This window comes from Vibrio olivae (assembly GCF_042428525.1).
Classification (GTDB): Bacteria; Pseudomonadota; Gammaproteobacteria; order Enterobacterales; family Vibrionaceae; genus Vibrio; species Vibrio olivae.
Genome location: NZ_JBHMEP010000001.1, coordinates 1,746,783 through 1,794,336, shown reverse-complemented (window position 1 = coordinate 1,794,336; position 47,554 = coordinate 1,746,783). Strand labels below are relative to the sequence as shown.

At 47.1% G+C, this 47,554-nt stretch carries 50 protein-coding genes and 13 tRNA genes (1 of these 63 running past the window's edge); 33 read left to right on the top strand and 30 right to left on the bottom strand.

Annotated elements, in window-relative coordinates:
• Positions 1 to 21: 21 nt before the first annotated feature.
• The 18 genes from ACFFUV_RS08325 to lolB form a co-directional block, all read right to left on the bottom strand.
• A tRNA-Gln gene (locus ACFFUV_RS08325) sits at positions 22 to 96 on the bottom strand.
• A gap of 23 nt (positions 97 to 119) precedes the next feature.
• A tRNA-Leu gene (locus ACFFUV_RS08320) sits at positions 120 to 206 on the bottom strand.
• A 21-nt stretch (positions 207 to 227) separates the two neighbouring features.
• A tRNA-Met gene (locus ACFFUV_RS08315) sits at positions 228 to 304 on the bottom strand.
• A gap of 25 nt (positions 305 to 329) precedes the next feature.
• Positions 330 to 414 (bottom strand) — tRNA-Leu (locus ACFFUV_RS08310).
• A 79-nt stretch (positions 415 to 493) separates the two neighbouring features.
• A tRNA-Gln gene (locus tag ACFFUV_RS08305) sits at positions 494 to 568 on the bottom strand.
• Between the two features lie 50 nt (positions 569 to 618).
• Positions 619 to 703: transfer RNA gene (locus tag ACFFUV_RS08300), tRNA-Leu, on the bottom strand.
• Positions 704 to 779: 76 nt separating this feature from the next.
• Positions 780 to 854 (bottom strand) — tRNA-Gln (locus tag ACFFUV_RS08295).
• Between the two features lie 44 nt (positions 855 to 898).
• Positions 899 to 983 (bottom strand) — tRNA-Leu (locus tag ACFFUV_RS08290).
• Positions 984 to 1,002: 19 nt separating this feature from the next.
• Positions 1,003 to 1,087 (bottom strand) — tRNA-Leu (locus tag ACFFUV_RS08285).
• Between the two features lie 55 nt (positions 1,088 to 1,142).
• Positions 1,143 to 1,219 (bottom strand) — tRNA-Met (locus ACFFUV_RS08280).
• A 74-nt stretch (positions 1,220 to 1,293) separates the two neighbouring features.
• Positions 1,294 to 1,368: transfer RNA gene (locus tag ACFFUV_RS08275), tRNA-Gln, on the bottom strand.
• 44 nt (positions 1,369 to 1,412) lie between these two features.
• A tRNA-Leu gene (locus ACFFUV_RS08270) sits at positions 1,413 to 1,497 on the bottom strand.
• Positions 1,498 to 1,536: 39 nt separating this feature from the next.
• Positions 1,537 to 1,613: transfer RNA gene (locus tag ACFFUV_RS08265), tRNA-Met, on the bottom strand.
• 283 nt (positions 1,614 to 1,896) lie between these two features.
• Entirely contained in the window at positions 1,897 to 2,988 is a 1,092-nt protein-coding gene (ychF, locus tag ACFFUV_RS08260; RefSeq protein ID WP_390191144.1) for a redox-regulated ATPase YchF, read from the bottom strand.
• 10 nt (positions 2,989 to 2,998) lie between these two features.
• Positions 2,999 to 3,589 carry an aminoacyl-tRNA hydrolase gene (pth, locus tag ACFFUV_RS08255; RefSeq protein ID WP_390191142.1) on the bottom strand — a complete coding sequence of 197 codons (591 nt, stop codon included), beginning with the start codon at positions 3,587 to 3,589 and terminating at the stop codon, positions 2,999 to 3,001.
• Between the two features lie 153 nt (positions 3,590 to 3,742).
• Complete coding sequence (locus ACFFUV_RS08250) at positions 3,743 to 4,690, bottom strand: ribose-phosphate pyrophosphokinase (protein WP_093275393.1); 948 nt, start codon at positions 4,688 to 4,690, stop codon at positions 3,743 to 3,745.
• 28 nt (positions 4,691 to 4,718) lie between these two features.
• The gene (ispE, locus tag ACFFUV_RS08245; RefSeq protein ID WP_390191140.1) at positions 4,719 to 5,591 is read right to left on the bottom strand and encodes a 4-(cytidine 5'-diphospho)-2-C-methyl-D-erythritol kinase; all 873 of its coding nucleotides are present in this window, start codon (positions 5,589 to 5,591) and stop codon (positions 4,719 to 4,721) included.
• On the bottom strand, positions 5,591 to 6,205 hold the full coding sequence (gene lolB / locus ACFFUV_RS08240) for a lipoprotein insertase outer membrane protein LolB (protein ID WP_390191137.1): 615 nt from the start codon (positions 6,203 to 6,205) through the stop codon (positions 5,591 to 5,593). Before lolB ends, ispE begins: the two co-directional genes overlap by 1 nt.
• A gap of 161 nt (positions 6,206 to 6,366) precedes the next feature.
• Here lolB and hemA point away from each other — a divergent pair, with 161 nt between their 5' ends.
• From hemA to ybaK, 8 genes are all read left to right on the top strand, one after another.
• The gene (hemA, locus tag ACFFUV_RS08235) at positions 6,367 to 7,626 is read left to right on the top strand and encodes a glutamyl-tRNA reductase (RefSeq protein WP_390191134.1); all 1,260 of its coding nucleotides are present in this window, start codon (positions 6,367 to 6,369) and stop codon (positions 7,624 to 7,626) included.
• Positions 7,627 to 7,651: 25 nt separating this feature from the next.
• Positions 7,652 to 8,740, top strand: a complete 1,089-nt coding sequence (prfA, locus tag ACFFUV_RS08230; RefSeq protein ID WP_390191132.1) for a peptide chain release factor 1 — start codon at positions 7,652 to 7,654, stop codon at positions 8,738 to 8,740.
• Positions 8,741 to 8,745: 5 nt separating this feature from the next.
• A complete protein-coding gene (gene prmC / locus ACFFUV_RS08225; RefSeq protein ID WP_390191903.1) occupies positions 8,746 to 9,597 on the top strand; it encodes a peptide chain release factor N(5)-glutamine methyltransferase in 852 nt (283 codons plus the stop codon).
• Between the two features lie 17 nt (positions 9,598 to 9,614).
• Positions 9,615 to 9,998, top strand: a complete 384-nt coding sequence (locus ACFFUV_RS08220; protein ID WP_390191129.1) for a SirB2 family protein — start codon at positions 9,615 to 9,617, stop codon at positions 9,996 to 9,998.
• 13 nt (positions 9,999 to 10,011) lie between these two features.
• Complete coding sequence (locus ACFFUV_RS08215; protein WP_390191127.1) at positions 10,012 to 10,821, top strand: SirB1 family protein; 810 nt, start codon at positions 10,012 to 10,014, stop codon at positions 10,819 to 10,821.
• Between the two features lie 22 nt (positions 10,822 to 10,843).
• Positions 10,844 to 11,695: a 3-deoxy-8-phosphooctulonate synthase gene (gene kdsA, locus ACFFUV_RS08210; protein ID WP_390191901.1), complete on the top strand. Its 852-nt coding sequence runs from the start codon at positions 10,844 to 10,846 to the stop codon at positions 11,693 to 11,695.
• Between the two features lie 306 nt (positions 11,696 to 12,001).
• On the top strand, positions 12,002 to 13,663 hold the full coding sequence (gene ushA / locus ACFFUV_RS08205) for a bifunctional UDP-sugar hydrolase/5'-nucleotidase UshA (RefSeq protein WP_390191125.1): 1,662 nt from the start codon (positions 12,002 to 12,004) through the stop codon (positions 13,661 to 13,663).
• Positions 13,664 to 13,757: 94 nt separating this feature from the next.
• Positions 13,758 to 14,234 carry a Cys-tRNA(Pro) deacylase gene (gene ybaK, locus ACFFUV_RS08200; RefSeq protein ID WP_390191124.1) on the top strand — a complete coding sequence of 159 codons (477 nt, stop codon included), beginning with the start codon at positions 13,758 to 13,760 and terminating at the stop codon, positions 14,232 to 14,234.
• A 58-nt stretch (positions 14,235 to 14,292) separates the two neighbouring features.
• Here the strand turns inward: ybaK and ACFFUV_RS08195 are convergent, their stop codons facing one another.
• Positions 14,293 to 15,543, bottom strand: coding sequence for a uracil-xanthine permease family protein (locus ACFFUV_RS08195; RefSeq protein WP_390191123.1), 1,251 nt, complete (start codon positions 15,541 to 15,543; stop codon positions 14,293 to 14,295).
• Between the two features lie 208 nt (positions 15,544 to 15,751).
• Between ACFFUV_RS08195 and ACFFUV_RS08190 the strand changes: the two genes are divergently transcribed.
• Positions 15,752 to 16,972: a DUF8605 domain-containing protein gene (locus tag ACFFUV_RS08190; RefSeq protein ID WP_390191119.1), complete on the top strand. Its 1,221-nt coding sequence runs from the start codon at positions 15,752 to 15,754 to the stop codon at positions 16,970 to 16,972.
• A gap of 48 nt (positions 16,973 to 17,020) precedes the next feature.
• Here the strand turns inward: ACFFUV_RS08190 and ACFFUV_RS08185 are convergent, their stop codons facing one another.
• Genes ACFFUV_RS08185 through bepA form a run of 4 tightly spaced genes read right to left on the bottom strand, consistent with a single transcriptional unit; the run spans position 17,021 to position 19,855 of the window.
• Entirely contained in the window at positions 17,021 to 17,446 is a 426-nt protein-coding gene (locus tag ACFFUV_RS08185; RefSeq protein ID WP_390191118.1) for a DUF2069 domain-containing protein, read from the bottom strand.
• A gap of 12 nt (positions 17,447 to 17,458) precedes the next feature.
• Positions 17,459 to 18,034 carry an NAD(P)H:quinone oxidoreductase gene (gene wrbA / locus ACFFUV_RS08180; RefSeq protein ID WP_390191116.1) on the bottom strand — a complete coding sequence of 192 codons (576 nt, stop codon included), beginning with the start codon at positions 18,032 to 18,034 and terminating at the stop codon, positions 17,459 to 17,461.
• Complete coding sequence (gene arsC / locus ACFFUV_RS08175; protein ID WP_390191114.1) at positions 18,031 to 18,375, bottom strand: arsenate reductase (glutaredoxin); 345 nt, start codon at positions 18,373 to 18,375, stop codon at positions 18,031 to 18,033. The genes wrbA and arsC overlap by 4 nt, the downstream gene beginning before the upstream one ends.
• A 25-nt stretch (positions 18,376 to 18,400) precedes the next feature.
• Positions 18,401 to 19,855, bottom strand: a complete 1,455-nt coding sequence (gene bepA / locus ACFFUV_RS08170; RefSeq protein ID WP_390191900.1) for a beta-barrel assembly-enhancing protease — start codon at positions 19,853 to 19,855, stop codon at positions 18,401 to 18,403.
• 215 nt (positions 19,856 to 20,070) lie between these two features.
• Between bepA and ACFFUV_RS08165 the strand changes: the two genes are divergently transcribed.
• The 3 genes from ACFFUV_RS08165 (at position 20,071) to ACFFUV_RS08155 (ending at position 23,398) form a co-directional block, all read left to right on the top strand.
• Positions 20,071 to 20,304 carry a sulfurtransferase TusA family protein gene (locus ACFFUV_RS08165; RefSeq protein ID WP_390191113.1) on the top strand — a complete coding sequence of 78 codons (234 nt, stop codon included), beginning with the start codon at positions 20,071 to 20,073 and terminating at the stop codon, positions 20,302 to 20,304.
• The gene (locus ACFFUV_RS08160) at positions 20,297 to 21,367 is read left to right on the top strand and encodes an AI-2E family transporter (protein ID WP_390191111.1); all 1,071 of its coding nucleotides are present in this window, start codon (positions 20,297 to 20,299) and stop codon (positions 21,365 to 21,367) included. Before ACFFUV_RS08165 ends, ACFFUV_RS08160 begins: the two co-directional genes overlap by 8 nt.
• Before the next feature lie 159 nt (positions 21,368 to 21,526).
• The gene (locus ACFFUV_RS08155) at positions 21,527 to 23,398 is read left to right on the top strand and encodes a methyl-accepting chemotaxis protein (RefSeq protein WP_390191109.1); all 1,872 of its coding nucleotides are present in this window, start codon (positions 21,527 to 21,529) and stop codon (positions 23,396 to 23,398) included.
• Between the two features lie 68 nt (positions 23,399 to 23,466).
• Here the strand turns inward: ACFFUV_RS08155 and bcp are convergent, their stop codons facing one another.
• Both bcp and ACFFUV_RS08145 read right to left on the bottom strand, forming a co-directional pair.
• Positions 23,467 to 23,940 (bottom strand): thioredoxin-dependent thiol peroxidase, encoded by a 474-nt coding sequence (gene bcp, locus ACFFUV_RS08150; protein ID WP_390191107.1) that lies wholly within the window; start codon positions 23,938 to 23,940, stop codon positions 23,467 to 23,469.
• Positions 23,941 to 23,952: 12 nt separating this feature from the next.
• Positions 23,953 to 24,495, bottom strand: a complete 543-nt coding sequence (locus ACFFUV_RS08145) for a glycine cleavage system transcriptional repressor (protein WP_390191105.1) — start codon at positions 24,493 to 24,495, stop codon at positions 23,953 to 23,955.
• Positions 24,496 to 24,859: 364 nt separating this feature from the next.
• Between ACFFUV_RS08145 and dapA the strand changes: the two genes are divergently transcribed.
• Together dapA and bamC are read left to right on the top strand one after the other, a co-directional pair.
• Positions 24,860 to 25,738: a 4-hydroxy-tetrahydrodipicolinate synthase gene (dapA, locus tag ACFFUV_RS08140; protein ID WP_390191104.1), complete on the top strand. Its 879-nt coding sequence runs from the start codon at positions 24,860 to 24,862 to the stop codon at positions 25,736 to 25,738.
• Positions 25,739 to 25,816: 78 nt separating this feature from the next.
• Entirely contained in the window at positions 25,817 to 26,845 is a 1,029-nt protein-coding gene (gene bamC, locus ACFFUV_RS08135) for an outer membrane protein assembly factor BamC (protein ID WP_390191102.1), read from the top strand.
• 60 nt (positions 26,846 to 26,905) lie between these two features.
• Here bamC and ACFFUV_RS08130 read toward each other — a convergent pair whose 3' ends face one another.
• Genes ACFFUV_RS08130 through ACFFUV_RS08115 form a run of 4 tightly spaced genes read right to left on the bottom strand, consistent with a single transcriptional unit; the run spans position 26,906 to position 29,274 of the window.
• Positions 26,906 to 27,091: a DUF2897 family protein gene (locus ACFFUV_RS08130; protein ID WP_390191100.1), complete on the bottom strand. Its 186-nt coding sequence runs from the start codon at positions 27,089 to 27,091 to the stop codon at positions 26,906 to 26,908.
• Between the two features lie 2 nt (positions 27,092 to 27,093).
• The gene (locus ACFFUV_RS08125; RefSeq protein ID WP_390191098.1) at positions 27,094 to 27,774 is read right to left on the bottom strand and encodes a M15 family metallopeptidase; all 681 of its coding nucleotides are present in this window, start codon (positions 27,772 to 27,774) and stop codon (positions 27,094 to 27,096) included.
• A gap of 3 nt (positions 27,775 to 27,777) precedes the next feature.
• On the bottom strand, positions 27,778 to 28,911 hold the full coding sequence (dapE, locus tag ACFFUV_RS08120; RefSeq protein WP_390191096.1) for a succinyl-diaminopimelate desuccinylase: 1,134 nt from the start codon (positions 28,909 to 28,911) through the stop codon (positions 27,778 to 27,780).
• Between the two features lie 15 nt (positions 28,912 to 28,926).
• Positions 28,927 to 29,274, bottom strand: a complete 348-nt coding sequence (locus tag ACFFUV_RS08115) for an ArsC family reductase (protein ID WP_390191094.1) — start codon at positions 29,272 to 29,274, stop codon at positions 28,927 to 28,929.
• Positions 29,275 to 29,478: 204 nt separating this feature from the next.
• On the opposite strand from ACFFUV_RS08115, the gene ACFFUV_RS08110 reads away from it, so the two are divergent.
• The 17 genes from ACFFUV_RS08110 to ACFFUV_RS08030 all read left to right on the top strand — a co-directional run bounded on the left by ACFFUV_RS08110 (position 29,479) and on the right by ACFFUV_RS08030 (position 45,054).
• Positions 29,479 to 29,766 carry a winged helix-turn-helix domain-containing protein gene (locus ACFFUV_RS08110; protein WP_390191092.1) on the top strand — a complete coding sequence of 96 codons (288 nt, stop codon included), beginning with the start codon at positions 29,479 to 29,481 and terminating at the stop codon, positions 29,764 to 29,766.
• Positions 29,767 to 30,008: 242 nt separating this feature from the next.
• Positions 30,009 to 30,890 (top strand): nitrogenase iron protein, encoded by an 882-nt coding sequence (gene nifH, locus ACFFUV_RS08105; RefSeq protein ID WP_390191090.1) that lies wholly within the window; start codon positions 30,009 to 30,011, stop codon positions 30,888 to 30,890.
• Positions 30,891 to 30,946: 56 nt separating this feature from the next.
• Positions 30,947 to 32,413 (top strand): nitrogenase molybdenum-iron protein alpha chain, encoded by a 1,467-nt coding sequence (nifD, locus tag ACFFUV_RS08100; protein ID WP_390191089.1) that lies wholly within the window; start codon positions 30,947 to 30,949, stop codon positions 32,411 to 32,413.
• A gap of 63 nt (positions 32,414 to 32,476) precedes the next feature.
• Positions 32,477 to 34,048, top strand: a complete 1,572-nt coding sequence (gene nifK / locus ACFFUV_RS08095; RefSeq protein ID WP_390191087.1) for a nitrogenase molybdenum-iron protein subunit beta — start codon at positions 32,477 to 32,479, stop codon at positions 34,046 to 34,048.
• Between the two features lie 65 nt (positions 34,049 to 34,113).
• Positions 34,114 to 34,335: a putative nitrogen fixation protein NifT gene (gene nifT / locus ACFFUV_RS08090; RefSeq protein WP_390191085.1), complete on the top strand. Its 222-nt coding sequence runs from the start codon at positions 34,114 to 34,116 to the stop codon at positions 34,333 to 34,335.
• A gap of 24 nt (positions 34,336 to 34,359) precedes the next feature.
• Positions 34,360 to 35,028: a NifB/NifX family molybdenum-iron cluster-binding protein gene (locus ACFFUV_RS08085; protein ID WP_390191084.1), complete on the top strand. Its 669-nt coding sequence runs from the start codon at positions 34,360 to 34,362 to the stop codon at positions 35,026 to 35,028.
• A 185-nt stretch (positions 35,029 to 35,213) separates the two neighbouring features.
• On the top strand, positions 35,214 to 36,650 hold the full coding sequence (gene nifE / locus ACFFUV_RS08080; RefSeq protein ID WP_390191082.1) for a nitrogenase iron-molybdenum cofactor biosynthesis protein NifE: 1,437 nt from the start codon (positions 35,214 to 35,216) through the stop codon (positions 36,648 to 36,650).
• The gene (nifN, locus tag ACFFUV_RS08075; protein ID WP_390191079.1) at positions 36,650 to 38,005 is read left to right on the top strand and encodes a nitrogenase iron-molybdenum cofactor biosynthesis protein NifN; all 1,356 of its coding nucleotides are present in this window, start codon (positions 36,650 to 36,652) and stop codon (positions 38,003 to 38,005) included. The genes nifE and nifN overlap by 1 nt, the downstream gene beginning before the upstream one ends.
• The gene (locus tag ACFFUV_RS08070; protein WP_390191077.1) at positions 38,002 to 38,475 is read left to right on the top strand and encodes a NifB/NifX family molybdenum-iron cluster-binding protein; all 474 of its coding nucleotides are present in this window, start codon (positions 38,002 to 38,004) and stop codon (positions 38,473 to 38,475) included. Before nifN ends, ACFFUV_RS08070 begins: the two co-directional genes overlap by 4 nt.
• A 47-nt stretch (positions 38,476 to 38,522) precedes the next feature.
• On the top strand, positions 38,523 to 38,789 hold the full coding sequence (gene fdxB / locus ACFFUV_RS08065; protein WP_390191076.1) for a ferredoxin III, nif-specific: 267 nt from the start codon (positions 38,523 to 38,525) through the stop codon (positions 38,787 to 38,789).
• Positions 38,790 to 39,036: 247 nt separating this feature from the next.
• The gene (nifU, locus tag ACFFUV_RS08060; protein ID WP_390191075.1) at positions 39,037 to 39,948 is read left to right on the top strand and encodes a Fe-S cluster assembly protein NifU; all 912 of its coding nucleotides are present in this window, start codon (positions 39,037 to 39,039) and stop codon (positions 39,946 to 39,948) included.
• On the top strand, positions 39,941 to 41,161 hold the full coding sequence (gene nifS, locus ACFFUV_RS08055; protein ID WP_390191074.1) for a cysteine desulfurase NifS: 1,221 nt from the start codon (positions 39,941 to 39,943) through the stop codon (positions 41,159 to 41,161). Before nifU ends, nifS begins: the two co-directional genes overlap by 8 nt.
• 100 nt (positions 41,162 to 41,261) lie before the next feature.
• A complete protein-coding gene (nifV, locus tag ACFFUV_RS08050; protein WP_390191072.1) occupies positions 41,262 to 42,425 on the top strand; it encodes a homocitrate synthase in 1,164 nt (387 codons plus the stop codon).
• A gap of 13 nt (positions 42,426 to 42,438) precedes the next feature.
• The gene (locus tag ACFFUV_RS08045) at positions 42,439 to 42,735 is read left to right on the top strand and encodes a nitrogenase-stabilizing/protective protein NifW (protein ID WP_390191070.1); all 297 of its coding nucleotides are present in this window, start codon (positions 42,439 to 42,441) and stop codon (positions 42,733 to 42,735) included.
• Positions 42,728 to 43,198, top strand: a complete 471-nt coding sequence (locus ACFFUV_RS08040; RefSeq protein ID WP_390191068.1) for a nitrogen fixation protein NifZ — start codon at positions 42,728 to 42,730, stop codon at positions 43,196 to 43,198. Before ACFFUV_RS08045 ends, ACFFUV_RS08040 begins: the two co-directional genes overlap by 8 nt.
• A 16-nt stretch (positions 43,199 to 43,214) precedes the next feature.
• On the top strand, positions 43,215 to 44,096 hold the full coding sequence (locus tag ACFFUV_RS08035) for a peptidylprolyl isomerase (RefSeq protein ID WP_390191067.1): 882 nt from the start codon (positions 43,215 to 43,217) through the stop codon (positions 44,094 to 44,096).
• Positions 44,097 to 44,196: 100 nt separating this feature from the next.
• Complete coding sequence (locus tag ACFFUV_RS08030; RefSeq protein ID WP_390191066.1) at positions 44,197 to 45,054, top strand: transporter substrate-binding domain-containing protein; 858 nt, start codon at positions 44,197 to 44,199, stop codon at positions 45,052 to 45,054.
• A 68-nt stretch (positions 45,055 to 45,122) separates the two neighbouring features.
• Here the strand turns inward: ACFFUV_RS08030 and ACFFUV_RS08025 are convergent, their stop codons facing one another.
• Complete coding sequence (locus tag ACFFUV_RS08025) at positions 45,123 to 45,653, bottom strand: cytochrome b (protein WP_390191064.1); 531 nt, start codon at positions 45,651 to 45,653, stop codon at positions 45,123 to 45,125.
• 269 nt (positions 45,654 to 45,922) lie between these two features.
• Between ACFFUV_RS08025 and ACFFUV_RS08020 the strand changes: the two genes are divergently transcribed.
• Together ACFFUV_RS08020 and ACFFUV_RS08015 are read left to right on the top strand one after the other, a co-directional pair.
• Positions 45,923 to 46,936, top strand: a complete 1,014-nt coding sequence (locus ACFFUV_RS08020) for a zinc-dependent alcohol dehydrogenase family protein (protein ID WP_390191061.1) — start codon at positions 45,923 to 45,925, stop codon at positions 46,934 to 46,936.
• Between the two features lie 354 nt (positions 46,937 to 47,290).
• Positions 47,291 to 47,554, top strand: partial view of a sensor domain-containing diguanylate cyclase gene (locus ACFFUV_RS08015; RefSeq protein ID WP_390191059.1) — the 5' end (the start) only. It continues 1,086 nt past the right edge of the window; the window shows 264 of its 1,350 coding nt (coding positions 1–264); its start codon is at positions 47,291 to 47,293; the stop codon falls past the right edge of the window.

The window sequence follows — 47,554 nt, the reverse complement described above, 5'->3', positions numbered from 1 at the left end:
AACCTCAACTTAGCATAATAATGGCAGGGCTACCTGGATTCGAACCAGGGAATGGCGGCATCAAAAGCCGCTGCCTTACCGCTTGGCGATAGCCCTACAAAATCTGTTATACATTGTCTTGGTGCGGAGAGAGGGACTTGAACCCTCACGTCCTAAAGGACACTAGCACCTGAAGCTAGCGCGTCTACCAATTCCGCCACCACCGCGAAAATGTATTGCAATGTAAATGGTGGCTACGACGGGATTCGAACCTGTGACCCCATCATTATGAGTGATGTGCTCTAACCAACTGAGCTACGTAGCCACTCTGTGATCTTTCGATCTTAATATGGTGCGGAAGGAGAGACTTGAACTCTCACACCTTGCGGCGCCAGAACCTAAATCTGGTGCGTCTACCAATTCCGCCACTTCCGCATTTGTTCTCAACTTACTAAGTATAAATGGCGATGCTCAGTAAGCTTTTCAAGCTGACAATATCAACTTGATAAAATAATGGCAGGGCTACCTGGATTCGAACCAGGGAATGGCGGCATCAAAAGCCGCTGCCTTACCGCTTGGCGATAGCCCTACAGCGACCGCTTTTCAGCGAGTCTGGGTTCTCTATAGAGAGAAGAATAATGGTGCGGAAGGAGAGACTTGAACTCTCACACCTTGCGGCGCCAGAACCTAAATCTGGTGCGTCTACCAATTCCGCCACTTCCGCATTTATTCATGGTGAGTAAGCCAATGGCATAGCTTAGTCACGTTGTTAAGCTGACGATTCAACTTAAATCTAATAATGGCAGGGCTACCTGGATTCGAACCAGGGAATGGCGGCATCAAAAGCCGCTGCCTTACCGCTTGGCGATAGCCCTACAATGATAGCTTGCGCTTATCACAACTCTCGAAGAGAGAATAATGGTGCGGAAAGAGAGACTTGAACTCTCACACCTTGCGGCGCCAGAACCTAAATCTGGTGCGTCTACCAATTCCGCCATTTCCGCAAAATTTTTATGATCAAGATGGTGCGGAAGGAGAGACTTGAACTCTCACACCTTGCGGCGCCAGAACCTAAATCTGGTGCGTCTACCAATTCCGCCACTTCCGCGTCTTGATGTTTAGCATTAACTGTTAATTGGTAAAAACAGATAATGTTAAATAAATGGTGGCTACGACGGGATTCGAACCTGTGACCCCATCATTATGAGTGATGTGCTCTAACCAGCTGAGCTACGTAGCCACTCGTGGAGCGAGACAATATATACATTCTCTTGCTCAGTGACAACCCTTTTGGGGCCAACACTTTAGAAAAAATGGCAGGGCTACCTGGATTCGAACCAGGGAATGGCGGCATCAAAAGCCGCTGCCTTACCGCTTGGCGATAGCCCTACAATGATAGCTTGCGCTTATCACAACTCTCGAAGAGAGAATAATGGTGCGGAAGGAGAGACTTGAACTCTCACACCTTGCGGCGCCAGAACCTAAATCTGGTGCGTCTACCAATTCCGCCACTTCCGCATTATTCCTAAAAACTCTTACTAAAAAAGCATTTAGGAATGGTGGCTACGACGGGATTCGAACCTGTGACCCCATCATTATGAGTGATGTGCTCTAACCAGCTGAGCTACGTAGCCAAAACCTAATTTTTTCTTGCTCTTAAACGAGACTACATCTCGCGGGAACGGGGCGCATTATGCGGATATCAATAAGAACCGTCAACTTTTTTTTTGAATAAATCGGGATAAACGAATCGTTCGGTTTCTTTTTAAACAAAGAGGCGTGTTAATGATCAAAAAGTGTTAGAAAACGTGCGTCTCACTGCCAATAAGATTGTCGCTATTTTTCATTTTAAAACACAGAGGCCAGCGTGAATGCTGGCCTCTCTATTTGCAAATTTAGCTAAGTTTCATCAACTTATTAAACGTTGAAACGGAAATGAACAACATCACCATCTTTGACGATGTACTCTTTACCTTCCAAACGCCATTTGCCGGCTTCTTTTGCGCCACTTTCACCATTGAATTGAATAAAGTCGTCATAGCCAACAACTTCAGCTCGAATGAAGCCTTTTTCAAAGTCTGTGTGAATTTTACCAGCTGCTTTGGGAGCTGTCGCGCCGACTGGAATGGTCCAAGCGCGTACTTCTTTTACGCCAGCGGTGAAGTAGGTGTGAAGGTTAAGCAGTTCGTAACCCGCGCGAATCACGCGGTTTAGACCTGGTTCTTCAATGCCCATATCCGCCAAGAACTCTTCACGCTCGTCATCTTCTAGTTCAGAAAGCTCAGACTCGATGGCTGCACACACAGGAACGACAACGTTGTTCTCTTTTTCAGCAAATTCACGTACAGCATCAAGATAAGGGTTATCTTCAAAACCATCTTCATTGACGTTAGCGATGTACATCGTTGGCTTCAGCGTTAAGAAGTTAAGGTATCCGATGGCGGCTAACTCTTCTTTTGACAACTCGATGCTACGAGCCATACCGCCTTCGGTGAGTACAGGCAGCATTTTTTCAAGTACAGTGAGCTCAAATTTTGCGTCTTTATCCCCGCCTTTGGCTTTTTTAGCATTACGCTGAATCGCACGTTCGCAGGAATCAAGGTCTGCCATCGCCAATTCGAGATTGATGACTTCGATGTCCTCAATTGGTGACACTTTACCTGATACGTGGACGATGTTTTCGTTTTCAAAACAACGTACAACATGACCGATAGCGTCTGTTTCGCGAATATTTGCGAGGAATTTGTTACCTAAGCCTTCACCTTTTGACGCGCCAGCAACCAAGCCTGCAATGTCAACGAATTCCATGGTGGTTGGCAACACTTTCTGTGGGTTGACGATGTTGGCCAATGCATCAAGACGTAAGTCTGGTACAGGTACTACACCGGTATTTGGCTCGATAGTACAGAAAGGGAAGTTAGCGGCTTCAATTCCCGCTTTAGTGAGTGCGTTAAACAGAGTTGATTTACCAACGTTTGGCAAACCAACGATGCCACATTTAAAACCCATGATAGTAACCTTATTCAGCTTTGAACGTGTGTAATCGATTTTGTGCTTTGCTTAGGCCATCTTTCAGTAAGATGTCGAGGCAGCGAACGGATTCATCCACCACGGCGTCTAAGCACTGTTGTTCGGATGCAGGGGCTTTACCTAGCACATAGCCTGCAACTTTGTCTTTATGCCCCGGATGACCAATGCCGATCCGCAGCCGATAGAAATCTTTATTATTGCCTTGCTTACTGATGATGTCGCGCAGGCCATTATGGCCACCATGACCGCCGCCTTTCTTAAATTTAGCGACCCCTGGTGGTAAATCCAATTCATCATGAGCGACCATGATCTCTTCAGGCGTAATTTGGTAGAACTTTGCCAGAGCTGAGACGGCTTTGCCCGATAAGTTCATAAATGTTGTTGGAATAAGAAGCCTAAGATCTTGCCCGTTAACCATGAGACGTCCAGTTAAACCGTAAAACTTTGGCTCATTTTTTAATACCACGTTGTGTACGCGCGCCAGTTCTTCAACCACCCAAGCGCCAGCGTTGTGTCGAGTGTTTTTATATTCGGGCCCAGGATTGGCTAGCCCAACCAGCAGTTTTATCTGTTGACTCAAGGTAGGATCTCTCTGGATTCTTAAAAAGCGCGGTATGATAGCACAGAAATATCCTTTGGTGCGAGATGGTGTTGAGACAGGCTTGTTTGCGGGTAGAAAACAAAAAAGCACTTCCATTTGAGAAGTGCTTTTATCATTTAACTCACGCTGTGATTACGCGTTAAACATTGCCGAAATCGACTCTTCATTGCTGATACGACGAATCGCTTCTGCCAGCATGGTCGATAGCGTTAACTGAGTCACTTTTCCGGTGGCTGCCATTTCTGGAGCTAGGGTGATGGAATCAGTGATGATCACTTGGTCAAGCACAGAGTTTTTAATGTTGCTTGCTGCGTTGCCAGAGAATACGGCGTGTGTCGCGTAAGCAAATACTCGCTTAGCTCCACGTTCTTTCAGAGCTTCAGCCGCTTTACATAGCGTACCGCCGGTATCGATCATGTCATCAACGATGACACAGTCGCGTCCTTCAACATCCCCGATAAGGTTCATGACTTCTGAAACGTTGGCGCGTGGGCGACGTTTGTCAACGATAGCGATATCGATGTCACCTAGAGCTTTTGCGGTTGCACGTGCGCGAACAACACCGCCTAAGTCAGGAGAAACGACGACTGGATTTTCTAGGCCACGGTTTTCCATATCTTCAAGCAGTACAGGCGTACCAAAGATGTTGTCTACCGGTACATCGAAGAAGCCTTGAATTTGCTCTGCGTGAAGGTCAATAGTAAGAACGCGGTCAACACCGACGTTAGAAAGGAAATCGGCGACTACTTTGGCCGTGATTGGCACACGGGCTGAACGCACGCGGCGATCTTGTCGTGCATAACCGAAGTAAGGGATAACTGCTGTAATACGACCCGCTGAAGCACGGCGCATTGCATCAATCATAACCACGAGTTCCATTAGGTTATCGTTGGTCGGAGCACAGGTAGATTGAATGATGAATACATCGCTACCACGAACATTTTCGTTGATTTGCACTGCAACTTCGCCATCAGAAAAGCGAGAAACAGTAGCATCACCAAGGGAAATGTATAGACGGTCAGCAATACGTTGGGCTAGTTCAGGCGTTGCATTACCAGCAAATAGCTTCATATCAGGCACGGTGGAAACCTCAAGGTTGCGTCCAGTTTTAGATAGATTGGTTGTCGACTAATTGGTATTTAGTCAGTGTCTCATGTAACGGTGAAGCGTTCTTGCCTTTTGCCACAAAAGCCGACGCGGTGTCGGGCAATTTTTTAAGGACAGAGAGTGCATCATTCTTGCTCGAGAATTCAGCAAAAACGCATGAACCCGTCCCCGTCAATCTTGACGGCGCGTATTGTAGCAGCCAAGAAAGTTGCTTATCAACCTCTGGGTAGAGCATTCGGACAATTTTTTCGCAATCGTTTTCGTAAGGATCGTCAAGAAGTGTTGCCAGTGCTCGCTTGGGCGTATTTCGCGTCAAATTAGGGTGCGTAAAAATGTCGGCTGTCGAAATACTGACGTTTGGCCGAACAACTAAATACCATTTTTCTTCAACTTCAACAGGTTGCAACTTTTCCCCTACGCCTTCGGCAAATGCGGCGTGTCCGTGCACGAAGACCGGAACATCCGCGCCCAGTTGCAATCCGATTTCTGCTAACTGTTCAAAAGGAAGGTTAAGCTGCCACAAATAGTTGAGTGCCACCAATACGGTGGCCGCATTAGATGAACCACCGCCAATCCCGCCGCCCATGGGCAGCACCTTATTTACTTCTATACTGGCCCCAAGTGGGCAACCAGAATGCGCCTTTAACGCATTGGCCGCTTTCCAAATTAAGTTATCTTGTAGAGCGACGCCAGGCAGAGCTGGGGCTAGTTCGATCTCACCACTTGTATTCGCTTGAATGGTCAGTTCATCACCATAATCGACAAATTGAAACAGGGTTTGCAGATCGTGATAACCGTTAGCTCGCTGGCCTGTAATGTATAAGAATAGGTTCAATTTGGCTGGCGATGGCCAATGGGTCTTTTCCACAATCATTAATTAAACGTCCACTTTGAAATAACGAGATTAATAGTAATGTTGTTTTGTGTTAGCTTGAGTTTACTTGGAAGCGGCGTAGCAAGGCCATTAAATGGATGGTCTTGATAGCGCAAATAATCTAAATGCCAGCGCTGTCCGTTAAGGTCTTTTTCCAGCCAACTCAGTGTATGAGTTTGATTGAGTTGGTAATTATCAGCTTGATTCGGAGCGCCAAGTAGCCAAGAGGAGAGAGGAGCAACAGGCATCACTAACCCGGTGAGGCGATAAATCAACTGTTCGGCGTTGTCAGCATCTAACTTTTGGTCGTCATAAGTTTCAACATGAGCACCTGAGGGGGTGATTGTCATGTTAAGTACGGTTTGCCCAAGAAAGGTACTTAGGCGCAGCTCACTGCGTTGTGGGGAACGGCGCCAAGTGAAATTGAGAGACTGTCTTTCTTGTGGCGATATATAACCGAGTTTTCCTGATGCGCGGTAATCGGTAATGGCAGCCAATTTTTGCTGATGGGCTTGCCATTCAACATTGGTGGTGCTTTCTTTCAAACTACTACAACCCGCCATTAACAAGGCAAAAAGCAGTAGCCAAACCATACGGAATTGAGTTTTTATCATAAAGGCTCTATATTTTTCAGGCATCTATTGGCTTTAGGCCACTATATCATTGATCGTACACGGTGATGAAAACAAATACCGAATGCCCTTTCAATCATACGGGGCATCAAGTAAAATTCACTTCTCATCCATATTGACCAGATTCAGAGAACCCACGATACATGTCTTTGCTCGCTATTGGTATTAATCACAATACGGCGTCTGTCGAGCTGCGCGAAAAAGTTGCGTTTGGCCCCGATAAACTGCCGAATGCTTTGCAGCAGCTCAGTGATAATCCGATAGTGAATGGCAGCGTGATTGTCTCTACCTGCAACCGCACCGAAATTTATTGTGATGTAAAATCGTCAGGAAAAAGTAAGCTGATTGATTGGTTATCGCAATTTCATCAAGTCACACCGGAAGAACTGAAACCAAGCATCTATATTCATGAAGAGCAAGCGGCGATTCGTCATTTAATGCGAGTCTCTTGTGGTCTTGATTCGCTGGTTCTTGGTGAGCCTCAAATATTGGGGCAGGTGAAACAGGCGTATTTTGATTCACGGGGAAATAAAGCGGTTGATCCGGCAATAGAAAAGTTATTTCAAAAAGCCTTTTCGGTTGCTAAGCGCGTTAGAACTGAAACGGATATCGGTGGTAATGCAGTCTCGGTTGCTTATGCCGCTTGTACGCTGGCAAAACATATTTTTGAGTCGCTCGATGACAGCACGGTGTTGTTGGTTGGCGCAGGCGAAACGATTGAACTTGTGGCCAAACATTTGGCGGCAAACGGCTGCAAAAATATGATTGTTGCGAATCGAACGCGTGAAAGGGCAATGGGGCTAGCGGGTGAGTTTGGTGCAGAAGTCATCGGTTTACCCGAAATCCCAGAACATTTAGCGAAAGCCGATATTGTGATCAGCTCAACGGCCAGCCCTTTACCTATCATCGGTAAAGGCATGGTTGAAACTGCGCTACGTACGCGTCGTCATCAGCCGATGTTGCTGGTTGATATTGCCGTTCCTCGAGACATCGAAGCGCAGGTCGGAGATCTCAATGATGTCTATTTGTATTCGGTGGATGATTTACAATCCATCATCGACAGCAATATGGAACAGCGCAAAGTCGAAGCTATTCAAGCTGAGGCCATCGTCAGTGAAGAAAGTGCATCGTTTATGTCTTGGATGCGCTCACTGCAGGCGGTAGATAGTATTCGAGATTATCGTCAGTCGGCGAATGACATACGCGAAGAGCTTTTAAGTAAAGGTTTGCAGTCATTGGCACAAGGCGCTGATCCACAAAAAGTATTAACAGAGCTGAGTAATAAGCTCACCAACAAATTGATTCATGCACCGACTCGGGCACTGCAAAGTGCCGCCGAGCAGGGCGAGCCAGCGAAACTGGCGATAATAAGACAAAGCTTGGGTCTCGACGACCCACAATAATCATCACTCCTGAGTTTAATAAACTATGAAACCCTCAATTCTAACTAAGCTAGAAACGTTAGTTGAACGTTATGAAGAAGTTCAGCACCTTCTTGGTGATCCGGATGTTATCGGCGATCAAAATAAATTCCGTGCATTGTCGAAAGAGTATTCCCAGCTCGAAGAAGTCACTAAGTGTTTTCAAGCTTATCAACAAGCGCAGGAAGATCTGATTGCCGCGCAAGAGATGGCAAAAGAAGACGATGAAGAGATGCGCGAAATGGCGCAAGAAGAGATCGCAGAGTCAAAAAATACCATTGAGCGTCTCGAAGAAGAACTGCAGATCTTGTTGCTACCGAAAGACCCAAATGATGATCGCAACTGTTTCCTTGAAATTCGTGCTGGTGCGGGTGGCGATGAAGCCGGTATTTTTGCGGGTGACCTATTCCGTATGTATAGCCGTTTTGCAGAGAAAAACAGTTGGCGTATTGAGATGATGTCAGCCAGTGAAGCGGAACATGGTGGCTTCAAAGAAGTGATTGCTAAAGTCTCTGGTGAAGGGGCTTACGGCATCTTGAAATTTGAATCGGGCGGTCATCGCGTACAGCGTGTGCCTGCTACTGAATCTCAAGGACGTGTGCATACGTCCGCTTGTACTGTCGCGATTATGCCTGAAATTCCTGAAGCGGAAATTCCTGAAATCAAAGCCAGCGATCTAAAAATCGATACTTTCCGAGCATCGGGCGCGGGTGGTCAGCACGTCAACACCACGGATTCTGCTATTCGTATTACTCACTTGCCAACCGGCACGGTGGTCGAGTGTCAGGATGAACGTTCGCAACATAAAAACAAAGCGAAAGCGATGTCTGTGTTGGCGGCACGTATCATTCAAGCGGAAGAAGCGAAGCGTGCGGCAGAAGTCTCAGATACGCGTCGTAACTTACTGGGGTCAGGTGACCGTAGTGACCGTATTCGTACTTATAACTATCCGCAAGGCCGTGTGTCTGACCACCGTATCAACCTTACGGTTTATCGTTTGAATGAAGTGATGGAAGGCGATCTTCAAAGCTTGATTGATCCGGTGATTCAAGAGCATCAGGCGGATCAGCTGGCGGCCCTTGCTGAAAGTAACTAATGGCGATGGCGCAAACCACCATTGAACAGGCGCTTAAGAGCTCAACCCAACAATTGGCGACGAGTGGCAGTGACTCGCCGTCTGTTGATGCTACGGTGCTACTTTGCCACCTGCTTAATCAATCCCGCACCTATTTACTGACTTGGCCCGACAAAGTACTGTCGGCCGACCAAATCAATGACTTCCACAACTTATTATCTCGCCGTGTTGCTGGTGAACCGGTCGCTTATATTGTTGGCGAACGTGAATTTTGGTCATTACCGCTAAAAGTCTCGCCTTCAACCCTGATTCCTCGTCCGGATACTGAGCGCTTAGTCGAACTCGCTTTGGATAAAGCCACGCCATTGACGGGCGATATTCTTGATCTAGGTACGGGCACCGGAGCGATTGCGTTGGCGTTAGCTTCAGAACTGCCGAGGCATCAAGTCATTGGTATCGATCTTCAGCAAGAAGCACAAGAGTTAGCAACGTGGAACGCGCACAATCTTGGTATCACTAATGTGCGTTTTTGCGCAGGAAGTTGGTTTGAACCGCTGCCCTCTGGTACAAAGTTTGCTTTGATTGCGTCTAATCCACCGTATATTGACGCTCAAGATCCCCATTTGGTTCAAGGCGATGTGCGATTTGAACCGCGCACGGCGTTGGTCGCTGATGACCAAGGGTTAGCGGATATTCGATATATTGCTACTCATGCTCGTGAGTATCTTATCAGCGGTGGTTGGTTGATGTTTGAACATGGCTATGATCAGGGCTTAGCGGTGCGTGATATCATGCAAAGTTTGGGATACCTACAGGTATCAACTGAAAAAGATTACGGCAATAATGACCGAGTGACACTCGGAATGTTTAGCGATTAAGGATAAGAGAGACATTTATGTACGAAGGTTTAAAGCACTTTCACATGTTAACCGTAGCACTCAGTGCCACGCTACTGTCTATTCGATTTGGCCTGATGATGGCCAACTCTCCATTTCAACAAAATAAATTTCTCAAAGTCTTTCCGCATATTAACGATACCTGCTTATTGCTATCAGGTATCGCCTTGATTTATATCACCGGTTTTATTCCATTTACAGACTCTGCGCCGTGGTTAACCGAAAAGATTACTTGTATTTTGGCGTATTTCGCTCTGGCGTTGTTTGCGTTGAAACTGGGTAAAAATCGCTTGCTTCGCAGCTTGGCGTTTCTTGGTGCACTCGGCTGGTTGATCATGGCGGGCAAGATTGCGATGACCAAAATGCCAATTTTGATGGGTTAGTATGGAGCATCAAATGTTAGGTTTAGTAGATGAAGACTTTGATGCAATGGAACTGGTCGAAGGAGCATTGGTACTAAATAAAGCCGTCAATCCAGAGACCCAAGTGAGTTGGAGTGAAGCCGAATTGGCCCGTTTGGTTCGCGAGGCTGAGTTAGCGCTCGCTCATGAACGTGATGAGCAACAGCGTTTTGAATCCTTCCTTCGCTTGTTTTACTCCGAGTGGGGGTTTGAGGGGGACCAAAACGCCTACTTCGATTCTGCTAATGGCTTTATCGATAAAGTGCTTGAACGCCGCAAAGGGATTCCAGTGAGTTTAGGCGCGCTATTGCTTTATTTTGGAAGAAAGCTTGGCTTTCCGATTCAAGGTGTCACCTTTCCGACGCAATTCTTGATTAAATTAGATTGGTACGGTGAAAAGCCCGTCTATATCAACCCGTACAATGGTGAGTATGTGTCACAACATACACTGCATGCCTGGTTGATTGGTCACAGTGGTCCGCTGGCAAAACTGAAAGCTGAACACCTAAAAACCGCAGACAATCCAACGGTCATTGGCCGCTGGTTAGCTTTACTCAAAAGCGCGCTACTGAGAGAGGAGCGCTATACTTTAGCATTGCGCTGTACTGACTTAGCCTTGACCTTTGTCCCTGACGATCCTTATGAAATTCGTGATCGTGGGTTCATTTATCAGCAACTTGATTGTCATCAGGTCGCTTTATCGGACTTTCAATATTTTATTGAGCAGTGTCCCGATGACCCAGCATCAGAGCTATTAAAGAATCAAGTCACTGCACTGAGTGAAACCTCAGTGACATTGCATTAATTTAAAAATTAGAGAGAACATGATGGAACAAAAAATCGTTCACGTTGGTGATATTCCTGTAGCCAACGATAAGCCATTTACTTTGTTTGCCGGCATGAATGTGCTGGAATCACGCGATATGGCCATGCAGATTTGTGAGCATTACGTCAAGGTGACTGAGAAGTTAGGTATTCCGTATGTGTTTAAAGCATCGTTTGATAAAGCGAATCGCAGCTCTGTACACTCATACCGCGGCCCTGGCTTGGAAGAAGGTATGAAAATCTTCCAAGAGCTGAAAGATACTTTTGGCGTTAAAATCATTACCGATGTTCACACCGAAGCACAAGCGCAGCCTGTGGCTGATGTGGTGGATGTGATTCAGCTTCCCGCATTTCTCGCTCGCCAAACTGATTTAGTCGAAGCGATGGCAAAAACCGGGGCAGTAATTAACGTTAAGAAACCTCAGTTTATGAGCCCAGGGCAAGTCGGCAATATTGTTGAGAAGTTTGCTGAGTGCGGCAATGAAAACATCATTCTTTGTGAACGCGGTTCTTGCCACGGTTACGATAACCTTGTTGTGGATATGCTGGGTTTTGGCGTCATGAAAAAATCATCACAAGGCAGCCCGATCATTTTTGATGTGACTCACTCGCTACAAATGCGTGACCCATCGGGCGCAGCCTCAGGTGGTCGACGTGAGCAGACTGTAGAGCTTGCCAAAGCGGGCCTTGCAACAGGTATTGCTGGTTTGTTTATCGAAGCGCATCCGGACCCTGATAACGCGAAATGCGACGGTCCCTCGGCGTTACCATTGGATAAACTTGAGCCATTCTTAGCTCAAATGAAAGCGTTGGACGATTTGATCAAAGGGTTTGCACCGATCGATATTAAATAACCAACCTGTTCGACAAAAAAGCAGCCTCAGGGCTGCTTTTTTATTGGCTAAAATTACGCCAAAACGGAGCAACACGCTCTTTTACAGACGGTTTTTATCGGTGTGAAAACCCTCTAAAGCGCAGTTTTATAGGTGATCTCAACAACAGAATGATGAAAACAATCCACACTGATGTAAGGATTATTTTAAACTTTATCAGGTTTTCGCATTTATCTTTAGACGAGTCGCTTCCCTTAATGGCAAGGCGAACAATGAGTCTATCGAGCACAAGGCAGTGGCATCTCAGCAAAATAAAAAGGTAGGATAATGACAAAACGCCTCATAACAACGTCGGCTATCAGCGCGGCAGTTCTTGCAATACTAGTAGGTTGTGCTTCGCAACCGGCTCATCAATGGCAAACAGATAAGACCTACAAACTCACTGTATTGCACACTAACGATCATCACGGGCGTTTTTGGCAAAACAAATATGGTGAATATGGCATGGCTGCGCGTAAAACGCTGATTGATCAGTTGCGCACAGAAGTTCAGCAGCAAGGGGGGAGCGTACTGCTTTTTTCTGGTGGAGACATTAACACCGGCGTCCCGGAATCTGACTTACAGCATGCTGAACCTGATTTTAAAGGTATGAGCAAGATTGGTTATGATGCTATGGCGTTAGGGAACCATGAATTTGATAACCCGCTTGAAGTGCTATTTAAGCAAGAAGAGTGGGCTAACTTCCCCATGTTGTCGGCCAATATCTATGACAAAGCAACCGGTAAGCGCTTATTTCAGCCCTATCAAATGTTCAATAAGCAAGGAATTAAAATTGCCGTTATTGGTTTAACAACCGAAGATACGGCCAAGATAGGAAACCCTGAATTTATTGGTGGTTTGGAGTTTCGTGATCCGAAAGCAGAAGCCAAGCAATTGATTGCTGAGCTAGAAAAATCTGAGCATCCGGATCTTATTTTTGCGGTGACGCACATGGGGCACTACGAAGACGGTAAGCGCGGTGTCAATGCGCCAGGTGATGTGGCACTGGCCCGTTATCTTGATGAAGGCTCACTGGATATGATTGTCGGTGGTCACTCGCAAGAGCCTGTGTGTATGGAAGCGCCCAATGTAATTAAAAAGAATTTTGAGCCCAGTGATGAGTGTCAGCCAGACAAACAGAATGGAACTTACATCGTTCAAGCGCATGAGTGGGGTAAGTATGTTGGACGCGCGGATTACGAATTTCGTAATGGCGAACTGAATTTAGTGAGTTATGACCTGATTCCCGTCAACCTCAAGAAAAAAGTTAAAGTGAACGGTGAGAGTCAGCGCGTTCTGTATGAGCCACAAATTCCTCAAGACCAAGCCATGCTCGATTTTCTGCAACGTTATCAGGATAAAGGGCAAAGCCAGTTGAACGTTAAAGTAGCGGAAACCAACGGCAAACTTGAAGGGGACCGTAATGTGGTGCGCTTTCAGCAAACTAACCTCGGGCGCTTAATTGCTACAGCACATATGGAGCGTGCGAAGGCTGATTTCGCGGTAATGAACTCAGGTGGAGTCCGTGATTCCATTGAAGCTGGAGAAGTGACCTATAAAGATGTGTTACGTGTTCAGCCGTTTGCCAATATTATCACTTATACCGATATGACCGGCGCCGAAGTGTTAGATTATCTTAATCAGGTCGCGACAATGCCAGTTGATTCGGGCGCTTATGCTCAGTTTGCCGGTATTTCAATGACCGTACAGTATGGCAAAGTGTCAAATGTGTTTATCGGCGGCGAACAATTGCGTTTAGATGACACTTACCGTTTTACGGTACCAAGCTTTAATGCTGCAGGAGGCGATGGTTACCCGAAATTGACAGGCCATCCGGGCTTTGTGAATACGGGGTTTGTTGATGCTGAAGTATTAAAGGATTACCTTCAGTCACACAGTCCTTTAGATGTTAACCAATACGCGCCCGTTGGCGAGGTTGTTTACAAGTAACCTTGACCTTATCGTCAGATTGGATTTTACTAAAACGCCGCGTAATGCGGTGTTTTTTATGCTTTACGATTTGCTTTAGGGAGTTATCACGTCAATGACACCAGCCATCAACCTTGCTAAGAAGAAAAAAATAGCGCATACCGTGCATCAATATGATCATGATCCGCGCGCGCAAAGTTACGGTTTGGAAGCGGCTGAGGTGTTAGGGCAAAACCCTCAGCAGGTTTTTAAAACCCTATTGTTTGCGTTAAATGGTGTTGCTAACCAATTGGCGGTGGCGATCATCCCGGTTTCAGAGCAGCTCAATTTAAAATTGGCGGCGAAAGCGGCGAAAGTCAAAAAAGCAGACATGGCCAATCCAGATATCGCACAAAAAGTGACAGGTTATGTGGTGGGGGGAATAAGCCCACTGGGACAGAAAAAAGCCTTACCCACATTTATTCATCAAAGCGCTTTGGAATTTGACACCATATGCGTCAGTGCGGGCAAACGAGGGCTTGAAATAGAGTTAGCCCCAAACGACTTGGCCAGCTTGACGCGCGGTGAGTTTGTCTGCTTATGTCAGCCATGATTGGGATAAAATAAAAAGCGGCGGTTGCCGCTTTTTTCTAAAATCGACGGGGTGATAACTACTTGGTTTCTTCTTCCATTTGCGCATTATCGACCACATGGCTCTCACCCAAATCGTTTGGCAAGATAAGGTTGAGTACAATCGCGACGATTCCGCATAAGCTCACACCTTGCAGGCTAAAGTCGCCGATGCCAAATGCCATTCCGCCGATACCAAATACCAACGTCACCGCAACAATCACCAAGTTACGTGATTTATGAAGATCGACATTGTTTTTAATCAGCGTGTTTAGGCCTACGGTGGCGATTGAGCCAAAAAGCAAGATCATGATACCGCCCATCACCGGCACTGGCACGGTTTGTAAAAGCGCACCCAATTTACCCACTAGAGCAAGAATAATCGCCGTAACCGCAGCCCATGTCATGATGACTGGGTTGAAGGCTTTCGTCAGCATCACTGCGCCTGTCACTTCACTGTAAGTTGTATTTGGTGGCGCGCCAACCATTGAAGCCGCAATGGTTGCTACCCCGTCACCGGTGATGGTGCGGTGAAGACCTGGCTTTTTGATATAATCTTTTCCGGTCACGTTTGAAATCGCCAGCATATCGCCCACGTGCTCTACGGCGGGGGCAATAGCCACTGGAATCATAAACAGTACGGCATTAATGTTGAACTCAGGGAAAGTAAAGTTAGGTAGCGAGAACCATGCGGCTTGTGTAACGGCATCAAAACTGACCACGCCGAAAAATAGGCTAACGACATAACCCGCGACAATCCCACCGAAAATCGGCAGTAACTTCATAAAGCCTTTGGCAAAGACGCTCATCGCGATAGTCGTCAGCAAGGACACGGCGGAAATCCACAATGCCGCATCGGCCTCGACCAATTGAATTGAGCCATCACCAGCCTTACCCAAGGCCATGTTAACCGCGGTTGGTGCGAGTCCAAGACCAATCACCATGATGACTGGGCCAACCACCACTGGGGGAAGAATTTTATGAATAAAACCCACGCCGCGGACTTTAATCAAAGCGCCTAGCGCAACGTAGACGCAACCTGCAGCCATCAAACCACCCATGGTGGCAGCGATACCCCAGTTTTGAACACCGACGAGAATAGGAGCGATAAAAGCAAAGGAAGAAGCGAGGAAGATAGGAACGGAGCGGCGAGTAATAAGTTGGAAAAGTAGGGTGCCCATACCAGCACCGAATAACGCGACATTTGGGTCTAAACCGGTGAGTAGCGGAACCAACACCAGCGCACCAAAGGCGACAAACAGCATTTGCGCCCCTTGTATGACATTTTTCATTTCTTACATCCCTTGCAGTAAAACAAAATTCGCGGGATTTTATCACCATAGCAATCGTTTGCAATCTGAATTAGATCAAAGTTTGCATTTAATGCGTTAGTTTAGTGTTAGATTGGTGACATCAACGCTTTGTTTAGTCGCCACGATGTTGCTCAAGATGATATAGTTGCTTATCATCCATTTTCTCTATCAATTATGTAGGAAGAGTATGCGTAAATTAGCTTTATTGGCATTAGCAATGGTCCACCTTCCAGCCTTTGCATTGAGCCATGTTGATCTTTATCGAACCGAAGTCGCGGTAGATCAAAATGAAAGCAACGCAGAAAGCGCGGCGCGGATCGCTGGTATGAAAGAGGTCATCGTTCGAGCATCTGGCGATCAAAATGCGGTAAATAATGAAGCAATTCAAAAAGCTTTATCGCGAAGCTCAAATTACTTGGCGCAGTTTAGTCAAAGTAAGAATGGCGACCAGACGACAATGCGCATGGTGTTCAATGACCGCCAAATTCGCGATTTATTCACTCAGGCTCAAGTCCCATTTTGGCCAGCAAACCGCCCTGATGTTTTAGTTTGGTTGGTAGAAGAAAATCGTTACGATCGAACTATTGCTTGGGAGCATTCGGACTCGCAAGTGTTGGCGCAAGTGCGTCAGCAAGCCAAAACACGTGGCTTGCCGATTACTGCCCCGGTGGGGGATTTTGATGATATCACAGGTATCGAAGTGTCTGATTTATGGGGTGGCTTTGTCGATCCTTTGCGTCAGGCGAGTAAGCGCTATCAAGCGGATGCTGTTTTAGTGGTGAAAGCGCAAGGTGAGCAACTGCGTTGGACGCTGTATGATCAAAAGCCGGTTATGCTCGGACAAACACGTCAAGCACCACTGGTTGGAAGCGCTTCCGGTGATGAGGCTCCAACGGAAATGGTCAACAAGCTCAGCGATTATTTTGCGAAAAAAGCCTCAGTAGTTGTCGCGAGTGAATCGTCGGAATCGTTAAAAGTCCATTTTTCTGATATCGAAAGTGGCGTGAGCTTCTTTGTATTAGAAAATAAATTGAAAGCACTGAGCTCGGTGGCATCACTGGATATTTTGACGATTCAAGCCGATACCGTCACCTTTAATGTGCATTTACTGACATCAGCCCAAGAGTTCGAACAGCAAGTCAATAGTATGGGGCTCGTGTTACAACTCGAAGATTCAGTGATGCCAAGCGCGCAAAGCCAAACGTATGCATCGCAAGATCAGGTCAAGTCTGAATTAGCTGGAGGCGCACTGCCACTTGAAACCAATGTTGAGGTAGAAGCGATTTCAATGAATGGTGGTGATGTTCCCGTTGTTGCGCCGCAGCGAGTGCTTAACTTCCAATGGCAAGGGCAAGGCGTGGTGCCAGAGTTTGATGAAGCTGAAACCTCATCAACTGACCAAGAGTAAAACAAAAAAAGAGCCTTTCGGCTCTTTTTTTATATCAACATAACGTGGTTAACGATCTTCAAAAGATTGTTTTTCGCGTTTTTCCACTTCTGACAGCTTCGTCAACTTCATGCCCAACTCCTTACCGCGTTTACGTGCATAGACGGTATTCCCGATAAAGGCGCAAAACGTCAGCATCAGCTCGATGACTGCCAACCAACGTTCGCCGTTATCAACGTATAACAGCGTTAATGCATGTAAGAAATAGAGCATCAAGACAAAATTCGCCCAAGCATGGGTATAAGGTTTTCCGGCCAGAATACCGGGCAGGGGCAGCAGCAACGGTATACACCAAGCGATCGCTAAGGAGAGGCTACTGAGGTGCGGGTGAGGAGAAACGAACAGTTGCCATAAGGCGACCCATGCCAGTAACCCCAAGTTTCCGACCAACGCCAATAAGCGATAGTTGCGCGTAGATGGTTGCATGTCACTCATGTTTGAGTCCTCTTACTCTTGAGCCAATTTTTTAGCGGTTAGTGCTAAGCGCTTACCCAAGTTCTGAGCAAGTTCGCTCTCTTGTTGGCTAAGCCCACTGTGTTGGTTGTTGGCATGGGCTGAGGCGCCATAGGGAGTACCGCCACTGCGGGTGGTATGTAGGCTTGGCTCGCTATAGGGAATGCCGAGCACCATCATGCCGTGATGTAGTAGTGGGTACATCATCGTTTGCAGCGTCGTCTCTTGTCCTCCGTGTAGACTGGATGACGAAGTAAACACACATGCTGGTTTATCAATGAGTGAACCGGAGACCCAAAGCTCGGTGGTTTTATCCCAAAAATGTTTCAGCGGCGCTGCCATGTTCCCAAACCAGACTGGGCTACCCATCGCTAAACCATGGCAGTGCTTTAGTTCACTGGGGGTGATGAGCGGGTCATCAGGCTGTGGATTCTCGACCTCTATTTCTGCCACGCAGCGCAAAAGCGCTTCACACTCAGCAACCGATTCAACCCCTCTTGCAATTTGACGAGCCAGCGCCTGGGTTGATCCATGTCGACTGTAATACAGTACGACAATTTGATAACTCATAAAATCTCAAGCACCTGCTCTGGTGGGCGGCCCAGTTTGGCTTTGCCTTGATTAACGACAATAGGGCGCTCAATCAATTTAGGATGACTGGTCATGGCTTCAAACAGTTGCTCATCGTTGGCATCTGCCAGGTTGAGCTCTTTGTATTCGGCTTCTTTTGTACGCATCATTGCGCGCACATTATCCACGCCGAGTTGAGTATAAAGAGTTTTGAGTTGTTCAACACTTGGCGGAGTTTCAAGATACTTTACGACTTCAGGGGTGATATTTTTCTGCTCTAAAAGCGCAAGGGTCTCGCGGCTTTTTGAACAACGAGGGTTGTGATAAATAACGACAGACATGTGGGTTTTCTCCTAAATATTATTGTTATTGCAGGGCCATAAAGCGGTCACGTTGTGACATTAATTGGTCAATGCGTGCGTCATAACGCGCCTGTTCCAGGCTACCTAAATCGGCAAGTTTACTGGCTTGCGTATAATACTGAATCGCTTTATTCCAATCCGCTTTTAAGGCCAGAATTTCACCTCGTGCCGCGAGGTCTTCTTGGCTTTTCCCTAGGTGGGAATTGGCTTGTGAAAGTAGGTGCCAGCCATTAAGGTCATCAGGATTATCATGGGTATAACGCTGAAGCACTTTCACGGCTTGTTGGTTTTTACTGTCTTCAATTAAGCTGTTGGCATAATTAATTGTCAGTACCGGGTTTTTCGGATTCACTTTCAGTGCGGTTTCTAACAGCGATTGTGCTTTTTGATACTCTTTTTTACCTAAGTAAAGATCGGTCGCTGCATCAAGGTAAAAGTTATTGTTTGGATCCTGTTTGAGCAACGCTTCAAGCATAGGTTGCGCTTTATCAAAGTCACGCTTATCGAGGTACACCAAAGCTCGACCATAATCAAAAGCGGGCTTTAATTGCTGACTTGCGCCTTTTTCTGCCCGATTAAACCAGTCTAGCGCTGCCTCACCATTGATGCCTGCATACCGAGCGACAATTCGTGAACGTGTTAAATGATAACTCAACGATGGTGATAAGTGTTTCTCAGGATAACTGGCAGCGCGCGCTCGGCTATCGGTGATACGCGCTTCGGGAAGCGGGTGGGTGAGTAACATCGGAGGCGGTGTACTGGCATAACGGTATTCATCCGCTAGACGGCCAAAAAATCTTGGCATCGCCTGCGCTTCAAAGCCCGCTTTAGCCAAAGTGGCGATACCAAATCGATCGGCTTCTTGTTCATTCGAGCGGGTATAGTTAATTTGACTTTGCGCGTTACCTGCGGTGGTCGCTGTCATTGCGGCAATTCCCGCTTCAGGCGCAGCAATGGCCAACAATAGTGAACCGGCAAGTGCGGCCAAGGTTGCTGGCGAACGGCGAGCCTGGTCTTCCATACTTCGAGCTAAATGGCGCTGCGTGATATGGGCAATTTCATGCGCCATGACCGAGGCTAATTCACTTTCGGATTTAGCGTGTAAAAACAATCCGGAATGCAACGCAACGTATCCGCCGAAAAAGGCAAAGGCGTTGATGTTACGGTCACGGATCATAAAGAAAGTAAATGGCGTTTTGACATCATTGGCATTGGCAACCAAGCGATGGCCTAAACTCTCGATGTACTCATTTATCACCGGATCACTGATAATGGGCTGGCTATTGCGTAACATGCGCATATACGCATCACCGTATTGACGTTCTTGAGCAATGGTCAATGTGCCGCTTGCCGCGGTACCGATATCGGGAAGATCAAGAGAGTTCGCTTGGCTTGGCAGCGCCGGCGATAGAGCGGTTACGATGCACAAGTAAAGTAACGAGCGAGTGCGTTTCAACATAGTATGAGTCATTGTCCTTTTCTTATTGAGGTTTGACATCACCGCAGCATTTTTGTTTCAAGCTATGAGTAAGCCTATGGGAAAGCTCGACAAATTTAAACAATAGACGTCAAATACACGCTTTGATGAGGGCGAGTAATTACTTGTGCTTTTCACTGACGCTATAGCAAAAACACTATACAATGTTGGCACTATGATAAGCATCAATCGACAGAATGAAACCCAATATTTTAGATTTACGTGATGAGCGTTGTCCGATGGCGTTATTACTTGCTAAACGTCACATTAATCACAGTGAACAGCAAGCATATACGCTTTGGGTTGGTGACAAATCTGCCAAAACAGATATCGTTAATTGTCTTCATCTTCAGGGGTTTAAAGTAGAATGTACCCACATGGAAGGGTACTACTGTTTAGACGTGAGCAAAGGAAATTTATTGAATGTTTGACATGATCGTTCGCTGGTACAAACGGCGTTTTTCTGATCCTCATGCCGTGAGTCTCGTTGCGATACTCTTATTCGGGTTCATCATTATCTACTTTTTCGGTCATTTGATTGCGCCGTTATTAGTAGCGATTGTGCTCGCGTATTTGTTGGAGTGGCCCGTTGTTCAACTTGGACGGTTAGGCATTCCAAGAATGGTGGCGACCATTTTAGTCATCGTGACATTTACCAGTTTAATGGTACTGGCCGTGTTCGTCTTGGTTCCGACCATATGGCAACAGGTGGGAAATTTGCTCAATGATGTGCCAAGTATGTACAGCGGACTGCAAAAGTTCATCGCGTCGATTCCACAGCGATATCCTGAGCTGGCGAATTTACAGTTGGTCGAAACGGTGGTGGTGAATACCAAGAACCAAGTAATTCAGATGGGTGAAACCGTGGTTAAAGGCTCATTCGCCTCATTGATGAGCGTTGCCACTCTTGCTATTTACTTGGTGTTAGTGCCGCTACTGGTATTCTTTTTACTTAAAGATAAGCAGCAGATGCTCAATATGGCCTCAGGCGTGTTGCCACGCAATCGTAAACTAGCGATGAAAGTGTGGTATGAGATGAACGATCAAATTACCAACTACATTCGTGGTAAAGCGTTGGAAATTTTAATCGTTGGGGTCGCAAGTTATATCACATTTGCTGTGTTGGATTTGCGTTACTCGGTGCTGCTCGCAGTGGCGGTTGGGTTATCGGTGTTAATTCCATACATCGGAGCGGCGGTGGTGACGGTACCTGTTGCGGTTGTCGGTTTGTTCCAGTGGGGGCTAACTCCTCCTTTTTATTGGCTATTACTGGCTTATGGCATCATTCAAGCACTCGATGGTAATGTGTTGGTGCCTGTGTTGTTTTCCGAAGCCGTTAACTTGCATCCGGTCGCCATTATTGTCGCGGTGCTGGTGTTTGGCGGAATGTGGGGATTTTGGGGCGTATTCTTCGCCATTCCTCTTGCAACCTTAGTAAAAGCCGTATGGAATGCATTGCCAAGCCAAGAGGAAGAGCCGCAAGCGAACGGTTAGCCTTAACTTGCTCAGTCAATAACGCCCGTGATGCTGATTGGTATCACGGGCGTTTTTATTTAGTTGTAAGCAATTATGTCTATTAAATAAATATCTCTAAATTATATAAATTCATTACCGATATTAATAAAGAGTAAAGGAAGTATTGAAAGGAATGTTATGAGATTTAGTCAGAAGATTGTTACAGCTTCTTCGCTGTTGTTATTTGTTACGGTAAGTGTTCTTTCTCTTCATCAGATTTATACCCTAGACGATGAAATTCAGGGTGTTGTTGATACCAGCCTCAAAGAGTTGGTTGAATCCACTCGTGATACCGTCGATGCGCAAATTGAAGGGCGCAAAGCATTAGCTCAAGCGACGACAGAGCAATTGGCATTTATGCCCAATAACCGTGAGCATATCAAACGTGTGCTTGAATCACCCAAAATGAAAAGTGAATTTCTTGCCATCGGTTACGCGTTTGATAGCGATGGTAGCATGATCGAAAATGATGACGGTTGGACGCCGGGAGCGGATTACGATCCTAGAACTCGCCCTTGGTTTAAAGGCCCAAAGAATGCTCGAAAATTAACGGTGACTGCGCCTTATTTAGATATGGCTTCGAAAAAAATTATTGTGTCGATCGGTACACCTGTATATCAAGACGGACAATTTGTCGCGGGCATGTTTTACGATATCGAACTTTCTGGCTTGGCGGAGTTAATTAATAACGTCAATTTACTTAATGCCGGAAACTTACTTTTAATGACCGCAGATGGCACCACTATCGCCCATCCCGATACAGAAAAGAACGGCACCAAACTCGATACCTATCTTCCTGGGCTCAATATACAACCCGGGATGCAAAGCTATGAGCTAGAAGGCAAAGAGTACCTCGTTTTCTTTGCCAAACTGTCCACAGAAGATTGGTATGTCGGCGCTTTGGTTGATCCTGATATCGCTTTTGCTGCGGTCGATCATATGGCAATTAACTCCTTGATATATGGTGTTGTTGGTATCGTCATCAGTCTTATTTTGCTCGGCGTGCTGATCAAATACCTAATGGGACCGCTGCGTGCACTGAACAGCGCGATTCAAGATGTTGCCTCAGGGCAAGGGGATTTAACCAAGCGTTTAAATACCAATACCGACAAAGAGTTTGCAGAGCTTGCTGATGGCTTTAACCGTTTTTCTGAAACACTACAAAAACAGATTAGCCAGTCCAAAGAAATTGGTGCGGAGATTTTACGTGGCACGGAAATGACGGTTGCTGGGGCCCAAGAGTCAGCCCACGCCATGCGCAGCCAGTTAATGGAATTGGAACAACTGGCGACAGCAATGCATGAGATGTCAGTGACCGCTTCTGATGTCGCAAATAATGCCCAAAGTGCGGCAGCGGCGGCGAAAGAGGCAGAAGAAGCAACCAATGAAGGGTCTAACGTGGTCAGTGATACCACCGAGTCCATCAACGCTCTGTCTGCACGGATCGACCAAGCGGTTGAAGAAGTCCAAGGCTTGGAGTCGGCAACCGCCAATATTGAAACCATATTGGAAGTCATCAATGACATTGCTGATCAAACCAATTTGCTCGCATTGAATGCAGCGATTGAAGCGGCTCGAGCTGGGGAATCGGGGCGTGGTTTTGCGGTAGTTGCTGATGAAGTTCGAACCTTGGCGAGCCGGACTCAACAATCGACTACTGAAATCCGTACCATGATCGAGCAACTACAATCTGGTGCGAAGTCTGTGTCTGACGCGATGACAGAGAGCAAACACACAGCCGTTTCGGCGGTAGATAATTCGCAAGCGGCGAATATCGCCTTGGAGCGGATTGGCAGTGCGATTATGCGAATCACGGAGATGAACACCCAAATTGCGGCCGCGGCTGAGCAGCAGAGTTTGGTTGCCGAAGAGATCAACACCAATACGGTGAAGATTAAAGACTTGTCGACTCAAGTGGCGGAAACGACCGAAAACTCGAGCATCGCAATGCAAGCGCAAACGGAAAATGTCCGTGAGCAAGATGCCGTGCTCAACAAGTTCATTGTTTAGTCACCTTAGGTGGTGGGGGACAAAAAAGGCCAGTCAATGACTGGCCTTTTTTCATTAACCTTGAGGTTTTATTGGGCGTTTTCTTTTAGATAGTTTAAAACCACTTCATGGTGGTCTTTGGTTTTGAACTTATTAAACACATGTTCAATCACACCCTCTTCATTAATTAAGAAGCTAATGCGGTGAAGGCCATCGTAGACTTTGCCCATGAATTTCTTCTCGCCCCATACGCCAAATTGCTCTGCTACGGCGTGGTCTTCATCGGAAAGTAGCGTGAAGTTGAGATTATCACGCTCAATGAACTTCCCTAGGCGTTTGACCGGGTCAATGCTCACACCAAGCACGACAACATTGTGCTCAGCCAACTCTGCGTTCACATCACGCAGACCTTGCGCTTGAACGGTACAACCTGGGGTCATGGCTTTTGGGTAAAAATAGAAAAGAACTTTTTTGCCTTTGAAGTCGTCAAGTTTGACGGTGTTGCCATCTTGGTCTAGCAATGCAAATGCCGGTGCTGGTGTACCCGCAGTTAACGTATTCATGAGGATTCCTTTTTATTGACTGTTCTTTATGAAGTTAAGTGAGCCCTGAACGCTTAGTTGCTGACATAATGCGTCGAACTCTTCTTGTAATTGCATCAAGTTACATGAGTCATCGACCGTCGCGGTAATGGCAATGTGAAATTGATCCGTGATGTGCTGAATTTTCTTCTTATCTATAGTTTGCGCACTAAGCGATGACAAACCTATTCCTTTCGCAGCAAAAAAACGGGTGAATTTCTCTGTCAGGCCGACTTGGTCATCTGATTCGATAAACACTTCGATGGTATAGGTATTATCGAGTGGCTCATGCTGTGAGGTCCGCTTCATCATGGTAATCAGGTCATGCTCTTGCCCGAGCAAGGGCAACAGGGTTTCAACCTTAGCTAAGGCATTGCTATTACCGTTGACGAGCATAATCAGAGTGAATTCATTGCCGAAAATCGCGATGCGGCTATCGACAATATTGCATCCTGATTGCGTGACCAAACTGACGACTTCGTTACAGATGCCTGGGCGGTCAGCACCGACTGCGGTGATCACCATGTGCTGAATCATAGTTGAGCTCTTAAGGTTGTTAACTTGATTGACGATAGCTTAGCACACATCGGCTGGAGATGAAGGCTTGCTGAGTGATTTGTAACTGATTCTCAACCGAGAAAAACTCAATACGAACAAAGATATAGCGGCGTCAGTACGATTAATTGTTGGGTGTGATAAGCACACGCTTAAGCCTTGGTGTGGTCAATGGTTTTGGTTTGACGTGAAGCTGACACCCAAAGGCAAAGAAAGTGTAATTTGCCAGAGCTCTAACATTCGGCAAATATTCAGCAAAATAGATGGCTTGAGCGCTTGGAATCGCTTGTTTTTATTAATCGCCTTACAGTACCATGCAAGAAGCAAAAAAATGAGGGAGAGAGACATGTTTTCAGGAAGTATCGTAGCGTTAATTACACCATTCACTCAAGACGGCGAAGTGGACTACGCGAGCTTGAAGAAATTGGTGGATTATCATGTAGACGCTGGAAGCGATGGCATTGTTGCTGTTGGCACGACAGGGGAGTCAGCGACGCTTACGATTGAAGAGCACGTCAAAGTGGTATCCAAAACCGTTGAGTTTGCTGAAGGTCGTATTCCTGTGATTGCAGGAACGGGCGCAAATGCAACTCATGAATCGGTGACCTTTAGTCGTCTCCTAAATAATTCAGGTATTGCCGGTTGCTTAAGTGTGACACCTTACTACAACAAACCAACGCAAGAAGGTTTATACCTGCACTACAAAGCAATCGCTGAAGAAAGCGATGTTCCGCAAATTCTTTATAACGTTCCAGGCCGCACTGCCGTTGATTTGCACCCTGACACGGTTGCTCGTTTATCAGAGATCGAAAACATCGTTGCGCTTAAAGATGCGACCGGAGATTTAAGCCGAGTGCAAATTCATCGTGAACTTTGTGGCGAAGATTTTATCTTACTAAGTGGTGACGACTCGACTGGCTTGGAATTTGTCAAAGCAGGCGGTCAAGGCGTTATCTCTGTAACCAACAATATTGCGGCTGCAGATATGGCGACCATGCTTAGATTGGCACGTGAAGGCAAGTTCGAAGAAGCAGAGGTGATCAACCAACGTTTGATGCCACTGCACAAGAATTTGTTTATTGAATCAAGCCCAATTCCTGTTAAGTGGGCAGCTCATCAACTTGGGCTGATTGAACACGGTTCATTGCGTTTGCCTTTGACAGTATTGTCTGAAAAAGTACAACCCGTTGTTGCACAAGCGATGAAACAGGCGGGCATCGCGTAGTACAATCATCGCAAAGTACAGTGAACAGTTAAGTGCCGAAGCTCGTTGCTTCGGCCTTTAGGTTTCTTAGGAGTTTCAATGAAGTTTTCTCGTCAGCTAGTTGTAAGTACACTGGCTGTTGTTGTTTTAAGTGCGTGTTCAAGTAGCCCGACGCAGCGTCGTCAGGCGAAAGATGATTTTGAGTACCTTGATACTCCAGCGTTGCGTAGTTGGCAGAGCCCTCAAGGCGTGAAATACCAATACTATGCAAATTATCAGATTCCAGAAGGGGATTTTCAGGGGGGTATTGGCCGAGACGTTGACATTCGTCCGCCTCAGCAAGTACTCGAATTAATCCCCGGAGCCCGTTCCGAGCGTAAAGATGGCGAAGTGACTTTGTGGTTACTGCGTCAAGACGAGCTGGATAAAGTGTGGCAAACAGCACTGGAACTGGTGAAAGAAAACGACATCAATGTGCGTGAACAATCCAGTGATAGCCTTGAAACCGAGTGGGTAACATGGCATTCAGAAGATGAAGAGAGTGAAATTGGCAGTCGTTATCGAATGACCAAATTTAACGATGGCGGTCAATACGGCTTTCGTATCTCTTTAATTGATTGGCGCGAAGGTGGCAAGCGCATGCCGGTGACCACCACCAGTAAAGAGCGTTACAATGCCTTAATGACGAATCTCGTGACGGCTCGCTATGACAGTGACATGCGTGCGGAAGCCGCGCGACAAGCTCAGGAGCAACTGAAGCAGATTCCGATCACCATGGGTTCTGATCGCAGTGGATTCCCTGTCATCATTGCTCGTACGCCTTACAATGCGCTGTGGCAACGTATTCCAACGCTTTTGCCAACCATGGGCTTTAGTGTGGAAGAGCGTAATCAATCTCAAGGTACTGTCAAAGCGAAGTACTCTTCACCCGATGATGAGTTCTGGAACGAGGTTGGTGTTAAACCGATTAACCTCAAGGGCGGTACGTATACGTTCTTGTTGGGGGATTTAGGTAACCGTACTTCGATTAACATTACTGACAGCAATGGTAAGCCAGTGGAAGAAGCGGTGCTTAAAGATATGGTGCCTGTCCTTGCGGCAATAACTCGTCAAACCGCAGAGCAGTAATGGCAGAAAGATAAAGAGAAAAAGGGGCGAATGCCCCTTTTTTTATGCTCTGATTTTACTTTATTTGTCTGTCTTTTCGTGATGCTCAGTGGCTTTTTTATCCAGTTCGTTGAGCTTATCAAGATCGCTTTTTCGTTGACGTTGCCCCACCGTCATATTCGCGGTGTATTTTAGCGCAGCAATATTGCCGACCACGACACATACCACGATAATTACAATTACCCACGGGTTAAACAGAAAATCCATACTCACCTCTCTCGATGAATATTGGCGATATAGTCAGTGTAGATCGAATCCAGATGATTGAGCACATACTCACTGCCAAGGTAAGGCATTTGCTTGATCTCTTGAGCTAAACACTCGGGAGTCAGCGCATCAAGGCATTGTGTGGCGGTGTGATAGTGACTAATGTGCCATGGCTCTGGGGCGACGCCTCCTAAATCCTGCTGGTAAGGAAAGAAAAAACCAAAGTTGTTCAGGTTGTCTTTGAGCCAACAATAAAACGCGTGCTGATGACCACTTAAATACTCCCATGGTTCGAGTTTAAGTGTCTCACCACTGGGTAGCGCACGGCGGTCAAAGACATCAAAGTCACTGCCCCAGTGATGGCGACTTGCCCCCGGAAGCGCTGACCAACGCAAAATAGCTTGTACCTTTTGCGCTTCACTCAGTTCACTGGGCTCTAACGGTTGACTGGCATGATCCAAAATTGCGCTGTGCCCAGACATTTTGTTGTTCCAGATGGTGGCTTGGCGCTGATAGTCACGAAAGCCACTGGCAATATTAAATACAAACCCTGCGTCATCGGCTGCAGCTTTTAATGCGAGGAGATCGTCGCTTACTTGCTGGTGGATTAAGAACGACTTTTGCCCCACTAAGGTGGGGCATAAATGGCGTTCACTTTTTCCGGTCAGCTCAGATGGGGTCATTATTTATCCCAATAGGTTTTCCAACGTTTTTTCGTACATATCAGTGAGTTTTTCCAAATCACTGATATTCACGCACTCATTCACTTTGTGAATCGTGGCATTGACAGGGCCAAGTTCCACAACTTGAGCGCCCATTTTAGCGATAAAGCGCCCATCTGATGTACCGCCAGTCGTCAGCAACTCGGGCTCTTTATGATTCACATCGGCAACGGCTTTTACCACCGCCGTCAGTAGGTCACCGGTATCCGTCAAGAACGGATGCCCGCTGAGTGTCCATTTCAGATCATAATCTAAGCCGTGCGCATCGAGTGTTGAATGAACGCGGCTTTTAATTTCGTCAGAGGTCAATTCGGTGCTGAAACGGAAATTAAATTGCACATCAAACTCGCCAGGAATGACGTTGGAGGCGCCGGTGCCAGCGGCTAAGTTTGGAATCTGAAAACTGGTTGGTGGGAAGAACTCGTTGCCATCATCCCATTTGGTAGTGGCCAGCTGTGCCAACGCAGGTAACGCATTATGGACTGGGTTATTGGCAAGGTGTGGGTAGGCCACATGGCCTTGCGTGCCTTTCACTCGTAAATCACCGGTGATCGAACCACGGCGCCCATTTTTGACCACATCACCAACAAAATGTGTACTTGATGGCTCGCCGACAATGCACATATCAATGGTTTCATCACGTGCCATTAAGGTGTCTACCACGCGAGTGGTGCCGTTGATAAACGGTCCCTCTTCATCAGAGGTGATCAAAAAAGCAATAGAGCCTTTATGATTAGGGTTTTGCTCGATAAAACGTTCAACGGCAATCACCATCGCTGCCAAGGAGCCTTTCATATCGGCTGCGCCGCGACCATGTAGTTGGCCATCAATCACGGTTGGACGAAATGGCGGAGTATGCCATTGGTCTACAGGCCCTGCAGGCACGACATCAGTGTGACCTGCGAACGCGAAGAGAGGGGCTTCAGTACCACGGCGGGCCCAGAAGTTAGTGGTATCTTCAAACACCATGGTTTCGATGGTGAATCCCAACGCTTTTAGGCGCTCTATCATCATCTCTTGGCAACCTGCATCTTCAGGTGTTACCGATTGGCGGCTAATGAGATCTTTGGCGAGCGCCAAAACCGGACTGTCTATCATCCTTGAATTCCTTTCTTAGGCAAAAATTTGTTCGTATTGCTGAGCTTTAAAGCCCAGATGGTATTGACCATCAACCACTAAAATCGGACGTTTAATCATCGCGGGTTGTTCCACAAGAAGTGGAATCGCGCTCGTTTCGTCAAGTGTCTCTTTTTGCTCTGAACTCAGTTGACGGTAAGTGGTTCCGCGTTTGTTGAGGACATTTTCCCAGCCAAGCTGAGAGCAAAATGTGCTCACCATTTCGGCATCAACCCCTTGTTTGCGGTAGTCATGAAATTGATATTCAATCTCCTGGCTTTCGAGCCACTTTTTGGCTTTTTTGATCGTATCGCAATTGGCAATGCCGTACATGGTAATGGCCATAATCATCCTTTATCTACACTGATGTTTTTATTGTCTCAGCATCCTAACAGGAAGCGCTTAAGGAGACAAAAGGCACGCCAAAGTTTTTATTTGATCGAAAATTAACAGCAAATACCCCTACCGAATGGAGTGTTATTGATCAAACGCAACACATGGCAAGGCAAAACAGAAATAATAACTTTGGAGATCTTTAGGGAGGTATCAATGGAGTTGAGTCCTGTTTTTGCCAGGCGTCTATATCTGGCGTTGTTAGTCGAAAATCTGGAGCGGCCAAATGTGCCGAAACTGATTGAACAAACGGGGTGGCCACGTCGTACCATTCAAGATGTCATCAAGGCCCTTCCGGGAATTGGTATCGAATTGATGTTTATTCAAGACGGGCGACGCCACAACGATGGGTATTATCAATTATCAGATTGGGGGCCGTTTGACAGCCAGTGGGTGAGTGAACGCCAATCCGATATTGCGGCGACGTTGGGCTTTCATGCTTAACGTCGTATATCCAGTTTCAGTATAAAAAGTCAGCCTTGGGCTGACTTTTTCTTTTCTACAACGGCGATTTTTTTGCCCTCACAAACCTACAAAGCCATGTTGCAAAGCTGACAATGTCGCAAATAGAGCGAACAATGGCGATAGCGACTATTTCTAAGTTTATGATTTTTATCTATTAATTTTTTGGTGTGAATTTCGCACACAAGGTCCATGAGTCTTATTTAACTTTAAGGAGAAAGACCATGGCAATTCGTCAATGTGCGATTTATGGAAAAGGTGGTATCGGTAAATCAACCACAACTCAAAACTTAGTAGCAGCGCTCGCTGAACTTGGCAAAAAAGTCATGATCGTCGGCTGTGACCCAAAAGCAGATTCAACACGTTTGATCCTGCACTCTAAAGCGCAAAGTACCATTATGGAAATGGCGGCAGAACAAGGTTCTGTTGAGGATATTGAGCTTGAAGACGTGCTTAAAGTCGGATACGGCGATGTTCGTTGCGTGGAGTCAGGCGGTCCTGAGCCAGGTGTGGGTTGTGCCGGTCGTGGTGTTATTACCGCAATCAACTTCTTAGAAGAAGAAGGCGCGTATGAAGATGACCTCGACTTCGTGTTCTACGACGTATTGGGTGACGTTGTATGTGGTGGTTTCGCGATGCCAATTCGTGAAAACAAAGCGCAAGAAATCTACATCGTTTGTTCTGGTGAGATGATGGCAATGTACGCCGCGAATAACATTTCAAAAGGGATTTGTAAGTATGCCGCTACCGGTGGTGTTCGTCTTGCTGGTCTTATTTGTAACTCTCGTAATACAGACCGTGAGGATGAATTGATTGAAGCACTGGCTGCGAAAATCGGTACTCAAATGATCCACTTCGTTCCACGTGACAACATTGTTCAACGTGCTGAAATTCGCCGTATGACAGTGATTGAGTATGATCCAACCTGCAAACAAGCCGATGAATATCGCACCCTTGCGAAGAAAATCATCGACAACGAATTGTTTGTGATTCCAGAGCCATCAACCATGGATGAACTGGAAGAGCTATTGATGGAATTCGGCATCATTGATGAAGAAGATGAATCCATCATCGGTAAAACCGCCAGTGAAGAAGCAGTGGCATAACTTCAGCGCACTGGCGTTGACCTGATATACAACGATATCTGGAGGCAAGGATGTCAATGAATAAGCAAGAGACCCAAGCGATCATTGATGAGGTGTTGGAGGTCTATCCTGAGGTAGCTCGCGAAGACCGACAAAAGCACTTAACTGTCAATGACCCTTCAAGCGAAGGCAGCAAATGTATCACCTCTAACCGTAAATCATTACCGGGCGTAATGACTGTCCGTGGCTGTGCGTATGCGGGCTCGAAAGGGGTAGTGTGGGGGCCAGTAAAAGATATGATTCATATCTCTCATGGTCCAATTGGATGCGGTCAATACTCACGTGCAGGCCGTCGTAACTATTATGTGGGCCATACTGGTATCGACAGTTTTGGCACCATGAACTTCACCACTGATTTCCAAGAGCGTGACATTGTATTTGGTGGTGACAAAAAACTCTCGGCAGCATTGGATGAGCTGAATGAGTTATTTCCTTTGGTCAAAGGCTATTCCGTGCAATCGGAATGTCCGGTGGGTTTGATCGGGGATGATATCGAAGCGGTAGCTCGTACCAAGTCAAAAGAGTTGGAGAAAAAAGTGGTGCCTGTCCGCTGTGAAGGCTTCCGCGGTGTTTCCCAGTCACTGGGTCACCACATTGCAAACGATACCATTCGTGACTATGTGCTTGATGATCCCGACAGTGTCGAGTTTGAAACCACAGATTATGATGTCGCGATTATTGGTGACTACAACATCGGTGGCGATGCTTGGTCTTCTCGCATCATTCTCGAAGACATGGGGCTACGCGTAGTCGCTCAATGGTCTGGTGACGGCACGTTGCCGGAAATGGAAGCGACACCGAAAGTCAAACTCAACTTGGTGCACTGTTACCGTTCGATGAACTACATCGTGCGTTATATGGAAGAAAAGCATGGCGTGCCATGGGTGGAATACAACCTGTTTGGTCCCACCAAAATTGTTGAATCTATGCGTAAGATAGCGGCGATGTTTGATGAAAAAATTCAAACCCAAACCGAAGAAGTCATCAAGCGTTATGAACAGCAATGGAATGCGGTGATTGAGAAGTATCGACCACGTCTTGAAGGTAAAAAAGTCATGCTTTATGTCGGTGGTTTGCGTCCGCGTCACATCATTGGTGCGTACGAAGATTTGGGCATGGAAATCGTCGGCGCTGGGTATGAATTCGCGCACAACGATGACTACGTCAAAACCGTTCCAGAAATGAAAGACGCCACGTTATTGATGGATGATGCCTCAAGCTATGAATTGGAAGAGTTTGTCAAAAAACTCAACCCTGATTTGATTGGCTCGGGTGTCAAAGAGAAGTACGTCTTCCAAAAAATGGGCTTCCCATTCCGTCAAATGCACAGCTGGGATTACTCAGGCCCTTATCACGGGGTCGATGGCTTCGCGATTTTTGCTCGCGATATGGACTTAACACTCAACAACCCTTGCTGGAACAAGATGAAAGCGCCTTGGCTTGTTGAAAAGGAATCTGACGTTGAATTAGCGCAAACCGCTTAAGAGACACGGAAGTAATTGACCGAACCATCGTTCACGCATGAGTGGCATGGTAGGAGAAACGTTATGACTCAAGATGTAGATGCAATAAAACCAGGTTTCCCACTGTTTAATCAGTCGGAATACCAAGAGATGATTGCTAAGAAGCAATCGGGTTTTGAACAACATGTGGATGAAGCCAAAGTTAAAGAAGTCTTCGATTGGACTACCACAGAAGAGTACAAGGAACTGAATTTTAAACGCAAGCACGTCACCATTGACCCTGCGAAAGCGTGTCAGCCACTAGGGAGCGTGCTGTGTGCCCTCGGATTTGAAAATACCCTGCCTTATGTACACGGCTCTCAAGGTTGTGTGGCGTATTTTCGAACCTACTTTAATCGTCACTTCAAAGAGCCGGTCGCTTGTGTGTCTGACTCAATGACGGAAGATGCGGCGGTATTTGGTGGTCAGAAAAACATGTTTGCTGGCCTGCAGAATGCTTATGCCTTGTACAAGCCTGAAATGATCGCAGTGTCCACCACCTGTATGGCGGAAGTGATTGGTGATGACTTGAATGCCTTTATCGGTAATGCCAAAAAAGAAGGGTATATTCCAGAAGATATCCCGACGCCATTTGCGCATACGCCAAGCTTTGTCGGCAGCCATGTCGCGGGCTGGGATGGCATGCTGGAAGGGGTTCTACGTTATTTCACCTTAAACGAAAAAGATCAAAACCAAGCTGGCAGTAATAACTCGATCAACATTGTTCCTGGCTTTGAAACCTATCTTGGTAACTACCGGGTTATTAAGCGCATGATGGAAGAAATGGGCGTTGAATACACCATGCTCTGTGACCCATCAGAAGTGCTTGATACGCCAGCCGATGGCGAATATCGCATGTACGCTGGTGGCACGAAAGTGGAAGATGTCAAACAAGCGCCAAATGCGAAAGCGACCTTGTTCTTGCAGCCTGATCAATCAGTGAAAAGCAGCAAGTTCATCAAAACCACTTGGGAGCAAGATGTGCCGGATGTCCACATTCCAATGGGATTGGATTGGACTGATGAGTTCGTAATGAAAGTGGCTGAAATCTCAGGTCAAGAGATTCCAGAATCGATTGTCAAAGAGCGCGGACGTTTGGTGGATATGATGACGGACTCGCACACTTGGTTACATGGGGTCTCGATTTCACTGTATGGCGATCCAGATTACTTGCTTGGCATGGTGAAATTCCTGTCTGAACTGGGCTGTGAAGTGAAACATGTTCTTTGTCATAACGCCAATAAACGCTGGCGTAAGAAAATGGAAGCGTTGTGCGCAGAATCGCCATACACCAAAGATGCACAAGTGTTTATTGGTAAAGATTTATGGCATTTCCGCTCACTGATGTTTACCGAAAAACCGGATCTGATGATTGGTAACTCTTACGGTAAGTTCATCGAACGCGACACCTTTGCCAAAGGCCCAGAGTTTGAAGTTCCGTTGGTTCGAATTGGTTTCCCAATTTTTGACCGTCACCATCTGCACCGTGAAACCACGCTCGGGTATGAAGGCGGAATGTACATTCTCACGACCTTGGTCAATGAAGTCCTCACTAAGCTTGACCGTGATACCAAAGTGATGGGTGTCACTGACTACGGCTTCGATTTGGTTCGATAACCTGATAGGCAGACCAGTACCGATTCGATGTGGTGCTGGTCTGCCATGCTTAGGAGAGCATCTTTATGGCAAATGTCATGATTCAGTATACCGAGCAAGGACGCTTGTCTTTGTACCTTGCAAAGAAAGATTTGGAAGAACATATCACCCGGGTTGAATTTGAAAGCGACGACAAATGGGGAGGGGAAATTGAGCTGGCGAATGGTGCCGCTTATTACGTTGACCCAGGAGTCAAACCCAGCTTTCCAATTTCGGTTCGAGCGCGGCGCCTTCGAGCGGCCGTTTAGCTAGGTGATAACAAGGAGGTCATCATGGATTCCATTGCGCTAAATGAGCATGTTGCGCTGCGCATCGGTCTTGCCGCAAAAGCATTAAAAGGGGTTGAGGTTAAATCTCTACTTGCGCTGTTAACCACCAATTTAGGTACGCCTTTAAGCGAAGAGAAATTAACGTCGTTGAGTCCGAAAAAATGGCGCTCAATGGCAGCCAAGCTTAGCAATGATTTTAGTCGCTATGACTTAGATAATGCTTATGCTGTGCTGTCGAGCCTCACAATTGGTGAAACGGATGAACCGACCATCAGTGACTATCAGCCGCTCAGTGAGCCGAGTTTAACGGTCGCTATCACCTCTAACCGTGAGCAACAACTCGATGGGCACTTTGGATCCTGTTTACGTATTTTGGTTTATCAGGTAAGTCAAAATACGCATCAACTGGTCGATGTTCGAAGTGTGAATACTCAGTTGAAAGGGGAAGAACGCTCGGTGTATTTGGTGTCATTACTGGAAGGATGTGATCTGCTGTTCACGCTTTCTATTGGCGGCCCTGCGGCAGCCAAAGTCACACGTGCGGGCGTTCATCCCGTTAAAGTAAAAGCGCCTTGTGCCAGTCAAATCCAATTAGATGAGTTATCGGCCGTGTTGGCCAATAACCCACCTAAATGGCTCGCCAACAAACTGGCTCCGGCGATCCCTGCCTAATTATTAACTTGTGAATTGTCCTTTTGTCATTTCAGCCTGTGTCAGCAGGCTTTTTTTTGTCTGCTTTATGACAAATTGTCACCTTAAACCTCATGAATCATCATCTACTTTCAATAAAAACATAGAGTTAGAGGTTGGGTCGTGAATTGCAAGAGCAAAGAATGACTAGCAAAGGAGCGGCAAGTATGAAACAGAAAGAGATTCAAGAGCTGCAAAATGAGCCCGCCTGTGAGCACAATGATGGCAATAAGCAGGGATGTTCTCGTCCAACCCCAGGAGCAACAGCAGGAGGCTGCAGCTTTGATGGGGCTCAGATCAGCCTATTACCGATCGCCGATGTCGGCCACTTAGTCCATGGGCCGATCGCCTGTGCGGGAAACAGTTGGGACAATCGTGGGACGCGTGCCACCGCCAATAACCTATTTCGCTTTGGCTTTACCACTGACCTTAACGAGCAAGACGTAATCATGGGCCGAGCAGAGAAACGCTTGCTGCATGCAATTAAAGAGTTGATTGAAAATCACAATCCGCCAGCAGTGTTTGTGTATGTCACCTGTGTCCCCGCCCTTGAAGGTAATGATGTCGATGCCATTTGCCAGTTGGCAGAGCAGCGCTGGAATATCCCTGTGATTGCCATTGATGCAGCCGGTTTTTATGGCAGTAAAAACCTTGGTAACCGCATTGCTGGAGAGGTGATGGTTGAGCGTGTCGTTGGGACGGCTGAGCCTCCAGAAAAGCCGCCGATGGCGCATGATCCTTGCCGTAAGGTGCACGATATCGTGTTGATCGGTGAGTACAACATTGCTGGCGAGTTCTGGCATGTGTCGCCGCTGTTTGAAGAGGTGGGGATTCGAGTGTTGTGCTGCTTAGCCGGCGATACTCAATTTCATCAAATACAAACCATGCATCGCGCCGAGGCGGCGATGGTCGTCTGTTCCCGTGCACAAATCAATGTCGCTCGTAAGCTGAATGAAAAATGGAATATTCCGTGGTTTGAGGGCAGTTTCTACGGCATTGAAGATACCTCCAATGCGCTGCGCGAGTTTGCGCGCTTGCTGGGCGACGCGCAGTTGACTCAGCATGCTGAGCAAGTCATCGCGCGCGAAGAGCAACGTGTTCGCGCCGAATTGGCACCTTATAAAGCGGTGTTACAAGGTAAAAAGGCTTTGCTGTATACCGGGGGAGTGAAATCTTGGTCTGTGGTTTCGGCGTTGCAAGAACTGGGTATTGAAGTGGTGGCGACTGGCACCAAAAAATCCACCCAAGCGGACAAAGCGCGGATTCAAACCATCATGGGCGATGATGCCTTAATGCTCGATGAAGGCGGGGCGCGTAACTTACTCGATGTCGCGTACAATCATAACGCGGACATTATGATTGCTGGTGGACGTAACATGTACACGGCACTGAAAGCCAAAATGCCCTTTTTAGACATCAACCAAGAGCGAGAGCATGCTTACGCAGGGTATGAGGGCATGATCACCTTAGCCAAAGAGCTGAAACGGACCTTGACTAGCCCGATTTGGCGTCACGTCAACAGCATTCCCGTCTGGCGGCAAACTCGCGACGACGTTGTGCTCAATATGCTTAAAGTGCAATTTTGTATGAAGGAGTCGATGTAATGACCGAGATTCGAACCTTAACCGATGCTCTGGTGACTCAGCCGCTGAAAACCAGCCAGCCGACAGGGGCAACTTTGGCGGCAATGGGCTTTGATTCAACCATTCCCTTGATGCACGGATCACAGGGGTGTAGTGCGTTTGCCAAAGTGTATCTTATTCAGCATTTACGTGAGCCTATTCCGTTGCAAAACAGTGCGGTTGACCAAGTTGCAGCAGTGATGGGCGCCGATGATAACTTAATTCAAGCGCTGCACACCTTAGCCACTAAATATCATCCGCAGTGCATCGCGGTATTCACCACCGGCTTGACTGAAATGCAGGGCAGCGATATTCAGCGTGCCGTAAAAATGTTCAAGCAGCAGTACCCACAATTTTTAGGGATTGAGGTTGTTCCTGTTGCAACGCCAGATTTTAAAGGAAGTTTGGAAACCGGATACGCGCGTTTTGTGGATGCCATCGTGCGTCAATGCGCCGACGCGAACCCGCGTCGCAAGCAGGCGAATTTGGTCAATGTGCTGTGTTCCTCGGCGGTGACGAGTGCCGATATTGATTTAATTCGTCGTTATCTGGATGCATTTGATTTAGAAGGTATATTTCTTCCTGATCTCTCAGAATCACTCGACGGTCATCTTGACCAAGCGGACTTTAGCCCAACCTCGACAGGCGGCACCACGCTTGAGCAGGTGCATCGCGTTTCAAGCGCGGCTTTGACGCTGGTGATTGGTGAGTCGATGTACGGCACCGCAAAGTGGTTAAAGCAGAGCTTTCAAATTGATTACTTATGTTGTGGTCTAGGGATGGGGCTGCAAGCCACCGATCATCTGCTCGATGGTTTGGCACATTTGAGTGGTAAGCCTGTTCCGCTGTGGTTTGAGCGTGAACGTAAACGTCTCCAAGATGCGATGCTTGATACTCACTTTGTACTTAGCGGTAGCCAAGTGGCGATTGCCGCTGAGCCAGATTTAGCCCAAGGCTACATTCAGTTGCTGCAAGAAGTGGGCGCGGAACTGCCCTTGGTGGTCACCACGTCTGCGGCCAAGCTCTTTCAGCGCTATTTGCTTGATAACGTGGTGGTTGGGGATTTATCGGTTGTCAGTCAACAACTTGAGAGTATTGATGTGGTGGTGGGCAACTCCCACTGCGCGCAAATTTGCGAGCCGCAAGTGCCGGTGATTCGCGCGGGTTATCCCTGTTACGATCACTTTGGCAATATGGATATTTTGCAATTTGGTTATGAGGGCGCTCGTGCTCGGCTTTATGCCTTCGCCAATGCACTTTTGCGTAATCAACACCATGAAGTCGAGCCACATATCAGCCAATACTATTTTTCAGCTGATAAGGTGGTGCCAGTATGACAGTGCGCAAGCTTCATCTCGAGACCGCGTCCGATGCGCCGTTTAACCCAGTACTGAAAGTGGCGTTTGCAACTCATTCACGGCTGATGATTGATGAGCATTTTGGTCATGCGCGAACGTTTCTTATCTATGGTGTCGATTACTCCGGGCACCAACTGCTGGATGCGGTGGAATTCACCGATGAATTAGCTCAGGGGCACAATCGTTTGCCAGATAAAATCAATTTGCTTAAAGAGTGTGATGCGGTGTTTTGTAATGCGTGTGGCGCTTCTGCGCTGCGCCAGTTATTGGCAAAACAGATCTTCCCGATCCGAGTGGATGAAGGGGTGTCGATCAGTGAATCTCTGCAGCAAATTGGCCAAGAACTTAACCAAAAACCAGCTGGATGGATGATGCGCGCGCTCAAAAGCGAACAGCGTGGCGACGACTCATCGAGCTACCTAGATAGCTTGCTCGACGAACCTTGGTGAGCGGCAAATTTACATCCCAATATGGAAGCAATGAGAAGGAGAGAATTATGGATAATGTCGTGGGGTACACCCGAGGAGGGAGTGAGTGGAAGCCACATTTTATTGATGGGCTTGATGAAGAGTGCTGTATCGGCTGTGGTCGCTGTTTTAAAGTCTGTTCTCGTGACGTGTTCGATTTAATTGAAGCTGACATGGACGATGATGACGAAGACGATGTGATGATGGTTATGACGATTAAAAATGGTGATGATTGTATCGGTTGTCAGGCGTGCGCCAGTGTGTGCAGCAAAAAATGTCACTCGTTTACCGCCTAGTTACTGCCTCACTTTAACGTACAAACGCCGCTTTATGCGGCGTTTGTCGTCTTTTCATCAACAAACTGTCGCTTTCCCGACAATTGTCAGTTCAGAGGCTTGTTGTTTTTGTGACATTAAATCCAACAATTGCTTATTTAATAACAAGTTAAATTCTTTGCATAGGCTGGATTGCTCCTTGCAGCGGAGTAAGAACATTACAAGAGCAAGCAAATGATTTGTTCTGCACGACACCCAAGGAGAGCTTATGTGGGATTATTCGGAAAAAGTGAAGCAGCACTTCTTTAACCCAAATAACGCAAAGGTGGTCGAACACGCCAATGCGAAAGGAGACGTGGGATCAATCAGTTGTGGCGATGCGTTAAGCCTCACACTGAAAGTTAACCCAGACACCGATGTGATTGAAGATGCGGGTTTTCAAACCTTTGGCTGTGGTAGCGCGATTGCGTCATCCTCAGCATTGACCACGATTATCATTGGTAAAACGCTTGATGAAGCGAAAAAAGTCACCAACCAAGAAATTGCCGATTATTTAGATGGTTTACCACCAGAAAAAATGCACTGTTCGGTGATGGGAATGGAAGCGCTGGAAGCGGCTATTGCGGACTATCGCGGTGAAACGCTTGATGATCACCATGAAGAAGGCGAGCTTATTTGTAAGTGCTTTGCTATTGACGATGTATTGATTCGTAAAGTGGTGGCTGAAAACAACCTGACCACCTTAGAACAAGTCGTGAACTACACCAAAGCGGGTGGCGGCTGTTCTTCTTGCCATGAAAAAATTGAGTTGGTGTTGGAAGATTGCCTTGCTCAGGCAAGCGCAGCGCCAAAGGCCAAGCCCGTTGCTCGTAATATCGACGTGACGACATTGCCCACCAGTGCGCAAACCCAAGAGCAGCTTGATAGCGAGTTAGCGATTATCCACGAAGTGATTGACACCGCACGCCCTGCAATTCAAGCCGATGGCGGCGATATTGAATTTGTCGATTTTGAAAATGACATGCTGTTTATCACATTGCGTGGTGCATGTACGGGATGTGGTCTTGCTGGCATGACGGTTCATGGCATTGAAAGCAAAATCAGTCTCAAGCTGAAACGCTCGATTACCGTGTATCCAGTGCAAGTCGAAGATAAGAAAGAGGGGGCTTATCATGCCTAATCATAATGCTGATTTTAGCTATCTGGACAACAATGCGACGACGCGTATTGACCCTCGAGTGCTTGATACAATGATTCCGTACTTGGATGAGTTTTATGGTAACCCTTCTTCCATCCACCAAGTCGGGGCTCAAGTGGGTAAAGCAATAGAAACGGCGCGTGAGCAAGTGCAAGCCTTGCTGGGGGCGCAATATGCCTCAGAAATTGTCTTCACTTCCTCAGCGACGGAAGCCACCGCCACCGCCATTTATTCAGCGCTTGAAGCACAGCCAGACCGTAAAGAGATCATCACGACGGTAGTCGAACATCCAGCGACATTATCTTTGTGCCAATACCTCGAGCGAAAAGGCTACACCATTCATTGGATTGGTGTTGATAAACAAGGCCGAATTGATCTTGAGGCATTTGAGGATGCGCTAAGTGAACGCGTTGCGGTGATGTCGGTGATGTGGGCCAATAACGAAACCGGCACTTTATTTCCGGTCGAATTAATGGCGAAACAAGCCAGAGGGTTTGGGATTCAAGTGCATGTGGATGCGGTTCAAGTGACTGGAAAAATGCCGTACTCCATCGCCAATACATCAATTGATATGGTGTCTATTTCCGGTCATAAGTTTCATGCCCCCAAAGGTGTTGGCGCGCTATATTTACGCCGCGGAACACGCTTTCGTCCGTTGCTACGCGGTGGACATCAAGAGCGCGGACGCCGCGCAGGAACGGAAAACGCAGCATCGGTTATCGGGCTTGGTAAAGCCGCTGAGCTTGCGATGGAATCGATGCAAAACAACACCGCATCGATTCAGGCCATGCGTGACCGCCTAGAGCGTGAGTTACTTAACGCGATCCCACACAGCTTTATTACGGGCGATGTGGAAAATCGAGTTCCGAATACCACCAATATCGCGGTCGAGTTTGTTGAAGGTGAGGCGCTGTTGCTGCTGCTTAATCAAAGCGGGATCGCGGCATCATCTGGCTCGGCATGCACCTCCGGGTCTCTAGAGCCTTCCCACGTCATGCGCGCGATGGACATTCCGTTTACTGCAGCTCACGGCACCCTGCGTTTCTCTTTGTCTAAGTTTACCACCGAGCAAGATATTGACCGCGTCATTGCCGCCCTGCCACCGATAGTCGAACGCTTACGTACCTTGTCACCCTATTGGGATAACGAGCGACAACAAGGGGATTTGCAATCATTTGAACCCGTTTACGGCTAATCATGGGCTGGTGTACACCAAGTCTGTTTGAGAGATAACTTCGAAGATTTGCGTTCAGGCATCACTCAACGCACATTCGATACAAATGGAGGAGCGCATTATGGATAAGGCGTTATTACAACATGGAGAGTTTTCTGACCTACGTGAAGTGGTGATCAACGATACCACGCTCAGAGATGGCGAACAGAGCCCTGGCGTCGCGTTTCGCTTGGAAGAAAAAGTACAACTCGCCACTCAGTTGAGTGCCGCAGGGGTCGGTGAGCTAGAAATTGGTATTCCTGCAATGGGTGACCATGAGCGTCAAACCATGCTTGCGGTTCGAGATGCGGTGAAAGAAAGCCAATTGATGGGCTGGGGGCGGATGTCGATGGATGACCTCAATGCCAGTCTCAATCTCGGGTTAGATTGGATTAACTTGTCGATTCCGGCCTCTCGCCAACAGCAGAAACATAAACTGGGGTTAACTTTGGGCCAAGTATTGGCGCGCATCGATTATGTGGTGCGCTCTGCTGTACAGCATGGATTTAAAGTGTCCGTGGGCTTTGAAGATGCCTCGCGTGCTGAAATGTCTGACATGTTGTTTATGGCTGACATGGCGCAAGTTGCTGGCGCAAGCCGAATGCGTTTTGCGGATACGCTCGGTGTTCTAGACCCATTTGAAACCTTTAGCCGCGTGCATCACCTCGTTTCTCACGCCAGTATTCAATGGGAGATGCACGCGCACAATGACTTAGGCATGGCCACCGCCAATTCTTTAGCGGCGATTCAAGCTGGGGTTCATTCCGTCAATACCACGTTAATTGGGCTGGGGGAACGCGCGGGTAACGCGCCCCTTGAGGAAGTCTGTGTGGCGACGTCGGTGATGCGTCACGCAAGAACGGGCGTTGCGCTTGATAAGCTTCCAGCCCTCTGCTCTTTGGCAAAACAACTTTCAGGCTTGCAGCTCGCTGGGCATAAATCGATTGTCGGCGATAACGTCTTTACGCATGAATCTGGCATTCACGTGGATGGGTTGCTGAAAGACCCCGCTAACTATCAAGGCTTTGCTCCAGAGTTGGTAGGACGGCATCACCAAATGGTGCTGGGGAAACATTCTGGGCGTAAAGCGGTGATTGAGCTGCTGCATCAGCGTGGAATCTCGGTCAGTGAGGAGCAGCAGCCTCGATTTTTGGAAGCGTTGCGGTGCTGGAGTGAAGCGAATAAGCGGATTCCTTCTGACGCGGAGTTATGTCAATTGCTAGAACAAGCCGTTGCCGTTGCGTAAAGGAGCATAAATTATGGATGACATCGTTGATCTAGAAACCATCGATGATCTGCTGTCGATAGAGGATTTCTTTGATTATTTTGGGGTGGGATACGACCCCAAAATCATGAACAAGCAACGGGTTCCTTTACTGCGCTTGTTCCAAGCTATGTTACCTGACGATGGCCACGCACTGACTTATCGTCAATATCAACAAGCCCTTATCAAAGCCTATTGTGGCGCAATTAAAGGTGACTCGGCCCCGGCGCTAGCCATGCGCTGCGGCGGGTGCCATGACTGCGAACCTTCAGAGGAGGGCGCTTGTGGATGAGGAGATGATTCGCTTCGATATTGGCGATGAAGTACGTGTCGTGCGGGATATTCGCAATGATGGCTCGGTGTATGGAAAAGAAAAAGGGGAATTATTGATTGAAGCTGGAGCCGTGGGCGTTGTGAGAAGCATCGGCTACTTTCTTCAAGATCAAGTGATTTACCAAGTCTACTTCCCTGAGCTGGATCGCTCGATTGGCGTGCGTAACAAGGAAGTCATCGATGCACAATTGACTTGGCAGCCCAACCCTTTTTATCGCACAGAGCAGGTCACGCTGAATCAGAGTTTGGCACATCAGGGCGAGGTTTTTGCCAATAAAGGTCAGCAAGTCGAAGTGGTCGACTTTGAGCGCGACCTTGCCAGCGGCAAAGTCAAAGTTCAGGTGCTTATCAATCAGTTTTGGGTTTGGTTGGATTTGCAGGCGATCCGCAAGCTTGATTCCGCCGATATTCCCTTTCAGTAATGCAATGAGGTAGAGCATGAATACCACCATCAACAATAACGAGGAAGAGTTTACCTTACAGCGTCAACAATATTTGCTGATTAAACTCGCGCTCGACCAATTCGGGGTCAACCCAGACCAGTTGAGCCGCAGCGAATACAGTAAACTCATGGTCGATGCCAAAGCGCTGTCAGATATTCAGAATTTGATTTGCCATAGTCCGGAATCCGCACTGATTTACATCAGTGACCATCAAGTCGAAGAGGCGATTGCGAAGTTAATCGAACAAAGTGGTGACGCAACGCAGTTTCAGCTAACCATGAATAAACACCGTTTAACGCGCACCAGCATTAAAGCCTGTCTTCAAGAAGACTTGCTGTGTGAACAAGTGCTAGCCAATGTTTCCGCCAATGTTCCAGCCATGGATATGAATATGGCGCGTCAATACTATTTTAAAAATCTGGCGAAATTCTCACGCTCACGGATGTGGAACATCAGCCATATTTTGATCACGGTGAATAACGATTTTAGTGAGAACACTCGTCCGGTCGTGCAAAGTCGTATTAAAAAGCTGTACCGCGAGGCGACGGTGGACAACTTTGGTCAATTGGCTTTGAAAAACTCAGAGTGTCCGAGTGCGCTGGAAGGCGGAGAGCTTGGCTGGTGCGAGGCGGGGAAACTGTTTGGCGAAATCGAAGCGGTGCTGCAATGGTTGCCAAAGCAGATCGTCAGTGCGCCGATTGAAACGGAAGCTGGTTTCCATTTGGTGGTTTGTCATGAAGAGAAAGCAGCACGGGTAGCAAACTTTGAAGAAGCACTGCCTTCGATTGAACAGCTTCACAATGAGCGAGCGCAGCGTTACTTACAAAAGCAATGGATAGAAAATATCCGCCGCCGCAGTCAAAGTGCGATTAAGTAATCATAGCGATCGTGAGTGATCGCTGTGCCTGCACGATATGATTGAGCTTGCCCTTATCGGCTACACTGAGATGAGTCTCTTGGTGATAAGGTGATACAGTATGTGGCGAGCGTGGGTTCTCGGTTGGCTGATTGGAGTGAGTGCCAGTATTAGTGCGGCGCAAGAGGTGGTTTACCCCAATTTATCTGGGTTAGGGACGGGGAGCCTTGGTTATGCTGCCTTAACACTGGCATTGGAAAAATCGGGGCAAGATTACCAAGTACGGTTTGATAGCCGTGAAGTGACCGCGACTCGCATGCAATTAATGCTCGAGCAGGGAGAAATTGATGTGATGGATGGGGGTTACTTACCGCAAGTGGCCGATCGCTTTGACATCATTTATCGTCCGATTGATATGGGGATTAGCGGTTGGCGAGTGTTTATTGTGCACCGCGATAATGCTGAACGACTCGCGAGCGTGAAGACGTTAGAACAGCTTAAAGCCTTTGTGCTCGGGCAGGGCAACGGCTGGAACGACGTTGATATTCTTCGACATGCCGGGCTAACGGTGATCACTACCGCCAAATTAAATAATCTGATCAGTATGATGGAAGTCAAACGCTTTGATTTGTTGCCATTAGGCGCGAATGAAGCTTATCAGCTTCTGCAGCAATTCACGTCACAAGACAGTGCGTTACAAGTGGATGACGCAATAACGTTAGTGTATCCATTCGGGCGTTTTTTCTATGTGAGAAAAGATCGACTCAAACTGAAACAGGCGATTGAACAAGGGTTGGACAGGGCATTAGAGGATGGCAGTCTACTGTCATTACTGCAATCGCATCCTTTTTCCCGTAATGCATTTGAGCGCGCGAATCTTAATCAGCGACAACCTATTTACATTGAGACGCCCAATCTTACCAAGCAGTTTAAAGCCATTGAGGATAAATGGTGGTATCACCCAGAGTTGATAGAGTGAGAAAAGGATGCGCTATCAATGGGGGAATTCGATGTTGCCGAGCCGATAGCGCATCAATATTGATGGCCTTAAATCATGTCATGTTTTGGTAGCATGGTTTCTAAGACGTTTTTGCGCCTCAGTTGGTGAGTTACCACTGCGGCGATGTGGGCTAGTACGATGAAGGTTAATCCGATACAGGCTGCGCGGTGCATGACCAAGAAAAAATGATTAATTGCTGCGTCTGTAATCAGATTGGGAATTTGAAATAGCCAGAAAAAGCGATAGGGTTTTTCGAGCATTAAAAAGCCACTAAAGAACACCACAAACATGGCAAAATAAATCAATGCATGTGTCATCTTCGCCAAGCTTCTTTGGTGTCTAGCCAGTTCGTAGCTGCGCACTGGTTCGATTCGAAAATATTTCCACACAAAGCGAGCGACAAACAACGCCGCACCTATGGTCGCTAGTGACATATTGACTTCCGACAGAAAGGCGTGGACTGGAATGTTGTCTTCAAACCAATGCATACCAAACCCGGCGATGGTGGCGTAGATGATCACCGCCGCCATGACCCAATGAAAGAAGCGGCTGAGCGCATCGTAATATTCTATTCTCATATACTCATCACATACCGAATTTGGGCTTTTTACTAAGTGATAGCCCTCTTTATTGTATGGGTATAGTGTTTGAGTTTTCTTCTCCGTTCATTAGGAAATTGACAGGATTTCGTTATAAGAATGTGTGGTGTGCTGCATCACGATAGGCAATGATTCGAGCAGATTCTGTCATACATTGAGCTGGCTTTTATCTTACGTTAGAGTTAATTCACCAAGTCCATATTGGTTGCGTAAAATAACGTGTATCAAGACAAGAGAAGGAAGGTTTTATGAAAGCATTAACGCTAACTCAACCGGGTGGTTTAGATAACATTACACTGAGTGAGATTTCAGACCCCGGCTCGCCAGGTGCTGGCGAAATTCGAGTTGCCATCAAAGCGAGCTCTCTCAACTTCCATGATTTACTGGTGGCTAACGGCACGGTGCCAACAGAAGCCGAGCGTATTTTGATGTCTGACGGTGCTGGTGTGGTCGAAGCCGTCGGTGAGGGTGTCACCGAGTTTGCCGTGGGTGATAATGTCGTCTCGACATTCTTTCCTAACTGGGAAGCGGGTAAACCGTTTGCCGGTGTTGGACACTTTGCGCATACGCCAGGTGATGGCGCTCAAGGCATGGCGGCTGAATACGTCGTTCGCCCTGTGAGTGCGTTTACTCACGCTCCAAAAGGTTGGAGCCATGCCGAATCGGCAACCATTACAACGGCGGCGTTAACTGCATGGCGAGCGTTGGTGGTTGACGGACAACTGAAAGCGGGGGAAACCGTTCTTACATTGGGCACCGGTGGCGTCTCCATCGCAGCGATTCAATTGGCCAAGGCGATGGGAGCACGCGTGATTGCGACATCCTCGTCTGAGGATAAATTAGCCAAGGTCAAAGCGTTAGGCGCTGATGCGGTCATTAACTATAAAACGCATCCGGAGTGGTCACAGCAGGTTATCGATCTGACGGCGGGTCAGGGCGTTGACCATGTGGTTGAGGTGGGAGGGCCAGGTACTCTGGCACAATCCATTCAATCAGTTAAAGTGGGTGGTCACATTGCATTGATTGGTGTTTTAACGGGCGTTCAAGGGGATGTGCCAACCTCGATTCTTATGGCGAAACAAGCACGTCTTCAAGGATTGATTGTAGCAAGCCGTCAAGACCAGCAAGAGTTTATTAGTGCGCTTGAGCAAACTAATATCCGCCCAGTCATTGACACCACTTTCTCATTTGATCAATTAGCGCAGGCGTTTGAACATCAACAAGCGGGCAAACACTTCGGTAAAGTGTGTGTTGAGTGGTAATTAAGTACCAATAAGGTTTGTTATCCTTATTGTCTGTTTAGAATTGAAACCAAGCGTTTTTAAAGCGCTTGGTTTTTTTATGCTACAACATAACCAAATATCAACTTAAAGTAGTATATTTTAATTGTTACTAATTTTTTTATCAGTATTGATCCTGCGCACTTCATATTACAATACGCGCGGTCGCATAGGTCTATGGGACGCTATACGATTATTGATATTTTATCTTGATGATCATGTTATGGCGCAGTGAGCACGGTCAAAAAGAAGTGGTTGAATTTCGTTAGGTAAATGTTCTTCTCTTTCACACCTTGGTCTATGATTTTTAAGAGTAAAGAATGAAGGTAAATGGGCGTGCTCAAGCAAAAGTACTTCTCTGCAAACTCAGTGATTTCTGCCATTACCTGGCTGATTGTCACGATGATGATGATCGTGGCAATCTTAGTGATCTCATTTTTATCCGTCCTTGATGGACGTACGATTGAAGATTCCTATGATCGCGTATCCATTGCTTTTAATTATGAAAAAAATGCGTTACTGAAACTCAATATTGAGTATTCCTATTGGGATCGCGGTTATGAAAAAACGGTTAAAAACCCTTCACCAGAATGGCGATAC

Coding starts and splice junctions, on each gene's coding strand:
- ACFFUV_RS08045 (WP_390191070.1), top strand. CDS start 42,439: ATGGATGACATCGTTGATCTAGAAACCATCGATGATCTGCTGTCGATA.
- ACFFUV_RS08035 (WP_390191067.1), top strand. CDS start 43,215: ATGAATACCACCATCAACAATAACGAGGAAGAGTTTACCTTACAGCGT.
- prfA (WP_390191132.1), top strand. CDS start 7,652: ATGAAACCCTCAATTCTAACTAAGCTAGAAACGTTAGTTGAACGTTAT.
- ACFFUV_RS08115 (WP_390191094.1), bottom strand. CDS start 29,274: ATGGCCATTACCATGTACGGCATTGCCAATTGCGATACGATCAAAAAA.
- kdsA (WP_390191901.1), top strand. CDS start 10,844: ATGGAACAAAAAATCGTTCACGTTGGTGATATTCCTGTAGCCAACGAT.
- ACFFUV_RS08190 (WP_390191119.1), top strand. CDS start 15,752: ATGCGTAAATTAGCTTTATTGGCATTAGCAATGGTCCACCTTCCAGCC.
- ACFFUV_RS08085 (WP_390191084.1), top strand. CDS start 34,360: ATGGATTCCATTGCGCTAAATGAGCATGTTGCGCTGCGCATCGGTCTT.
- ACFFUV_RS08145 (WP_390191105.1), bottom strand. CDS start 24,495: ATGATTCAGCACATGGTGATCACCGCAGTCGGTGCTGACCGCCCAGGC.
- ACFFUV_RS08110 (WP_390191092.1), top strand. CDS start 29,479: ATGGAGTTGAGTCCTGTTTTTGCCAGGCGTCTATATCTGGCGTTGTTA.
- ACFFUV_RS08155 (WP_390191109.1), top strand. CDS start 21,527: ATGAGATTTAGTCAGAAGATTGTTACAGCTTCTTCGCTGTTGTTATTT.
- bamC (WP_390191102.1), top strand. CDS start 25,817: ATGAAGTTTTCTCGTCAGCTAGTTGTAAGTACACTGGCTGTTGTTGTT.
- ACFFUV_RS08030 (WP_390191066.1), top strand. CDS start 44,197: ATGTGGCGAGCGTGGGTTCTCGGTTGGCTGATTGGAGTGAGTGCCAGT.
- nifV (WP_390191072.1), top strand. CDS start 41,262: ATGGATAAGGCGTTATTACAACATGGAGAGTTTTCTGACCTACGTGAA.
- ACFFUV_RS08185 (WP_390191118.1), bottom strand. CDS start 17,446: ATGAGTGACATGCAACCATCTACGCGCAACTATCGCTTATTGGCGTTG.
- ushA (WP_390191125.1), top strand. CDS start 12,002: ATGACAAAACGCCTCATAACAACGTCGGCTATCAGCGCGGCAGTTCTT.
- nifH (WP_390191090.1), top strand. CDS start 30,009: ATGGCAATTCGTCAATGTGCGATTTATGGAAAAGGTGGTATCGGTAAA.
- fdxB (WP_390191076.1), top strand. CDS start 38,523: ATGGATAATGTCGTGGGGTACACCCGAGGAGGGAGTGAGTGGAAGCCA.
- nifE (WP_390191082.1), top strand. CDS start 35,214: ATGAAACAGAAAGAGATTCAAGAGCTGCAAAATGAGCCCGCCTGTGAG.
- hemA (WP_390191134.1), top strand. CDS start 6,367: ATGTCTTTGCTCGCTATTGGTATTAATCACAATACGGCGTCTGTCGAG.
- ybaK (WP_390191124.1), top strand. CDS start 13,758: ATGACACCAGCCATCAACCTTGCTAAGAAGAAAAAAATAGCGCATACC.
- nifN (WP_390191079.1), top strand. CDS start 36,650: ATGACCGAGATTCGAACCTTAACCGATGCTCTGGTGACTCAGCCGCTG.
- nifT (WP_390191085.1), top strand. CDS start 34,114: ATGGCAAATGTCATGATTCAGTATACCGAGCAAGGACGCTTGTCTTTG.
- nifU (WP_390191075.1), top strand. CDS start 39,037: ATGTGGGATTATTCGGAAAAAGTGAAGCAGCACTTCTTTAACCCAAAT.
- ACFFUV_RS08125 (WP_390191098.1), bottom strand. CDS start 27,774: ATGACCCCATCTGAGCTGACCGGAAAAAGTGAACGCCATTTATGCCCC.
- ACFFUV_RS08020 (WP_390191061.1), top strand. CDS start 45,923: ATGAAAGCATTAACGCTAACTCAACCGGGTGGTTTAGATAACATTACA.
- prmC (WP_390191903.1), top strand. CDS start 8,746: ATGGCGCAAACCACCATTGAACAGGCGCTTAAGAGCTCAACCCAACAA.
- lolB (WP_390191137.1), bottom strand. CDS start 6,205: ATGATAAAAACTCAATTCCGTATGGTTTGGCTACTGCTTTTTGCCTTG.
- nifD (WP_390191089.1), top strand. CDS start 30,947: ATGAATAAGCAAGAGACCCAAGCGATCATTGATGAGGTGTTGGAGGTC.
- dapA (WP_390191104.1), top strand. CDS start 24,860: ATGTTTTCAGGAAGTATCGTAGCGTTAATTACACCATTCACTCAAGAC.
- ACFFUV_RS08160 (WP_390191111.1), top strand. CDS start 20,297: ATGTTTGACATGATCGTTCGCTGGTACAAACGGCGTTTTTCTGATCCT.
- bcp (WP_390191107.1), bottom strand. CDS start 23,940: ATGAATACGTTAACTGCGGGTACACCAGCACCGGCATTTGCATTGCTA.
- ACFFUV_RS08130 (WP_390191100.1), bottom strand. CDS start 27,091: ATGGATTTTCTGTTTAACCCGTGGGTAATTGTAATTATCGTGGTATGT.
- ychF (WP_390191144.1), bottom strand. CDS start 2,988: ATGGGTTTTAAATGTGGCATCGTTGGTTTGCCAAACGTTGGTAAATCA.
- dapE (WP_390191096.1), bottom strand. CDS start 28,911: ATGATAGACAGTCCGGTTTTGGCGCTCGCCAAAGATCTCATTAGCCGC.
- bepA (WP_390191900.1), bottom strand. CDS start 19,855: ATGTTGAAACGCACTCGCTCGTTACTTTACTTGTGCATCGTAACCGCT.
- arsC (WP_390191114.1), bottom strand. CDS start 18,375: ATGTCTGTCGTTATTTATCACAACCCTCGTTGTTCAAAAAGCCGCGAG.
- ACFFUV_RS08070 (WP_390191077.1), top strand. CDS start 38,002: ATGACAGTGCGCAAGCTTCATCTCGAGACCGCGTCCGATGCGCCGTTT.
- ACFFUV_RS08220 (WP_390191129.1), top strand. CDS start 9,615: ATGTACGAAGGTTTAAAGCACTTTCACATGTTAACCGTAGCACTCAGT.
- ACFFUV_RS08215 (WP_390191127.1), top strand. CDS start 10,012: ATGTTAGGTTTAGTAGATGAAGACTTTGATGCAATGGAACTGGTCGAA.
- ispE (WP_390191140.1), bottom strand. CDS start 5,591: ATGATTGTGGAAAAGACCCATTGGCCATCGCCAGCCAAATTGAACCTA.
- nifK (WP_390191087.1), top strand. CDS start 32,477: ATGACTCAAGATGTAGATGCAATAAAACCAGGTTTCCCACTGTTTAAT.
- nifS (WP_390191074.1), top strand. CDS start 39,941: ATGCCTAATCATAATGCTGATTTTAGCTATCTGGACAACAATGCGACG.
- ACFFUV_RS08195 (WP_390191123.1), bottom strand. CDS start 15,543: ATGAAAAATGTCATACAAGGGGCGCAAATGCTGTTTGTCGCCTTTGGT.
- ACFFUV_RS08025 (WP_390191064.1), bottom strand. CDS start 45,653: ATGAGAATAGAATATTACGATGCGCTCAGCCGCTTCTTTCATTGGGTC.
- wrbA (WP_390191116.1), bottom strand. CDS start 18,034: ATGAGTTATCAAATTGTCGTACTGTATTACAGTCGACATGGATCAACC.
- ACFFUV_RS08165 (WP_390191113.1), top strand. CDS start 20,071: ATGAAACCCAATATTTTAGATTTACGTGATGAGCGTTGTCCGATGGCG.